This window comes from Kitasatospora sp. NPDC036934 (assembly GCF_055608425.1).
Window position 1 is genome coordinate 56,003 of sequence record NZ_JBVJQR010000005.1, and the last position, 55,756, is coordinate 111,758.

53 protein-coding genes and 1 riboswitch (2 of these 54 cut by a window edge) are annotated in these 55,756 nt (G+C 73.1%); of the genes, 31 read left to right on the forward strand and 22 right to left on the reverse strand.

Annotated features, from left to right (window positions below; translation table 11 throughout):
- The 6 genes from ACZ7BZ_RS09400 to ACZ7BZ_RS09425 all read left to right on the forward strand — a co-directional run.
- On the forward strand, positions 1-1,231 hold the 3' portion of the coding sequence (locus tag ACZ7BZ_RS09400) for a protein meaA (RefSeq protein ID WP_470357836.1). The gene continues 800 nt to the left of window position 1, outside the view; only the last 1,231 of its 2,031 coding nucleotides appear in the window; the start codon falls outside the window, past its left edge; the stop codon is at positions 1,229-1,231.
- A gap of 43 nt (positions 1,232-1,274) precedes the next feature.
- Positions 1,275-2,255: an HpcH/HpaI aldolase/citrate lyase family protein gene (locus ACZ7BZ_RS09405; RefSeq protein WP_380463536.1), complete on the forward strand. Its 981-nt coding sequence runs from the start codon at positions 1,275-1,277 to the stop codon at positions 2,253-2,255.
- Positions 2,256-2,260: 5 nt separating this feature from the next.
- The gene (locus tag ACZ7BZ_RS09410; protein WP_470357837.1) at positions 2,261-2,764 is read left to right on the forward strand and encodes a MaoC family dehydratase; all 504 of its coding nucleotides are present in this window, start codon (positions 2,261-2,263) and stop codon (positions 2,762-2,764) included.
- A gap of 194 nt (positions 2,765-2,958) precedes the next feature.
- Positions 2,959-4,161: an acyl-CoA dehydrogenase family protein gene (locus tag ACZ7BZ_RS09415; RefSeq protein WP_380463539.1), complete on the forward strand. Its 1,203-nt coding sequence runs from the start codon at positions 2,959-2,961 to the stop codon at positions 4,159-4,161.
- Positions 4,162-4,682: 521 nt separating this feature from the next.
- Positions 4,683-5,375, forward strand: coding sequence for a phosphatidylserine decarboxylase (locus tag ACZ7BZ_RS09420; protein WP_380463540.1), 693 nt, complete (start codon positions 4,683-4,685; stop codon positions 5,373-5,375).
- Entirely contained in the window at positions 5,362-6,240 is an 879-nt protein-coding gene (locus ACZ7BZ_RS09425) for a CDP-alcohol phosphatidyltransferase family protein (protein WP_380463542.1), read from the forward strand. Before ACZ7BZ_RS09420 ends, ACZ7BZ_RS09425 begins: the two co-directional genes overlap by 14 nt.
- Before the next feature lie 96 nt (positions 6,241-6,336).
- Here the strand turns inward: ACZ7BZ_RS09425 and ACZ7BZ_RS09430 are convergent, their stop codons facing one another.
- The 3 genes from ACZ7BZ_RS09430 to ACZ7BZ_RS09440 all read right to left on the reverse strand — a co-directional run bounded on the left by ACZ7BZ_RS09430 (position 6,337) and on the right by ACZ7BZ_RS09440 (position 10,530).
- Complete coding sequence (locus ACZ7BZ_RS09430; protein ID WP_470357838.1) at positions 6,337-7,662, reverse strand: hypothetical protein; 1,326 nt, start codon at positions 7,660-7,662, stop codon at positions 6,337-6,339.
- Positions 7,663-8,253: 591 nt separating this feature from the next.
- Positions 8,254-9,378, reverse strand: coding sequence for an alpha/beta hydrolase family protein (locus ACZ7BZ_RS09435; RefSeq protein WP_470357839.1), 1,125 nt, complete (start codon positions 9,376-9,378; stop codon positions 8,254-8,256).
- A gap of 459 nt (positions 9,379-9,837) precedes the next feature.
- Positions 9,838-10,530: a helix-turn-helix domain-containing protein gene (locus tag ACZ7BZ_RS09440; protein WP_470357840.1), complete on the reverse strand. Its 693-nt coding sequence runs from the start codon at positions 10,528-10,530 to the stop codon at positions 9,838-9,840.
- A gap of 196 nt (positions 10,531-10,726) precedes the next feature.
- A riboswitch (cobalamin riboswitch) is annotated at positions 10,727-10,854 on the forward strand.
- A 111-nt stretch (positions 10,855-10,965) separates the two neighbouring features.
- On the opposite strand from ACZ7BZ_RS09440, the gene ACZ7BZ_RS09445 reads away from it, so the two are divergent.
- The 7 genes from ACZ7BZ_RS09445 to ACZ7BZ_RS09475 all read left to right on the forward strand — a co-directional run bounded on the left by ACZ7BZ_RS09445 (position 10,966) and on the right by ACZ7BZ_RS09475 (position 18,714).
- Positions 10,966-11,991, forward strand: coding sequence for a cobalamin biosynthesis protein (locus ACZ7BZ_RS09445; RefSeq protein ID WP_470357841.1), 1,026 nt, complete (start codon positions 10,966-10,968; stop codon positions 11,989-11,991).
- Positions 11,988-13,526, forward strand: a complete 1,539-nt coding sequence (locus tag ACZ7BZ_RS09450; protein ID WP_470357842.1) for a cobyric acid synthase — start codon at positions 11,988-11,990, stop codon at positions 13,524-13,526. Before ACZ7BZ_RS09445 ends, ACZ7BZ_RS09450 begins: the two co-directional genes overlap by 4 nt.
- On the forward strand, positions 13,523-15,628 hold the full coding sequence (locus ACZ7BZ_RS09455; RefSeq protein ID WP_470357843.1) for a putative cobaltochelatase: 2,106 nt from the start codon (positions 13,523-13,525) through the stop codon (positions 15,626-15,628). The genes ACZ7BZ_RS09450 and ACZ7BZ_RS09455 overlap by 4 nt, the downstream gene beginning before the upstream one ends.
- 6 nt (positions 15,629-15,634) lie before the next feature.
- The gene (cobO, locus tag ACZ7BZ_RS09460) at positions 15,635-16,240 is read left to right on the forward strand and encodes a cob(I)yrinic acid a,c-diamide adenosyltransferase (RefSeq protein WP_380459016.1); all 606 of its coding nucleotides are present in this window, start codon (positions 15,635-15,637) and stop codon (positions 16,238-16,240) included.
- A 4-nt stretch (positions 16,241-16,244) separates the two neighbouring features.
- Entirely contained in the window at positions 16,245-17,627 is a 1,383-nt protein-coding gene (locus ACZ7BZ_RS09465) for a cobyrinate a,c-diamide synthase (protein WP_470357844.1), read from the forward strand.
- Entirely contained in the window at positions 17,618-18,160 is a 543-nt protein-coding gene (gene cpt, locus ACZ7BZ_RS09470) for a chloramphenicol phosphotransferase CPT (RefSeq protein ID WP_470357845.1), read from the forward strand. Before ACZ7BZ_RS09465 ends, cpt begins: the two co-directional genes overlap by 10 nt.
- 77 nt (positions 18,161-18,237) lie before the next feature.
- Positions 18,238-18,714: an OsmC family protein gene (locus ACZ7BZ_RS09475; RefSeq protein WP_470357846.1), complete on the forward strand. Its 477-nt coding sequence runs from the start codon at positions 18,238-18,240 to the stop codon at positions 18,712-18,714.
- Between the two features lie 34 nt (positions 18,715-18,748).
- Here the strand turns inward: ACZ7BZ_RS09475 and ACZ7BZ_RS09480 are convergent, their stop codons facing one another.
- Positions 18,749-20,383 (reverse strand): serine/threonine-protein kinase, encoded by a 1,635-nt coding sequence (locus ACZ7BZ_RS09480; protein WP_470357847.1) that lies wholly within the window; start codon positions 20,381-20,383, stop codon positions 18,749-18,751.
- A 188-nt stretch (positions 20,384-20,571) separates the two neighbouring features.
- Here ACZ7BZ_RS09480 and ACZ7BZ_RS09485 point away from each other — a divergent pair, with 188 nt between their 5' ends.
- On the forward strand, positions 20,572-21,228 hold the full coding sequence (locus ACZ7BZ_RS09485) for a class I SAM-dependent methyltransferase (protein ID WP_470357848.1): 657 nt from the start codon (positions 20,572-20,574) through the stop codon (positions 21,226-21,228).
- 7 nt (positions 21,229-21,235) lie between these two features.
- Here ACZ7BZ_RS09485 and ACZ7BZ_RS09490 read toward each other — a convergent pair whose 3' ends face one another.
- Both ACZ7BZ_RS09490 and ACZ7BZ_RS09495 read right to left on the reverse strand, forming a co-directional pair.
- Positions 21,236-21,688, reverse strand: coding sequence for a hypothetical protein (locus ACZ7BZ_RS09490; protein WP_470357849.1), 453 nt, complete (start codon positions 21,686-21,688; stop codon positions 21,236-21,238).
- A gap of 97 nt (positions 21,689-21,785) precedes the next feature.
- On the reverse strand, positions 21,786-22,295 hold the full coding sequence (locus tag ACZ7BZ_RS09495) for a MarR family winged helix-turn-helix transcriptional regulator (RefSeq protein WP_380458997.1): 510 nt from the start codon (positions 22,293-22,295) through the stop codon (positions 21,786-21,788).
- Positions 22,296-22,466: 171 nt separating this feature from the next.
- Between ACZ7BZ_RS09495 and ACZ7BZ_RS09500 the strand changes: the two genes are divergently transcribed.
- Complete coding sequence (locus tag ACZ7BZ_RS09500; protein WP_470357850.1) at positions 22,467-23,405, forward strand: EamA family transporter; 939 nt, start codon at positions 22,467-22,469, stop codon at positions 23,403-23,405.
- A 64-nt stretch (positions 23,406-23,469) separates the two neighbouring features.
- On the opposite strand, the gene ACZ7BZ_RS09505 is transcribed toward ACZ7BZ_RS09500, so the two are convergent.
- The 4 genes from ACZ7BZ_RS09505 to ACZ7BZ_RS09520 all read right to left on the reverse strand — a co-directional run bounded on the left by ACZ7BZ_RS09505 (position 23,470) and on the right by ACZ7BZ_RS09520 (position 27,790).
- Positions 23,470-24,372, reverse strand: coding sequence for a hypothetical protein (locus tag ACZ7BZ_RS09505; protein ID WP_470357851.1), 903 nt, complete (start codon positions 24,370-24,372; stop codon positions 23,470-23,472).
- Positions 24,373-24,469: 97 nt separating this feature from the next.
- Positions 24,470-25,504, reverse strand: coding sequence for a TolB-like translocation protein (locus tag ACZ7BZ_RS09510; protein ID WP_470357852.1), 1,035 nt, complete (start codon positions 25,502-25,504; stop codon positions 24,470-24,472).
- A gap of 19 nt (positions 25,505-25,523) precedes the next feature.
- Positions 25,524-26,843, reverse strand: a complete 1,320-nt coding sequence (locus ACZ7BZ_RS09515; protein ID WP_470357853.1) for an MFS transporter — start codon at positions 26,841-26,843, stop codon at positions 25,524-25,526.
- A gap of 5 nt (positions 26,844-26,848) precedes the next feature.
- Positions 26,849-27,790, reverse strand: a complete 942-nt coding sequence (locus ACZ7BZ_RS09520; protein WP_470357854.1) for an alkaline phosphatase family protein — start codon at positions 27,788-27,790, stop codon at positions 26,849-26,851.
- 310 nt (positions 27,791-28,100) lie between these two features.
- Here ACZ7BZ_RS09520 and ACZ7BZ_RS09525 point away from each other — a divergent pair, with 310 nt between their 5' ends.
- Positions 28,101-29,537, forward strand: coding sequence for a cobalamin biosynthesis protein (locus ACZ7BZ_RS09525; protein ID WP_470357855.1), 1,437 nt, complete (start codon positions 28,101-28,103; stop codon positions 29,535-29,537).
- Positions 29,534-30,592 (forward strand): Rv2231c family pyridoxal phosphate-dependent protein CobC, encoded by a 1,059-nt coding sequence (cobC, locus tag ACZ7BZ_RS09530; RefSeq protein ID WP_470357856.1) that lies wholly within the window; start codon positions 29,534-29,536, stop codon positions 30,590-30,592. Before ACZ7BZ_RS09525 ends, cobC begins: the two co-directional genes overlap by 4 nt.
- Here the strand turns inward: cobC and ACZ7BZ_RS09535 are convergent.
- From ACZ7BZ_RS09535 to ACZ7BZ_RS09565, 7 genes are all read right to left on the reverse strand, one after another.
- The gene (locus ACZ7BZ_RS09535; RefSeq protein WP_470357857.1) at positions 30,546-31,397 is read right to left on the reverse strand and encodes an MOSC domain-containing protein; all 852 of its coding nucleotides are present in this window, start codon (positions 31,395-31,397) and stop codon (positions 30,546-30,548) included. The two genes, cobC and ACZ7BZ_RS09535, sit on opposite strands and share 47 nt — an antisense overlap.
- On the reverse strand, positions 31,391-31,933 hold the full coding sequence (locus tag ACZ7BZ_RS09540; protein WP_470358026.1) for a hypothetical protein: 543 nt from the start codon (positions 31,931-31,933) through the stop codon (positions 31,391-31,393). The genes ACZ7BZ_RS09535 and ACZ7BZ_RS09540 overlap by 7 nt, the downstream gene beginning before the upstream one ends.
- On the reverse strand, positions 31,930-32,469 hold the full coding sequence (locus ACZ7BZ_RS09545) for a hypothetical protein (RefSeq protein WP_470357858.1): 540 nt from the start codon (positions 32,467-32,469) through the stop codon (positions 31,930-31,932). Before ACZ7BZ_RS09545 ends, ACZ7BZ_RS09540 begins: the two co-directional genes overlap by 4 nt.
- Positions 32,470-32,613: 144 nt before the next feature.
- Positions 32,614-33,636: a glutamine synthetase GlnII gene (glnII, locus tag ACZ7BZ_RS09550; protein WP_470357859.1), complete on the reverse strand. Its 1,023-nt coding sequence runs from the start codon at positions 33,634-33,636 to the stop codon at positions 32,614-32,616.
- A gap of 177 nt (positions 33,637-33,813) precedes the next feature.
- Entirely contained in the window at positions 33,814-34,767 is a 954-nt protein-coding gene (locus ACZ7BZ_RS09555) for an SCO1860 family LAETG-anchored protein (protein ID WP_470357860.1), read from the reverse strand.
- Positions 34,768-35,195: 428 nt separating this feature from the next.
- Positions 35,196-35,873, reverse strand: a complete 678-nt coding sequence (locus ACZ7BZ_RS09560) for a uracil-DNA glycosylase (RefSeq protein WP_470357861.1) — start codon at positions 35,871-35,873, stop codon at positions 35,196-35,198.
- Between the two features lie 149 nt (positions 35,874-36,022).
- Positions 36,023-37,114 (reverse strand): amidohydrolase family protein, encoded by a 1,092-nt coding sequence (locus ACZ7BZ_RS09565; protein ID WP_470357862.1) that lies wholly within the window; start codon positions 37,112-37,114, stop codon positions 36,023-36,025.
- A 101-nt stretch (positions 37,115-37,215) separates the two neighbouring features.
- On the opposite strand from ACZ7BZ_RS09565, the gene ACZ7BZ_RS09570 reads away from it, so the two are divergent.
- Together ACZ7BZ_RS09570 and ACZ7BZ_RS09575 are read left to right on the forward strand one after the other, a co-directional pair.
- Complete coding sequence (locus ACZ7BZ_RS09570) at positions 37,216-38,301, forward strand: pyridoxal-phosphate-dependent aminotransferase family protein (protein ID WP_470357863.1); 1,086 nt, start codon at positions 37,216-37,218, stop codon at positions 38,299-38,301.
- Positions 38,302-38,599: 298 nt separating this feature from the next.
- Positions 38,600-40,693, forward strand: coding sequence for a transglycosylase domain-containing protein (locus tag ACZ7BZ_RS09575; RefSeq protein ID WP_470357864.1), 2,094 nt, complete (start codon positions 38,600-38,602; stop codon positions 40,691-40,693).
- A gap of 69 nt (positions 40,694-40,762) precedes the next feature.
- Here ACZ7BZ_RS09575 and ACZ7BZ_RS09580 read toward each other — a convergent pair whose 3' ends face one another.
- On the reverse strand, positions 40,763-42,403 hold the full coding sequence (locus tag ACZ7BZ_RS09580) for an APC family permease (RefSeq protein ID WP_470357865.1): 1,641 nt from the start codon (positions 42,401-42,403) through the stop codon (positions 40,763-40,765).
- Between the two features lie 391 nt (positions 42,404-42,794).
- On the opposite strand from ACZ7BZ_RS09580, the gene tmpA reads away from it, so the two are divergent.
- Positions 42,795-44,372, forward strand: coding sequence for a 2-trimethylaminoethylphosphonate dioxygenase (tmpA, locus tag ACZ7BZ_RS09585; protein ID WP_470357866.1), 1,578 nt, complete (start codon positions 42,795-42,797; stop codon positions 44,370-44,372).
- 30 nt (positions 44,373-44,402) lie between these two features.
- Here tmpA and ACZ7BZ_RS09590 read toward each other — a convergent pair whose 3' ends face one another.
- Positions 44,403-45,182 carry a GntR family transcriptional regulator gene (locus tag ACZ7BZ_RS09590; RefSeq protein ID WP_380458952.1) on the reverse strand — a complete coding sequence of 260 codons (780 nt, stop codon included), beginning with the start codon at positions 45,180-45,182 and terminating at the stop codon, positions 44,403-44,405.
- A gap of 382 nt (positions 45,183-45,564) precedes the next feature.
- On the opposite strand from ACZ7BZ_RS09590, the gene ACZ7BZ_RS09595 reads away from it, so the two are divergent.
- From ACZ7BZ_RS09595 to ACZ7BZ_RS09640, 10 genes are all read left to right on the forward strand, one after another.
- Positions 45,565-46,737 carry an ABC transporter substrate-binding protein gene (locus ACZ7BZ_RS09595; protein WP_470357867.1) on the forward strand — a complete coding sequence of 391 codons (1,173 nt, stop codon included), beginning with the start codon at positions 45,565-45,567 and terminating at the stop codon, positions 46,735-46,737.
- A 6-nt stretch (positions 46,738-46,743) separates the two neighbouring features.
- Entirely contained in the window at positions 46,744-47,715 is a 972-nt protein-coding gene (locus ACZ7BZ_RS09600) for an ABC transporter permease (RefSeq protein WP_470357868.1), read from the forward strand.
- Positions 47,715-48,524: an ABC transporter permease gene (locus tag ACZ7BZ_RS09605; protein ID WP_380459034.1), complete on the forward strand. Its 810-nt coding sequence runs from the start codon at positions 47,715-47,717 to the stop codon at positions 48,522-48,524. The genes ACZ7BZ_RS09600 and ACZ7BZ_RS09605 overlap by 1 nt, the downstream gene beginning before the upstream one ends.
- A 31-nt stretch (positions 48,525-48,555) precedes the next feature.
- Entirely contained in the window at positions 48,556-49,641 is a 1,086-nt protein-coding gene (locus ACZ7BZ_RS09610; protein WP_470357869.1) for an ABC transporter ATP-binding protein, read from the forward strand.
- A 73-nt stretch (positions 49,642-49,714) separates the two neighbouring features.
- The gene (locus ACZ7BZ_RS09615; RefSeq protein ID WP_470357870.1) at positions 49,715-50,419 is read left to right on the forward strand and encodes an HAD family hydrolase; all 705 of its coding nucleotides are present in this window, start codon (positions 49,715-49,717) and stop codon (positions 50,417-50,419) included.
- A 7-nt stretch (positions 50,420-50,426) separates the two neighbouring features.
- Complete coding sequence (locus ACZ7BZ_RS09620; RefSeq protein ID WP_380458940.1) at positions 50,427-50,747, forward strand: DMT family transporter; 321 nt, start codon at positions 50,427-50,429, stop codon at positions 50,745-50,747.
- Between the two features lie 87 nt (positions 50,748-50,834).
- Positions 50,835-51,326, forward strand: coding sequence for a hypothetical protein (locus ACZ7BZ_RS09625; protein ID WP_470357871.1), 492 nt, complete (start codon positions 50,835-50,837; stop codon positions 51,324-51,326).
- 330 nt (positions 51,327-51,656) lie between these two features.
- On the forward strand, positions 51,657-51,779 hold the full coding sequence (locus ACZ7BZ_RS09630; RefSeq protein ID WP_470357872.1) for a hypothetical protein: 123 nt from the start codon (positions 51,657-51,659) through the stop codon (positions 51,777-51,779).
- Between the two features lie 30 nt (positions 51,780-51,809).
- Positions 51,810-53,261 carry a WXG100-like domain-containing protein gene (locus tag ACZ7BZ_RS09635; RefSeq protein ID WP_470357873.1) on the forward strand — a complete coding sequence of 484 codons (1,452 nt, stop codon included), beginning with the start codon at positions 51,810-51,812 and terminating at the stop codon, positions 53,259-53,261.
- A gap of 7 nt (positions 53,262-53,268) precedes the next feature.
- A complete protein-coding gene (locus tag ACZ7BZ_RS09640) occupies positions 53,269-53,556 on the forward strand; it encodes a hypothetical protein (RefSeq protein WP_470357874.1) in 288 nt (95 codons plus the stop codon).
- A gap of 160 nt (positions 53,557-53,716) precedes the next feature.
- On the opposite strand, the gene ACZ7BZ_RS09645 is transcribed toward ACZ7BZ_RS09640, so the two are convergent.
- Positions 53,717-53,938, reverse strand: a complete 222-nt coding sequence (locus ACZ7BZ_RS09645) for a Scr1 family TA system antitoxin-like transcriptional regulator (protein WP_470357875.1) — start codon at positions 53,936-53,938, stop codon at positions 53,717-53,719.
- A gap of 68 nt (positions 53,939-54,006) precedes the next feature.
- On the opposite strand from ACZ7BZ_RS09645, the gene ACZ7BZ_RS09650 reads away from it, so the two are divergent.
- Positions 54,007-54,663 carry a hypothetical protein gene (locus tag ACZ7BZ_RS09650; protein WP_470357876.1) on the forward strand — a complete coding sequence of 219 codons (657 nt, stop codon included), beginning with the start codon at positions 54,007-54,009 and terminating at the stop codon, positions 54,661-54,663.
- Between the two features lies 1 nt (position 54,664).
- Here ACZ7BZ_RS09650 and ACZ7BZ_RS09655 read toward each other — a convergent pair whose 3' ends face one another.
- Positions 54,665-55,183 (reverse strand): pyridoxamine 5'-phosphate oxidase family protein, encoded by a 519-nt coding sequence (locus ACZ7BZ_RS09655; RefSeq protein ID WP_470357877.1) that lies wholly within the window; start codon positions 55,181-55,183, stop codon positions 54,665-54,667.
- 163 nt (positions 55,184-55,346) lie between these two features.
- On the reverse strand, positions 55,347-55,756 hold the 3' portion of the coding sequence (locus ACZ7BZ_RS09660) for a phosphatase PAP2 family protein (protein ID WP_470357878.1). 253 nt of this gene lie beyond the right edge of the window; 410 of the gene's 663 nt are visible here — the last part of the coding sequence; its start codon lies off the right edge, out of view; its stop codon occupies positions 55,347-55,349.

Here is a 55,756-nt window from a genome sequence, read left to right on the forward strand (position 1 = left end):
GCTGACCGAGGCGCAGCCGGAGAACAACGTCCAGCGGATCGTGCTGGAGATGCTGGCCGTCACCCTGTCCAAGGACGCCCGCGCCCGGGCCGTCCAACTCCCGGCCTGGAACGAGGCGTTGGGCCTGCCCCGCCCCTGGGACCAGCAGTGGTCGCTGCGGATCCAGCAGGTGCTGGCCTACGAGTCGGACCTGCTGGAGTACGGCGACATCTTCAACGGCTCCGAGGTGATCGAGGCCAAGACCGCCACGCTGCTGGCGGGCGCCGAGGCGGAGATCGCCAAGGTGCTGGAGATGGGCGGGGTGATTCCGGCCGTCGAGTCCGGCTACCTCAAGTCCAACCTGGTCGCCTCGCACGCCGCCCGCCGGGCCCGGATCGAGTCCGGCGAGGACAAGATCATCGGCGTCAACTGCTTCGACACCACCGAGCCCAGCCCGCTCACCGCCGACCTCGACACCGCGATCATGGTGGTCGACCCGGCGTCCGAGCAGTCCGTGCTCACCGCCCTGGAGGCCTGGCGCGGACAGCGCGACGAGGCCGCCGCCCAGGAGTCGCTGGCCGAGCTCAAGGCCGTCGCCGCCACCGGGGCCAACCTGATGCCGGCCACCCTCGCCTGCGCCCGGGCCGGGGTCACCACCGGCGAGTGGTCCTTCGCCCTGCGCGAGGTGTTCGGCGAGTACCGCGCCCCCACCGGCGTGGGCGGCGCGCCCGTCGCGGTCGCCGCCGAACCCGGCGGGGAACTGGAACAGGTCCGCGCCGCCGTCGCCGCCACCGCCGAGGAGCTGGGCGCCGGCAAGCTACGCCTGCTGGTCGGCAAGCCCGGCCTGGACGGGCACTCCAACGGTGCCGAGCAGATCGCCGTCCGGGCCCGCGACGCCGGGTTCGAGGTGGTCTACCAGGGCATCCGGCTGACCCCGGAGCAGATCGTCTCCGCCGCGGTGGCGGAGGACGTGCACTGCGTGGGCCTGTCGATCCTCTCCGGCGCGCACACCGAGCTGGTGCCCGACGTCCTGAAGCGGCTGCGCCGCGCCGGGGTGGAGGATGTCCCGGTGATCGTGGGTGGCATCATCCCGGCAGCGGACGGCGAGGCCCTCAAGGCCGTCGGCGTCGCCGCCGTGTTCACCCCGAAGGACTTCGGCATCACCACCATCATCGGCCGGATCGTGGACGAGATCCGGCTGGCCAACCGGCTCCAGCCGTGGACGCCCGCACCGACCACGGCCACGAACTGACCAGCTGACCAGCTGACCACTGGGAAGGAACAGAACCACCCTCATGAGCAACGTCAACCGGCTTCGCCCCCGCCGCTCCTGCCTCGCCGTACCGGGCAGCAACCCGCGCTTCCTGGAGAAGGCCCAGGGCCTCCCGGCCGACCAGGTCTTCCTCGACCTCGAGGACGCCTGCGCCCCGCTGGTCAAGGAGAGCGCCCGCCACCACATCGTCGACGCGCTGAACAACGGCGACTGGGGCGACAAGACCCGCGTCGTGCGGGTCAACGACTGGACCACCCACTGGACCTACCGCGACGTGATCACCGTGGTCGAGGGCGCCGGCCCCAACCTCGACTGCATCATGCTGCCCAAGGTCCAGGACGCCGAGCAGGTCAAGGCGCTCGACCTACTGCTCACCCAGATCGAGAAGACCATGGGCTTCGAGGTCGGCAAGATCGGCATCGAGGCGCAGATCGAGAACGCCAAGGGCCTGATCAACGTCGACGCCATCGCCGAGGCCTCGCCCCGGCTGGAGACCATCATCTTCGGCCCCGCCGACTTCATGGCCTCGATCAACATGAAGTCCCTGGTGGTCGGCGAGCAGCCGCCCGGCTACAACGCCGACGCCTACCACTACATCCTGATGCGCATCCTGATGGCCGCCCGCGCCAACGACCTCCAGGCGATCGACGGCCCCTACCTGCAGATCCGCAACCCCGACGGCTACCGCGAGGTCGCCGGCCGCTCCGCCGCCCTCGGCTTCGACGGCAAGTGGGTGCTGCACCCGGACCAGGTCGCCATCGCCAACGAGGTCTACTCCCCCTCGCAGGAGGACTACGACCACGCCGAGCTGATCCTCGACGCCTACGACTACTGCACCTCCGAGGCGGGCGGCGCCAAGGGCTCCGCGATGCTGGGCGACGAGATGATCGACGAGGCCAGCCGCAAGATGGCCCTGGTCATCTCCGGCAAGGGCCGGGCCGCCGGCATGCAGCGCACCACCAAGTTCGAACTGCCCGGATCCGAGAAGAAGGCGGAGGCGTAAGGCTCATGCAATTCGGACGCACCTACGAGGAGTTCGAGGTCGGCGCGGTCTACAAGCACTGGCCCGGGAAGACCGTCACCGAATACGACGACCACCTCTTCTGCCTTCTCACCATGAACCACCACCCGCTCCACCTGGACACCAACTACGCGGAGAAGACGACCGACTTCGGCCGGAACGTCGTGGTGGGCAACTACGTCTACTCGCTGCTGCTCGGCATGTCCGTCCCGGACGTCTCCGGCAAGGCGATCGCCAACCTGGAGATCGAGTCGCTGCGCCACATCGCGCCGACCTTCCACGGCGACACCATCTACGGCGAGACGACCGTCCTGGACAAGTGGCCGTCCAAGTCCAAGGACGACCGCGGCATCGTCCACGTCGAGACCAAGGGGTACAAGCAGGACGGCACGGTCGTCTGCATCTTCCGCCGCAAGGTGATGGTGCCGACCGCGACGTACATCAAGGAGCGCGGCGGCGAGCAGCCCGGCCGCCCCGAGCCGCTCTCCTGAACCGCCCCCTGAACGCTCCCCTTTCTACAGGGACCACCCCTATAGAAAGGGGAGCACCCCGAAAGACCCCGGACGGGGAGGCCGCCGTCATCGGCCGACCCCCACCCGGTCGGGGGCCCTGCTGCCGCAGCCACGCCGGCAGGGCCCCCGGAAATCCCCCCCCCCCGCCCTTTCAGACATTCCGGAGCCGCACGATGGGACGCCTCGCACAGACCGACGGCCTCACCGAGATCCAGCGGGACATCCTCGCCACCGTGCGGGATTTCGTCGACAAGGAGATCATTCCGGTCGCGACCGAGCTGGAGCACAAGGACGAGTACCCGACCGCCATCGTCGAGGGCATGAAGCAGCTCGGGCTGTTCGGCCTCACCATCCCCGAGGAGTACGGGGGCCTGGGCGAGTCCCTGCTCACCTACGCCCTGGTGGTCGAGGAGATCGCCCGCGGCTGGATGTCGGTCTCCGGCATCGTCAACACCCACTTCATCGTGGCGCACATGATCAACGCCCACGGCACCCAGGAGCAGAAGGACTACTTCCTGCCGAAGATGGCCGCCGGCGAGATCCGCGGCGCCTTCTCGATGTCCGAGCCCGGCCTCGGCTCCGACGTTTCGGCCATCTCCACCAAGGGCGTCAAGGACGGGGACTTCTACGTCCTCAACGGCCAGAAGATGTGGCTCACCAACGGCGGCACCTCCACCCTGGTCGCGGTCCTGTGCAAGACCGACGAGGGCGGCAGCAGCCCGTACAAGAACATGACCACCTTCCTGATCGAGAAGACGGCGGGCTTCGGTCCGAACCCGACCGTCCCCGGCCTCACCGTGCCCGGGAAGATCGAGAAGATGGGCTACAAGGGCGTCGACACCACCGAGCTGGTGCTGCAGGACGTGCGGATCCCGGCCGACCGCGTCCTCGGCGGCGTCCCGGGCCGCGGCTTCTACCAGATGATGGACGGTGTCGAGGTCGGCCGGGTCAACGTCGCCGCCCGCGGCTGCGGCGTCGCCCGCCGCGCCTTCGAGCTCGGCATCTCCTACGCCCAGCAGCGCTCCACCTTCGGCAAGAAGATCGCCGAGCACCAGGCGATCCAGTTCAAGCTCGCCGAGATGGCCACCAAGGTCGAGGCCGCTCACCAGATGATGGTCATGGCCGCCCGCAAGAAGGACAGCGGCGAGCGCAACGACCTCGAGGCCGGCATGGCCAAGTACCTGGCCTCGGAGTACTGCAAGGAGGTCGTCGAGGACGCCTTCCGGATCCACGGCGGCTACGGCTTCTCCAAGGAGTACGAGATCGAGCGCCTCTACCGCGAGGCCCCGATGCTGCTCATCGGTGAAGGAACTGCGGAGATCCAGAAGATGATCGTCGGACGCCGGCTCCTGGAGGAATACCGGATCGCCGAGTGACCGGCCGGCCCCCGGCCCCGGCCCGGGGGACCGCCGAGTGATTGCGGGGCCGCCCCGATTGACGGGCGGCCCCCTCCGAACCGCCGGTCGACGGGCGTGCGGGCCCGTCCCGGCAGAGCGCCGTGCCACGTCACGGATCCGGCCTGGTCCGCCTGGGTCCGGCACGGCCTCCGGAAAGCGGCCGCAGGGCGTACAGCTGCAGCAACGCGCCCTGCGGCCGCTTCCGTGCACCTTCTTCCACCCCGTACGGCCCGTGTCCCCCGCCGGGTTCCGGCCGCCCCCCTGCTGAGACAAGAGTCACCAGCCTCGTCCGGTCCCTTGGGAACCGGAGCGGGGCGAGCTACGGTCGTAGAAGCGGGATGCGTACAGGCACTCCCACCGGACACATGAACGAGCAGGCGGGTTGCCCACCCACCGTGTGCTCCCGATAGCATCCACCGGGACAGCAAGCCGTCCCTCTATTACCGATCCCGCGGTGGCCCCCGTCCAGCGGCCATGATCCCCCGCGACAAAGGTTTTCGATGCCCATCAGCCCGTCCCCTCACACCTCCGTCACGGACCGCGATGCCCTCGCAGCCCCGACGGCCGGCCGGCGACCCCGCGTGACCATCGCGCGCGGAGCCACCCCCTGGTTCGTCCCCACCCTCGCCACGGCCGCCCTGACCACCGCCCTCACCCGGCGCAACGGCAAGTGGGCCCTGGCAGCGGTACCGGCCTGCGCGCTCGGCGCGGGCATGCTGTGGTTCTTCCGCGACCCCGAGCGTGAGATCGGCACCGGCAGAGTCATCTCCCCCGCCGACGGCGTGGTCCAGAGCATCGACGCCTGGCCGGACGGCCGCACCCGGGTCGCGATCTTCATGAGCCCGCTGAACGTCCACGTCAACCGCGCGCCCCTGCCGGGCACGGTGACGTCGGTCGAGCACGTCGCGGGCGGCTTCGTCCCGGCGTTCAACAAGGACAGCGACCAGAACGAGCGGGTCGTCTGGCACTTCGACACCGAACTCGGCGACATCGAGATGGTGCAGATCGCGGGGGCCGTGGCCCGTCGCATCGTGCCGTACGTGGCCGCCGGAACCAAGGTCGAGCAGGGCGACCGGATCGGCCTGATCCGGTTCGGCTCCCGGGTCGACACCTACCTGCCGGCCGGCGTCGAGGTCGGCGTCGAGGTCGGCCAGAAGACCACAGCCGGGGTGACACGCCTTGACCGTGACTGATCCTGAAACAATCGTCGGCCTGGACGACGAGGAGACGGCCCTGCGCCGCCGCCGCTGGGCGCGCGACCGCGAACTGCGGGCCCCGCGCTCCCCCCAACACCTGTCCACCGCCGACTTCCTGACCCTGGGGAACGCCGTCTGCGGCTTCCTGGCGATCTACTCGATCACCACCGGGGTCCTGGTCCCGCACATCACCAACCCGGACGCCGCTCCGGACCGGCACAGCGCCGCCACCGCGGTGACGTTGCTGCTGATCGGCTCGATGTGCGACCTCTTCGACGGACTGGTGGCGCGCAAGCTCCGCTCCTCCGCCCTCGGAGCGGAACTGGACAACCTGGCCGACCTGATCAGCTTCGGCATCGCGCCGGCCTACTTCGTCGCGGTCTGGGGCATGGTCTCCCAGGGCTCCAACACCAAGCTGTCGGCGCTGATCGCGCTGACCGTGCTGCTCGCGGTGGTGCTGCGGCTGGCCCGCTTCTCGGCCGTCAAGATGCGGCCCGGGGTGTTCCAGGGCATGCCCTGCCCGATGGGCGCGATGACGGTCATCGCCATCGTGCTGCTCGACCCGCCGTTCCTGCCCGGTCTGCTCGCCATCTTCGGCGCCGCGTACCTCATGGTCAGCCGGATCGAGTACCCCAAGCCGCAGGGGCTGCTGGCCACCGCCACGCTCTGCTGGGTCGTGGTGGCGATCGGCTGCCTGGCCGCCTGGGCGACCGGGCTGCCCGGTGGCGACACCCTGATGCACGTGGGCGCGTTCGCCCAGATCACGCTCGCCGCGATGGCGCCGCTGCTGGTCATCCGACGCAAGGTCGGGCAGAAGGTCGGCGACGTCCGCGCCCGGCGGGCGGAGTCGCGGCTCGGCTGAGGTCTCGCTGTACGAGAAGGGCCCGGAACCTGGTGGTTCCGGGCCCTTCCTCGTGTGGCCGGGGCTCCGGCCCTTCCTCGTTTGGCCGGGTGGGGGCTATGCGCCGCCGGTGTGGACGCTGAAGGCCGAACGGCGGGCCGCCCGGGCCACGCCCGGGTCCGGGTGTACGCCGGAGACCGCCGTCAGCACCGAGGCCGCCCGCGGATGCCCGGACTGCCGGGCCCGGGCGAACAGCCGCACCGGGTCGCCCGCCGAGGCGCCCTCCACATGACCCACCAACAGCTCCGTCTCACCGTGGTCCAGCACCGCGGCCGCGGTGTCCACCCACAGCCAGGCCGCGTCCTCCGCACCCAGCACGTCCGCCGGGGAGACCCCCTCGTCGGCACGCTCGGCCAGCCACAGCAGCGCGTACGGGCGCAGCACCGGCGCGTCGACCGCCGCCCGCACCGCCTGCTCGGCCGGCCCGCCGGCCACCCGCAGCGCCTCGAAGGCCAGCCCGCGCACCAGCGCGTCGTTGCCCCGGGCCGCGTCCAGCAGCTCGGCCACCGCGCGGTCCGCCGGGCGGGCCGCCACCCAGGCCCGGAACTCCGCCCGGGCCGGGCCCGGCGAGTAGTCCGCGCAGGCGTTCAGCAGCTCGAAGGCGCTCTGCTCGATGTGCCCGGCCGCGGTCTGCGCGACCGTGCAGATCTCCTCCAGCTTCGCCCGCACCGCCCAGTGGCCCAGCGGGGACAGCTCGGCTGCGTCGTCGCGGCGCAGCACGGCGCCCACCGCTGCCAAGCCGTCCAGCATCCAGTCCAGCACGGCGGCCACGTCGGAGGGCGCCGCCGGGGTGTCGATCTGCGGCGCGCGGCAGGTGCCGCGCACGGCGGAGACCGCCGAGGCGGCGTGCGGCACGGGCGACAGGCCCGGGCCGCCGAGGGCGGCGCCGACCCGGCGCTCGTCCAGACCCCGGCGCAGCAGCTCCAGCAGCTCGCTCTCGGCCACCGGGCCGTCCACCAGGTGCAGGAAGGACAGCAGCTGCGGGGCCTGGTCCACGGCCTGGCCGGCCAGGACGGCGAACACCCCGCGCAGCGCGGCGGGCGGCACCGGGGCGAGCAGCGTCCAGGCGTCGAACAGTCCGGACCAGCCGCGCACCACGGCCTCGTCGTCGTGCTCCCAGGCGTGCAGGCGCCACCCGGGGCCGGCTCCGCCGTCCCGGGCCTCCACCAGGCCCACCAGCAGCGCCTGGCCCCATGCCTTGGCCGCCGCGCCGACCGTCATGGCCAGCGCGCGGCCGGCCGCCCGGGCGTCGTCCGGGAGCAGCTCGCCGCGCTTGTCGACCTCCGCCAGCTCCCCGGCCCAACGGGCGATCCGGACGGCGTCCACCAGCATCCGACGGGCCAGCGGCGCCAGCTCGGCCGGCGCGGGGAAACCCTCGGGCACCGGGACCCGGCCCCGGCCGGGCGCCGGCGCGGGCCCTCGTCGCCGGGGTACACCGGCCCCGCCCGGCCTGCCACCGGATGGCCGGTGGGCCGTACCGGGGAGACGGGTCACCGTCGCACCGGTACCGATCGTCGGCGGGAGCGGGGCATCACGGTCGCGCGGGTTCCGAGACGTCACGTCCAGCAGTCTTCCCCTTGCATGGGCCTTCTGTCACATCCGGTTGTCCGTACGCCCGCGCGACCGGGGACGGCACCTCCGCAAGATCGGGCAACAACGGCAAACCGCCTGGCCGGAAACGGGTGGCGGGGGCATGTCAGGCTGGCGGCGGGGGGTCGCGCTGCCCGTCCGGACGGTCACTTTCCGTGGTTTCTCGGGGTTTCGCGGGGCACCTGAGACGGGCGCGGCGGGGTGGCCGGGGTGGCTCGCGATGGAAGCGGAGGGCTGGAATCCGGCCAGTCGGCGACGGGGGGAGGGCACGTGGCGGAGCACTGGAAGTCGGACTGGCCGACTTCTGGTGCGGGGTTGTGGTGCGGGTGGGTTGGTGCGGGCGGGTTGGTGCGGCGGGTTGTGGTGCGGCGGGTGGCGGCTTGGTCAGAGCAGCGGGGTGAGCCAGCGCCGGAGGAGTTCGGTGTAGTGGTCCGGGGCCGAGTTCCAGAGCGCGGCGTGCTCGGCCCCGGGGAAGCGCTGGAGGTTCACCACGTCGTGACGGGCCGCGGCCAGGCGCTCCACCTTCTCGAAGGGCGCGATCCGGTCGTCGGGGCTGTGCAGGACCAGGGTCGGCACCCGTAGGTCCGCGCCCTCGGCGAGGCGGGAGAAGTCAGCCAGGTCGACGCCGGTGCGGCCCTCCGCGGCCAGCGCGCCCAGCTCGGCGGCGACCCCGGTGAAACCGGCCCGGACGGCGTCCCGGCGGGCTGCGGCCGGCAGGTCCAGGACCGGCGAGTCGAGGACGATCCCGCTGATCGCGTGCGCCCAGGCGGAGCGGGCCGCCGTCTGCAGCACCGTGGTGGCGCCCACCGACCAGCCGTAGAGGATCACCCGGCCCGCGCCGTTGTCCAGCGCCAGTCGCACCGCCGCCTCGACGTCCCGCCACTCGGTCTCGCCGAAGTGGCTGTAGCCGTCCGGGGAGGCCGGGGCGCCCTCGTCGCCGCGGTAGGTGACCGCCAGCGCGGGCAGGCCCAGGCGGTGCAGGACCGGCAGCACCGGGAGGGTCTGCCGGCGGTCGGCCTCCGGGCCGTGCACCAGGATCACCCAGGTGCCGCGCTTGCCGTCCAGCCACCAGGCGGGCAGCGCGCCCAACTCGCCGTCGGCGGCGGTCTCGGTGAAGGCCAGGCCGAACGCGGCGGTGGGATCGCCCAGGTACACGCGCGGGGTGAAGCGGACCTCCGTACCGGGCGTCAGGGTGCCCCGGTCGGCCCGGACCAGCCGGCGGGTGACCCCCTGCTCGTCCCGGTGCAGGACCTCCTCGACCACCGCATGGCCGCCGCCCTCCCACTCGACCGCCCAGCGGCCGGGGCGCAGGCTCTCCGGACGGCGGCTGAAGGTGACCCGGCCGGCGGCCAGGCTCTGCACCAGCACGGGCCCGGCGGCCGGCCCGACGGCGGCGGGGCCGGGCCGCACCCCCGGACGGACCATCCGCTCGGAGGCGCGGCGGCCGACCACCAGGACGGCGGCCCCCGCGGCGGCGGCCGCCACGATGGCTGCGGTTCCCCAACGCATTTCGTTCCCCGCTCTTTTGCACGGGTCCGCTGCGCGGACCGGACGGTGTTCGAGGAACAGTCCATCGGGGGGGTGGGGGGCTGGCCACTGGGCTGGGCTGTCTGGGGGACGGGGGCCGCTGCGCGGGGCTGTTGTTGTGGGGGTGGGCTTTCGGGAGGGTGGGTGGTGCCGGGGGCGGTTCCGGGGGTGGGCGCTCCGGGGGCTGGGTGATTTTCGGACCGCCGACCCTCATCGCGCGGGGTGCTCACCGTTGGCGGTCTGAAAATCACCCGTCACGCCCCTCTCCGCACCCACCCCCTCCACCGCCCCCTCCCGCAGCGCGTCCCTCTCGCCTGGGGCGGGTGGGGGGAGGGGGGAGGGGTGAGGTGGCGAGGGGGGGGAGGTGGGGGGAGGTGGTGGGTGGGTGCGCGGGCTTTGCCCTGCGCGCCCGCTGCGGGTGGGGGTAGAGGTGTGGGCCGGTCAGATGGGGATGGTGGGGTGGTGGGTGCTGAGGAGGCGCCAGAAGCGGGGGGTGAGGGGTGGGGTGGGGGTGCGGGGCTGGGTGGTGGAGCCCCAGTGGGTGGGGATGTGGTGTTCCTGTTGGAGGAGGGGGAGGACGGCGGCGAGGTCGGCTTCCGGGACGGGGACCAGTCGGGCGAGCGGGCGCAGGTGGGGCTGCCAGCGGCCGGTCACGCACTGGCGGAGCAGCCGATCGAGGGCTTCGCGGCGGCCGGTGGCCTCGACCAGTTCGGTCAGGCGCAGGCCGAGTACCTGGGCGAGGGCGTGGGTCTGGTCCGGGTCGCCGTCCCAGTGGCCGGTCAGTTCGGCCTGCCGGTAGGTGGGGAGTGGCATTCCGATCCGTTCGGCGACGGTCTCCTGGGGGAGTTCCCGGGACAGGCGGTGGTCGCGCAGGGTCACCGGGCGGCCGCCCATCAATTGGTCGGCCGGGCACCAGAGGGCGCGGGCCAGGGCGATGAACTCGGCTTCGCCGGGCCGCAGCTCGCCGTTCTCCCAGGCGAGCACGTGACCGGGGAGCAGCCGTACGCCGTGCGCGGCCATGCCCTCGGCGACCTGCTCGGGGGTCAGCCCGAGGCCGGCCCGGTGGGCGCGGGCGGCTCCCGGCGAGAACGGCACCGGGGCGAGGGCGGCGGCGGGTGGCTTTCTGCGGCGCATGGCACCGAACGTAGGTGCGGCCGGCGGCGCGTCCCCAGCCGCCGAACGCACGAAGCGGGGCCGGTCGGCGCTGCTCCGCGCTGGGCGATCGCACAGGGCGGGTGCGTGCACGTCGTGTGACCAACCCCTCCGCGACCTCGGTTGACTCCCGGTTCGGGCGCGTGATGGGATCCTGGGGCCAAACGGAGGCATGGAGAGGAAGCCGGTGCGAGTCCGGCGCGGTCCCGCCACTGTCACCGGGGAGCACCCTCGGAATCGCCACGGCGGGTCGTCAGGAGCCGCTGGAAGGCCCGTGGGTGCGTCCGACCCGGAAGCCAGGAGACTCTCGCCACCGGTACGTCGATCCAGGGCGCGGACCCTGAGTGAGGACACCCACGCGATGCAGGCTGCCCCACCGAAGACGGACCCTCGGACAGAGCCCAGCCGCCCGCTGCCGTGCGCCCGCTGACCCGCGCCGCCGCCTTCGCGCTGGGCGCGGTCGCGGGCTACGCCGCCGACGCCCGTTTCGCCGACCCGCGCCGCGGCCACCCCGTCGCCCTGTTCGGCAGCGCCGCGACCCGACTGGAGCGGCGCCTGTGGCGCGACCACCGGGCCGCCGGGGCCGGGTACACCGCGCTGTGCGTGGGCACGGTCGCGGCCGGGGCGCTCGCCCTGGACCGTACGGTCGGACGGCGTCCGCTGGGCCGGGCCGCGCTGGCGGCCGCGGCGACCTGGACGGTGCTCGGCGGCACCTCGCTGACCCGGGAGGCGCGCACCATCGGACACTCGCTCGCCGCGGGCGACCTGACGGCGGCCCGGGAGCGGCTGCCGCACCTGTGCGGGCGGGATCCGAGCGCGCTGGACGAGCAGCAGCTCGCCCGGGCGGTGGTCGAGTCGGTGGCCGAGAACACCGCCGACGCCGTGGTGAACGCGCTGACCTGGGGCGCCCTGGCCGGCACCCCGGGCCTGCTGGCCTTCCGCGCGGTGAACACCCTGGACGCCATGGTCGGCCACCGTTCGCCCCGCTACGCCCGGTTCGGCTGGGCCTCGGCCCGGCTGGACGACCTGGCGGGCTGGCCGGGCGCCCGGCTGACGGCGCTGCTGACGGTGGCCGCCGCGCCCGAACCCCGTACCGCCTGGCGGGTCTGGCGCCGGGACGGCTCCGCGCACCCGAGCCCCAACGCCGGCCAGGCCGAGTCGGCCTTCGCGGGGGCGGTCGGCGTGCGGCTGGGCGGGAGTCTTCGGTACCCGCACGAGCCGAAGGGCGCATCGGCTTCGGGTCACGAGCGCCCGGGGGCGAATGCGGAGCCACAGCCGCGCGTGGAGCACCGGCCGGTGCTGGGGGCGGAGTTGCGGCCGGTGACGGTGGACGACATCGAGCGGGCCTGCACGCTGTCCCGGCGGGTGGGCGCGCTGGCGCTGGGTACGTCGGTCGCGGGGCATCTGGTGGTCCGCCTGTGGATGAGGAGGGGTAGGGCATGAGCAACGCACTGCTGGTCGCGGGGACGACCTCGGACGCGGGCAAGAGCGTGGTGACGGCCGGGATCTGCCGGTGGCTGGTGCGCCAGGGTGTCCGGGTGGCACCGTTCAAGGCGCAGAACATGTCGCTGAACTCCTTCGTCACCGCCGACGGCGCCGAGATCGGCCGTGCCCAGGCGATGCAGGCGCAGGCCGCCCGGGTGGAGCCGGAGGCGGCGATGAACCCGGTGCTGCTGAAGCCCGGGGCGGACGGCCGGAGCCAGGTGGTGCTGCTCGGCCGGCCGGTCGCCGAGGTGGGGGCGCTGGACTACCGGGAGCGCAAGCCCGTCCTGCTGGAGCGCGCCCTGGAGTGCCTGGCGGACCTGCGCGCCCGCTACGACGTGGTGGTGTGCGAGGGCGCCGGCTCGCCCGCCGAGATCAACCTGCGCGACCGGGACATCGCCAACATGGGCCTGGCCACGGCCGCCGCGCTGCCCGTGGTGGTGGTCGGGGACATCGACCGCGGCGGAGTCTTCGCGGCGATGTACGGCACGCTGGCGCTGCTCTCGGCGGAGGACCAGCGGCACGTCGCGGGCTGGTTCGTCAACAAGTTCCGTGGCGACGCCCGGCTGCTGGCGCCCGGGCTGGAGATGCTGCGCGAGCTGACCGGCCGTCCGGTGCTGGGCACCCTGCCGATGCTGCCGGGCCTGTGGCTGGACGCCGAGGACTCGCTGGACCTGTCCACCGTGGTGGACCGGGCGGACGGGCCCGGACCGCTGGGAGCGGACGTGCTGCGGGTCGCCGTGGTGCGCTTCCCCCGGCTGTCCAACTTCACCGACCTGGACGCGCTGGCCCAGGAGCCCGGCGTGCTGGTGCGCTGGGCGACCCGGCCGGAGGAGCTGGCGGACGCCGACCTGGTGGTGCTCCCCGGCACCCGGGCCACCGTCGCGGACCTCGCCTGGCTGCGCGAGCGCGGGCTGGAGCCGGCGCTGAAGGCGCGGGCGGCGGCCGGGCTGCCGGTCCTCGGGGTGTGTGGCGGCTACCAGATGCTGGCGCGCTCGATCGAGGACGAGGTGGAGTCCAAGGCGGGCGCGGTCGACGGCCTCGGGCTGCTGCCGACCCGGGTGCGGTTCGGCGTCGAGAAGGTGCTGGCGCGGCCGGTCGGCGAGGCGTACGGGCAGCGGGTCGAGGGCTACGAGATCCACCACGGGGTGGTGGCGGTGGAGGGCGGCGCTCCGTTCTTCTCCGATGACACCGGGCAGGGCCTGGACGGCTGCCGGGTCGGCTCGGTCTGGGGCACCACCTGGCACGGCGCGCTGGAGAACGACGGCTTCCGCCGCGAACTCATGCGCGAGATCGCCGAGTTGGCGGGCCGGGCGTTCGTGCCGGCGCCGGACACCTCGTTCGCCGCGGCGCGCGAGGCCCGGCTGGACCGGCTGGGCGACCTGATCGAGGAGCACGCGGACACCGACGCGCTGTGGAAGCTGATCGAGGGCGGGGTGCCGGCGGCCGGAACGCTGCCGTTCCTCCCGCCCGGGGCACCTGGGAGTGACGCATGAGTGACGTCCGCTATCCGTTCACCGCGATCGTCGGCATGGCCGACCTGCGGCTCGGGCTGCTGCTGAACGCGGTCTCCCCGGCCGTGGGCGGCGTGCTGGTGCGCGGCGAGAAGGGCACCGCGAAGTCGACCATGGTGCGCGCACTGGCCGGGCTGCTGCCGGCCATCGCCGTCGTGGACGACTGCCGCTTCGCCTGCGACCCGGCCGCGCCGGACCCGCAGTGCCCGGACGGCCCGCACGCCACCGCCGGGAGCCGTGAACGGCCTTCCCAGCTGGTTGAGTTGCCGGTCGGCGTGGCCGAGGACCGGATCGTCGGCTCGCTCGACCTGGAGCGCGCGCTGGCCGAGGGCGTCAAGGCGTACGAGCCGGGGCTGCTCGCCAAGGCGCACCGCGGCGTGCTGTACATCGACGAGGTGAACCTGCTCCAGGACCACGTGGTGGACCTGCTGCTGGACGCCGCCGCGATGGGCCGCTCGTACGTCGAGCGCGAGGGCGTGTCGGTGCGGCACGCGGCGCGGTTCCTGCTGGTCGGCACGATGAACCCGGAGGAGGGCGAGCTGCGGCCGCAGCTGCTCGACCGCTTCGGCCTGACCGTCGAGATCGCCGCCACCCGGGACCCGGCCGAGCGCGCCGAGGTGGTCCGGCGCCGGCTCGCCTACGACGCCGACCCGGCCTCGTTCGCCGCCCGGTTCGCCGAGGAGGAGCGGGCGCTCGCCGAACGCATCACCACGGCGAGGGACTTGCTCTCCAAGGTCGAGCTGAACGATGTGGCGCTACGTCAGATCACCGCCGTGTGCGCGGCGTTCGAGGTGGACGGGCTGCGCGCGGACATCGTGATGGCCCGCACCGCGGTCGCGCTGGCCGCCTGGGCGGGGCGGACGGAGGTGCTGGAGGAGGACGTCCGCAAGGCCGCCCAGCTGGCCCTGCCGCACCGGCGGCGGCGCAATCCCTTCGACGCCCCGGGGCTGGACGAGGAGAAGCTGGACCGGACGCTGGAGGAGCACGCCCAGCAGGACGAGCCCGAGGCGCTCCCGGAGGAGACTTCGCAGGAGCCGGAGGGCGACGGGCCGGAGCCCGAGGACGACGGACCGGGCCCGGACGGCGGCGGTGACGGCGGCCCGGGCGGCGGCGGTGCGCCCGAGCCCTCCGACGACGGCGGCACCCCGGAGGCCTCCGCCCCCGAGCCGACCGGCGCCGACACCGAGGCGCCCGCCCCGCAGCCCGTACCGGCCCAACACCCCGCCCCCGCACGGGAGTCCGCCCCGGTCGCGGCCGGGGATCCGTACCGGACCCGGCTGTTCACCGTGCAGGGCACCGGCCACGGCGCCCAGGGCCGCCGCTCCCCCGCCGAGACCACCGGCGGGCACACCGTCCGGGCCCGCCGCCCGCAGGGCACGCTGAGCCGGCTGCACCTGACCGCGACCCTGCAGGCCGCCGCCCCGCACCAGGTGGCGCGCGGGCGGTCCGGCCGGGCGCTGGTGCTGCACAAGGACGACTTCCGCGAACAGGTGCGCCAGGGACGGGAGTCCAACCTGGTGCTGTTCGTCGTGGACGCCTCCGGCTCGATGGCCGCCCGGCAGCGGATGACCGCCGTCAAGGGTGCGGTGCTGTCGCTGCTGATGGACGCCTACCAGCGCCGGGACAAGATCGGCATGATCACCTTCCGCGGCGCGGACGCCGAACTGGCGCTGCCGCCCACCTCCTCGGTGGAGGTCGGCGCCGCCCGGCTGGAGACCCTGCCCACCGGCGGCCGCACCCCGCTGGCCGCCGGCCTGCTGCGCGCCCACGAGGTGCTGCGGGTGGAGCGGCTGCGCGACCCGAACCGGCGTCCGCTGCTGGTCGTGGTCACCGACGGCCGGGCCACCGGCGGCCGCGACGCGCTCGCCCGCTCCCAGCGCGCGGCCACGCTGTTCGCTGCCCAGGGCACCGCGAGCGTGGTGCTGGACTGCGAGTCCGGACCGGTCCGGCTGGGCCTGGCCCGCACCCTGGCCGGCCTGCTCGGCGGCAGCGCCGTCAGTCTGGACGAGCTGCGCGCGGAGGGTGTGGCCTCACTCGTCCGCGCGAACCGACCCGTCTCCACTTCGATGCGAAAGGCGGCCTGAGCCGACATGCCCAAGGGTGTCCCCGAGAGCGTTCCCGACGACGGCCTGACCACCCGCCAACGCCGTACCCAGCCGATCACCGCCGTGCACACCGGCCCCGGGAAGGGCAAGTCCACGGCCGCCTTCGGCATGGCGCTGCGGGCCTGGAACCAGGGCTGGTCGGTCGGGGTGTTCCAGTTCGTGAAGTCCGCCAAGTGGAAGGTCGGCGAGGAGAACGCGCTGCGCGTGCTCGGCGCCTCCGGCGAGGGCGGCAGCGTCGACTGGCACAAGATGGGCTCCGGCTGGTCCTGGATCCAGCGCTCCGCCGAGCAGGAGATGACCAGCGAGGAGGCGGCCAAGGAGGGCTGGGAGCAGGTCAAGCGCGACCTCGCGGCCGAGACCTACCGCTTCTACGTGCTGGACGAGTTCACCTACCCGATGCACTGGGGGTGGATCGACCCGGCGGAGGTGGTGGCCGTGCTCAAGGACCGTCCGGGCAGCCAGCACGTCGTCATCACCGGCCGGTACGCGCCCGAGGCGCTGACCGAAGTCGCCGACCTGGTCACCGAGATGACCAAGGTCAAGCACCCCATGGACGCCGGCCGCAAGGGCCAGCGCGGTATCGAGTGGTGACCTCTTGAGCAACGTCCCCCGCCTCGTCGTCGCCGCGCCCTCCTCGGGCGCCGGCAAGACCACCGTCGCCACCGGCCTGATCGCGGCGCTCGCCGCACGCGGGCTGGCGGTCTCCCCGCACAAGGTCGGTCCGGACTACATCGACCCGGGCTACCACGCGCTCGCCGCCGGGCGCCCGGGCCGCAACCTGGACGCCTTCATGTGCGGGCCGGAGCGGATCGCGCCGCTGTTCCTGCACGGCGCGGCGGGGGCGGACGTCGCAGTGGTCGAGGGCGTCATGGGCCTCTTCGACGGGGCCTCCGGGCGCGGGGAGCTCGCGTCCACCGCACACGTCGCCAAGCTGCTGCGGGCGCCGGTGGTGCTGGTGGTGGACGGCAGCTCGCAATCCCGCTCGGTGGCCGCGCTGGTGCACGGCTTCGCGTCCTGGGACCCTCAGGTGCGCCTCGCCGGGGTGATCCTCAACCGGGTCGCCTCCGACCGGCACGAGCACCTCCTGCGCGAGGCCCTGGAAGAGGGCTCCGGCGTGCCCGTCCTGGGCGCGCTGCGCCGCTCGGCGGCCGTGGCCACGCCGTCCCGGCACCTCGGGCTGATCCCGGCGGTGGAGCGCTCGACGGAGGCGCTGCAGGCCGTCGCCGACATGGGCGAGCTGGTCGCTGCTTCGGTGGATCTGGACGCGGTGCTGGAACTCGCTCGTACGGCTCCGGAGTTGGGCGCCGAGCCGTGGGACGCTTCGGTGGAGGTGACGCCGGTCGCCGGGCGACCGCGGATCGCGGTGGCGGGTGGCGCCGCGTTCTCCTTCTCGTACGCCGAGAACGCCGAACTGCTCGGCGCGGCGGGCGCGGAGGTCGTTCCCTTCGACCCGCTGCACGCCTCGGCGCTGCCGGCGGGCACCGCCGGTCTGGTCATCGGCGGCGGCTTCCCGGAGCTGTACGTAAGGGAGTTGAGCGGGAACGCCGAACTGCGCGGCGCCATCGCCGGGTTCGCCGCCGCGGGCGGGCCGATCGCCGCGGAGTGCGCCGGACTGCTCTACCTGGGGCGGGAGTTGGACGGCCTGCCGATGTGCGGAGCGCTGGACACCACCGCCCGGATGACCGAACGGCTCACCCTCGGGTACCGGGAGGCCGTCGCCCTGCACGACTCCCCGCTCGCCCCGGCCGGCACCCGGCTGCGCGGGCACGAGTTCCACCGCACGGTCTGCGAACCAGGCGCCGGCGAACAGCCCGCCTGGGGCTGGCGCCTGCCGACCGGGCCGCGCACCGAGGGCTTCGCCGCCGGGAACGTGCACGCCTCGTACCTGCACCTGCACTGGGCCGGGGCGCCCGCGCTGGCGTCGTCGTTCGCGGGGGCCGCGGCGGCGTTCGATGCCGGGACGCGCCCATGCACGTGATCGTCCTCAACGGCGGCTCCAGCTCCGGCAAGTCGAGCATCGCCCGGCGCATGCAGGAGCTGCTGCCGGAGCCCTGGCTGCACCTCGGGGCGGACACCATGGTGGAGGCGCTGCCGCCGTGGCTGCTCGGCGGCGGGGAGGGCATCGGCGGACTGAGCGACGGGGACGGCACGGTGGCGGTCGGGCCGGCCTTCGCCCGGCTGGACGCCGCCTGGTCGGCCGGGGTGGCGGCGATGGCCCGAGCCGGGGCACCGGTCCTGGTGGACGAGGTGTTCCTCGGCGGAGCCGCCTCGCAGCAGCGCTGGCGCACGGCACTGGCGGGCCTGGACGTGCTCTGGGTCGGCGTGCGCTGCGACCCGGCGGTGGCCGCGGCCCGAGAGGCCGCGCGCGGGGACCGGGTCGCCGGGATGGCCGCCGCCCAGGCCTCGGCGGTGCACCGGGGCGTCACGTACGACCTGGTCGTCGACACCTCACGGGCCTCGGTGGCGGACTGCGCCGGGGTGATCCTCGCGCGGCTGTCCGAACGGGGTTGAGCCCCGCCCGGGCGGCCCGGGCGGGCTCCTGCGGTTGACTGTCCGGCAGCACACCCCATTCCCACGGAGGCAAGCCCATGGCCAGGCAGCACGAGTACACCGCCGAGATCGAATGGACCGGCAACCGGGGCACCGGCACCAGCGACTACCGCGCCTACGCCCGCGACGTCGAGGTCTCCGCCGAAGGCCTGCCGGGCATCCCCGGCTCCGCCGACCCCGCCTTCCGCGGCGACCCGGCCCGCTGGAACCCGGAGCAGTTGCTGCTGGTCGCGCTCTCCCAGTGCCACCTGCTCTCGTACCTGCACCAGTGCGCGGTGAACGGGGTCGTGGTGACCTCGTACGTCGACCGGCCTACGGGCACCCTGGCCGTGACGCCGGAGGGCGGGCGCTTCACCTCGGCGGTGCTGCGCCCCCGGGTCGAGGTCGCCGAGCCGGGCATGGTGGAGCGGGCGCTCGCCCTGCACGCGGCGGCGAACCGGGGCTGCTTCATCGCCAACTCGGTCGACTTCCCGGTGCGGCACGAAGCCGAGGTGACGGTGGCGGTCGCGGGGTAGGGCGGGTCAGGCGAGTCCGGCGGATCTCGTCGGGTCAGAGCGCGAGGGTCTGCCAGCCCCGGGTGATCTGCTCGTGGACGGCCGTCGGGTCCGGAGCCGTCGGCTGGGCCGCCGCCAGTGCCGCCAGCAGGCCGGTGCCGTCCGCCGGGCGCTGGGCCGGGTCGACGGCCAGGGCTCGGCGGACCACGGCGGCGAGCGTCGGGTCGAGGGCCTCGACCGCCGCCAGTGCGGCCGGCTCGGGCCCGGTGTCCACGATCCGGCGGATCACCGCGCCCGTGTTGGTAGCCGCGAACGGGCTCGCGCCGTGCGCCGCGCACACCACGCAGCACGCCCAGGCCCACACGTCGGCCGCCGCACCGACCCGCTCGTCGCCGAACTGCTCCGGCGCCATGTACGTCAGGGTGCCAGGACCGCCGCCGGTGGCGGTCAGCCGGGTGCCGTCCACGATCGCCGCGATGCCGAAGTCCAGCAGGCGCGGGCCGGCCGTGGTCAGCATGATGTTGGCGGGCTTGAGGTCCCGGTGGACCAGCCCGAGCCGGTGCACCCCGGACAGCGCCACGGCCAACGCCAGCGCGAGGGCGCGCAAGGCCTCGGCCGAACGGATCGGCCCCTGCTCGCGCAGATGGGCGTCCAGCGGGCGGCCGTCCAGCAACTCCATCGCCAGGTACGGGCGTCCGGCGTCCACACCGGTGTCGAGCACCCGGGCGGTGTAGGCGCCGGGGACCATCGACAGCACCTCGGACTCGCGCTGGAAGCGGCGCAACAAGTCGGCGTCGTGGAGGAGTTCGAGGTTGATGGTCTTCAGCGCGACCTGGGTGGCGGAGCCCTGGCGCCGGGCCAGGTAGACCGTGCCCATGCCGCCGGAGCCGATCCGGCCGAGGAGCTGGTAGCCGCCGATCGTACGGGGCTCATGGGCACCGAGCGGGCTGCCGACGGGCGGGGCCGATGGGGTGGGCGGCGTGAACTGGGTGGGGACGTACGGCGCCTGGGGCGGGGCGTGCACCGCCTGCGGCGGGACGGTGGGTGCGTACGGGTTCGGCGCTGCCATGGGTGCCTGGGCCGCTTGGGCGCTCACCGCCTCCGCGCCGACCGGCTTGGGGTGGCGGCTCACGAGTACGGCGACTATCTGGAACACCACGGCGGCGAGGAGCAGTGCGACCGGCAGGACGAACACGCCGATCACCGCGCGGAGCACGAGCAGGCCGATGACCTGGGTCCGGGTCCGGCCGGCCGACCAGGCCTGTGGCGGCAGGCCGTTGGTCAGCAGCTTGCGCTGGGTCAGGTAGCAGAGCAGCAGCCAGAGCGGCAGGCACGTGACGAAGCCGGCGATGTACCAGGTCCGCACCACGGCGAGGGACGTGTGCGTCTGGAAGGCGAGGTACCTCACGTTATCGAGGTCGAACGGCTGCCCCAGCCCCTCGTAGAGGATGGTGCTCCAGACGCGCAGGAGAGCCAGCAGCCCCACGACGGCCAGCAGGCCCACTGCGAGCTCGCCGACGGTCGCGCCGACGCCGCCCGGCGCACCCGCGGTCGCGTCCGTGCCCGTGGCCGCCAACGCCCGTCGGCGCGCGGCCGTCTGGGCGCGCACCAGCACCGGCAGTGTCGCCAACCGGAGCAGCAGCGCCGCACCGATCGTGGTCAGTACGGCAACGTCCAACGTGCTCAGCATGCTTCCCCCTGGCTTATCGAGCACACGGAGTATAGGCGGCGCCTGCGGTCGCTAGGCCTCCGCGTCCAGCAGTGCGCCGAGGTGGCGGTCGGTCTCCGCGCGCAGTTCCTCCGGCATCGGCACGTGCCAGTGCCCGCCGCCGGCCGTGGCGTTGAACACATGTCGGTGGTGGCGGGGAGGATGGAGCCATGGGTGACTCCGGCAAGGCCATCGCCGACTACTGGGACGCGGCCGCTGCGGCCTTCGACGAGGAGCCGGACCACGGCTTGCGGGTGGCGGCGACGCGGGCGGCGTGGGAGCGGCGGGTGCGCGGGTGGTTGCCGTCGGGGGCGGTGGACGTGCTCGATGTCGGCTGTGGGACGGGGTCGTTGGCGGAGCTGGTGGCGGCGGGCGGGCACCGGGTGACGGGGGTGGACCTGGCGCCGCGGATGGTCGCGCGGGCGCGGGCGAAGCTGGCGGCGGCCGGGCTGGCGGGGCGGTTCCTGGTGGGGGACGCGGGCGCGCCGCCGGTGCGGGAGGGCGGCTTCGACGTGGTGCTGTCGCGCCACCTGGTCTGGACACTGCCCGACCCGGAGCGGGCGCTGCGCGCCTGGGTGCGGCTGCTGCGGCCCGGCGGGCGGCTGGTGCTGGTCGAGGGACGGTGGCGCGAGGCGGGCGAGCCGTCGGCGCCGTACGTCGCCGGGGCGGGGCACCTGCCGTGGGGTGGGGGTGTCGGGGCGGAACGACTCGTGGCGGCGGTGAGGCCGTTGGTGGCGGCGTTGCGCGTGGAGCCGCTCAGTGGGGACGCGGTGCTGTGGGGCGGCCCGGTGGCCGACGAACGCTACGCGCTGGTCGCCGAGGTGTAGCGAAGGGCTACGAACCGCTGCCGAAGGTCCCGTTGAGCGGGTCGCCGAGGAAGCAGGCGGTGCAACGGAGGCGGGTGTAGATCGCCACCGTGCCCATGCAGACGTCCTCGCGACCGTCGAGCGGGGAGAGCGAGCCGGCCGGCCCGCCGCACTCCAGGCAGCGGCGGTGGGGGCGGGCGCTGACCGAGCAGGACCGGCAGATCAGGTGGGTGGGGTGTTCGGCGTGCACGACGACGGGCTGGGGGCCGCCGTGGAGCAGATGGTCGCACCAGGTGCAGGACTCGTCCCGCTGCGAGGCGAGCATCCGCTCCCGGGTCTCCCGCTGCCACTTGGCCGCGTTCTGCAGCGGCACCTTGACCGGCGGGCCCCAGCCGGCGGCGGCGAGCCACTGGGCGCCCTCCGCCCCGGCGGCCCGCAGCTGGTCGTCGACGGCGATGTCCCTGGGGGTCTTGCGGCTCATCGGGCCCCTCCTCCGGCGCGGCGTCCCGACGGGTTAACGCGGCCGGGAGGTGGTGGTCACGCGAACGACCCGGCCGTCAGCCCGAACGACCCGGCCGTCAGCCCAGCGGTTCGGTGTCGCCGTGGGCGACGAGCAGCTTGCGCAGCAGGGTGTCGAGTTGGGCGCGCTCGTCAGCGTCGAGGGCGGTGAGGATGCGTTCCTCGTTGCGGATGTGGCCGGGCAGGGCGGCGTCGATGAGCTCCTTGCCGGCCGGGGTGAGGCGGACGAGGACGGCGCGGCGGTCGGTCGGGCAGGGGTTGCGTTCGACCAGGCCCTTGGCGGAGAGCTTGTCGACGCGGTTGGTGATGGCGCCGGAGGTGACCATGGCGGACTTGAGCAGGGCACGGGCGTTGAGCTCGTAGGGTTCGCCGGAGCGGCGGAGGGTGGCGAGGACGTCGAACTCGGAGGGGTCCAGGCCGCAGGTGAGGAAGTAGTCGCGCAGGGCGTTGTCGACCCGGACGTTGAGCCGCCGCAGCCGGCCGATCAGGGCCATCGCCTCCAGCGGCAGGTCGGGGCGGTTCCTGGCCCACTGCTCGGCGATGTCGTCGACGGTGTCGCGCTGCTGCATGGCCTGTCATCTCCCTCGTGGCTGCTGCTCCACCGGTCCGCCGCTCCACGGCTTGCCGGTCTACCGGTCGGTCGCAGATATCTTAACATTCACATACTTGACGTTCGCCGATCCCGGGCGTAGAAATATCTCAACGTTCAGATAATCAACGTTGAGGGGATTGGGATCGCCATGGACCGCAAGCGCGCAGGGATCGCCGCCACCGCCGCACTCGCCCCGGCCGCCTGGGGCACCACCTACCTGGTCACCACCCAGCTGCTGCCCGAAGGCCGCCCGCTGCTGCTCGCCGCACTGCGGGCACTGCCCGCCGGACTGCTCCTGCTGCTGATCGGCCGCAAGCTGCCCAGGGGGCGCTGGTGGGGGCGCGCGGCGGTGCTCGGGATGCTCAACATCGGACTGTTCTTCCCGCTCACCTTCGTCGGCGCCTACCGCCTGCCCGGCGGCGTCGCGGCCACGATCGGGGCGATCCAGCCTCTGCTGGTCGCCGGGTTCTCGATCGGCGTGCTCCGGGTCCGGCCCGGGCGCCGGGCGCTGCTCGCCGGGCTGGCCGGGGTCGGCGGCGTGGCCCTGCTGGTGCTCAAGAGCGGGGCGACCCTGGACGGCGTCGGGATCGCCGCCATGGTCACCGCGATCGGGCTGATGGCCATGGGCACCGTCCTCACCCGCCGCTGGGGCCGTCCGGAGGGCGCCACCATGGTCGACCTGACCGCGTGGCAGCTGCTCGCCGGCTCGCTGTTCCTGGTCCCGCTCGCGGCGCTGGTCGAGGGCGCGCCGCCGGCCCTGAGCGTCTCCAACCTGGCGGGCTTCGCCTACCTCGGGCTGCTCAGCACCGCGCTCGGGTACGTGCTGTGGTTCCGCGGCATCGAGCGGCTGGGCGCCGGACCGGCGTCGTTCCTGGGGCTGATCAACCCGGTGGTGGCCACGGTCGGCGGCCTGGTCGTGCTCGGCCAGACGCTCACCGCGTGGCAGGTGCTGGGACTGCTGCTGGCACTCGGCGCCATGCTGGTCGGCCAGGCCCCGGCCCGGCGCACCGCCCCGGCCGCCCCCGCAGCGGCCGCCAACCCGGCACCCGCGCCCGTACCCGCACCCCAGCCGGCGACCGCCCGCTGACGGCCCCCGCCTCCGCTCCGCCCCGCCCGGTCACCGACCCGGGCGGGGCGGAGCCGCAGGGGGCTCAGCCGGTGGCGCGGATGTAGATGTCGGCGGCGCCCGGCAGCCCGCCCGGGATGGTGGCGACGTAGATCCGGCGGGCGCTGGGGGTGTGGGTGGGGACGGCGGACGGGGTCGCGGTGGGTGTCCAGGTCGGGGTCGGGCTCAGGACCGGGGTCGGGCTCGGCATCGGGGCCGGGCTCAGGACCGGGGTCGGGCTCGGGTCGGGCGCACCGTCCTCCGGCTCGCCGTCACCGGTCACGCTCGTGGAGCCGCCCGCCCCGCCGTCCACGGTGGGCTCGCCGGCGTCGTCGCCGTCGTCGTCGGCATCGGTCGGGGTCGGGGTCAGGGTCGGGGCCGGGATCGGCTCCGCCGCGATGGACGCGGAGGTCGCCCCGGACCGTGGTTCCGTGACCTCCGGGGCGGCGGCGGACGGCGAGGCCGACGCCCCGGACCCGGCCGCCCCCTCCGGCCCCTCCGGCAGCTCCGGGGCCTCGGCCGGCTCGTCGCCCCCGAGGGCGGCGGCGAGGTCCGGTGGCAGCGGTGCGGCGGGCCCGGGCTCGGGGAGGTCGTAGGTGCGCAGGAAGTCGCCGAGGCCGGGCTCCTTGCCGCCGCCGAGCCGGTAGTGAAGGTAGGCGATGGGCGCGCCGTCGGAGGTGCGGGTGTAGACGGCGCCGACCGGGACGTAGTAGCGGCCGGCGCCGGGGTGCTGGGAGGGGTGGAGGCCGGCCAGGCGTTCGGCGCGGTCCCGGTCGGTCTCCCGCCCGGCCCGGCCGACGGTGAGCGCGTTGACGCCGCGCACCACCAGGGCGGCGCCGGCCGACACGCACAGCACCAGGCCGACGGCGACGGTGCGCCGCAGCACGGGTCGGCCGTGCAGGGCCGGCCAGGAGTCGGTGACCATCCGCTCGGGTGGAATACCGTCCACGGTTCGCTCGCTCCCCCGCTCCGATCAGGACGTCCGGCCGGCACGTTCGGCCGGGACGTCACTCTCTGCTCGACGTGGGACGCTAGCGGAGAGTTCCTCAGCCCAGGTAGGCGGGGGCGACGGCCGCCTTGGTGACCAGCCGGGCGGCGCCGGAGCCGTCGGCCGGGACGGTCCACAGGTCGGCGCCGTAGTCCCCGGGGAGGGCGTAGATCAGCGTCCCGTCGTCGGACCAGAGCGCCTGGTCGTCGATGTTGCGCTGCTCGGCGGTGGCGGTCTCCGTCCCGGTCGCCAGGTCGAGGACGTACAGCCGCCAGGGGGCGTCGGGCGACAGGCCGGGGACGCGCTTCTTGTACGCGATGCGGGTGCCGTCGGGGGAGAGGGAGGGGCACTCGACGTTGTCGTGCACGGTGGCGAGGGTGCGGGCGGCGAGGTCACCGCGGACCAGGTGGGTCTGCCCGGCACTGGCCAGGGTGGCGTAGAAGGTGTTGTCGTCGGCGAAGGTCACGCCCCAGATGTTGATGTCGTGCGCCTGGTACGGGTGGCCGTCCTTGATGACGGCGAAGTCCTCCAGGTTCTCCCGCAGGTTCCAGTCCCGGACGTCGACGATCGAGCTGCGGGTGGAGAAGTCGCTGCCCGCATAGGAGTCGCCGCTGACGAAGACCGTCCAGGCGGCGAGGTGTCCGGACGGGGAGACCCGGGCACGGGTGGGGATGCCGGCGGCGGGGAAGGAGCGCCGTTCGTGCAGGTGGTCGTCCAGGACGACGGCGCGGTAGGTGTCGTCCAGCGCGCCGTGCTGGGCCTGGAGGCAGATGCCGGTGCCGGCGGCGGCGTGGAAGCGCAGGCACTGGGTGCCGGAGGCGGTGCGCGGGCCGTCGGGGTGGTCGGCGGGGACGGTGGTGATCTCGTCCCGGTGCGGACCCCAGGCCATGTTGCGGAAGAGCAACTGGCGGCCCTTCGAGGGCACTTGGAGGGAGACCGGGCCGGGTTCGACGGCTGGCCCGCCCGCCTGGGTGCGGTCGCGCTCGGCGGTGCGGTCGGCGGCGTACAGGACGGCGCCGGTGCCGACCGCACCGAGCACCAGGACGGCGAGCAGCAGCACGATCACCCGGCTGCGGTTGTTCTGCAGGTTCACGGTCTCTCCTCGACGACGCTCACGAACTCTCCTCCTCGGCAACCGGCTCCGGCGCCCGCAGCACCATCGCCGCGCCGGCCACGCACAGCGCCAGCGCACCTGCCGACCAGGCCAGCGCGCCCGGCCCGCCGACCGCGCTCCACAGCGCACCGAACAGCAGCGAGCAGGCGAACCGAGCCAGCGCCTGCCCGGTGCCGACCAGGGCGAGTCCGGCACCGCGCTGCTCGGCGGGCACCGCGTCGGCCGCCGCGGCGGCGAGCACGCCGTCGGTGGCGGCGTAGAAAGAGCCGTGCAGCACCAGCACGCAGATCACCGCGGGCAGCCCGCGCAGCGGCGAGAGCAGCAGCCCGTACGCGAGCAGCAGGACGCCGTGTCCGAGCAGGAAGAGCCGGCGGCGTCCGATCCGGTCGGCGAGCGAGCCCAGCGGGACGGCGAGCAGCAGGAAGGCGGCGGCGGTGCCGAGCGGCAGCAGCGGGAACAGGTCGACGGACAGGCCGAGTCGGCGCTGGATCAGCAGGTAGAGGAAGGAGTCGCTGACGGTGGTCAGCCCGAGCAGCACGGCGCACAGGGTGAGCCGGCGCAGTCCGGGCCGTCGCAGCAGGGTGAGGCTGCTGCGCAGCGTGAGCGCGGCGGCTGACGGGTCGTCACCGACCTGCCGGTTGGGCACGAACAGCAGCAGGATCAGCACGCCCAGCGCGGCGACGCAGGCGCTGACGGTGAACACCGCGTCGTAGCCGTGCCGTTCGCCGCCGTCGGCGAGCAGCGGGCCGCCGGCCAGCCGCAGCACCAGGAAGGCGGTGAGCGGGCCGAGCAGAGCGCCGGCCGTGTCCATCGCCCGGTGCACGCCGAACGCCCTTCCGCGGTGGGCGGGTTCGGTCGCCAGCGAGATCATGGCGTCCCGGGGCGCGGTGCGCAGGCCCTTGCCGGTGCGGTCGGCGGCGATGACGGCGCCGATCAGCGGCACGGTGTGGACGAGCAGCAGCAGCGGCCGGCAGAGCGCGGAGAGCCCGTAGCCGATGGCCGCGACGGTCTTGTGCCGGGCGGCGCCGTCGCGGCCTCGGCGGTCGGCGAGGTGGCCGCCGGCGAGCCGGACCAGGGCGCTGAAGCCGTTCTGGATGCCGTCGAGCAGGCCGAAGCCGAGCGGGGAGAGGCCGAGTCCGGTGAGCAGGTAGAGCGGCAGCACGGCGTTGACCATCTCGGAGGAGATGTCGGTGACCATGCTGACGGCGCCGAGGGCGAGAACCGCCCCCGGCACTGAGCGCAGGGCGGCGCCCCGCCGCACCTGGCCGGTGGCCGGTGCGACGGGGGCCTTCGAGCTGCGGGAGTCCGCGACGTACACGGGCGTCAGTTCCAGATGCCGGTGATGTCGGAGGCGTTGGCGGAGTTGCCGGCGTGGGCGTTGACGCCGGCCAGGTCCTCCAGGGTGTGCAGCACGTCGTAGTGGTTGTAGGTGGTGGCGGTGGAGCTGCCGGGGGCGACGTGGGCGCCGTAGACCACGGTCGGGATGCGGTTGCCGGCCAGCCTGTTGTCCTCGTCGAAGGTCACCACCAGCAGGCTGTTGTTGCTCTTGGCCCACTGCGCGTATGCGTCGAGGTTGCTCTGCAGCCAGGAGTCGCCGGTGCCGACCGAACAGTCGTGCATGTCGTCGCAGAGGTCGGGGATGACGAAGGAGACCTTGGGCAGGGTGGTGAAGTCGGTCGGGAAGGCGTCCATCCCGTAGGCGCTGGAGGTGGGGACGTTGCCGAAACCGAACCACGGGTTGTGCTTCTGGGCGTAGTTGCCGCTGCTGCAGTCGGTGGCGCCGGTTCCGGGCAGGCCCTCGTTGTAGCTGGCCCAGGTCTGGTTGGCGGCGAGCAGCTCGGAGGCCAGGTTGGGCTGCTGGAACGCGCCGACGTCCACGCAGCTGTCGTCGGTGACGCCCTGGGCGCTGCCGGAGAACAGCATGTAGTAGTTGGGCTGGCTGGGGTGGGTGAGCGCGAAGGACTGGGTCAGCGTCGCGCCGCCGGCGGCCAGCGTGCCGTTGATGTACGGCGCCTTGGAGCTGCCGATGACCTGCGAGTACGCGTGGTTCTCCAGCATGACGACGATGACGTGGTCGGGGCTGGGCAGGCCGGCCGCGGTGTCGGCGGCGGCACTGCCGCCCGCGGCCCACAGGCCGAGCGAGCCGGCGACCAGGCCGAGACCGGTGGCGAGGGCGGTGATCGGGCGGAGCCTGCGGCGACGGGCGGGGCGCGGGCCCGCGGCGGGGGTGGGGGTGCCGGGGGTGCGGGGTCGTGCGAAGGCCATGGGGTCCTCCGGGTGTCGGGGCTTCCGGGGCGGGAGCGCCGAGAACAGTAGGATCGCCGCGTGACGTGTACGGCACAAGGGAAATGAAGAACAGAAGAACAGCTGCGAGGCCGTCCCCGTACGTACCGACCACGGACGGCCACGGGCGGCCACGGGCGGCGGACAGCGGCGGCTGGCCACGGACGGCGGCGACTGGCGGCGGACGGCGGCGGAGGTCACAGGCGCCGCGATTGACCCGTTTCGGCCTTGCGTGGTGGGATCACGGGGGCCCGGGAGCCCAGGGCCCGGGAACAGCAAGGAGTGCGGGAACGTGATCGGACTGGTCGCCCTCTACGGGCCCGGCCGCCCGCTGGCCGGCGAACTGCACGACCTCTGGCCGGAGGCCACCCACGTCTACCGGGCCTCGCACGGCAACTGCTTCCAGGGACCGGAGGCGATGCAGTTCGCGCTCACCGAGCACCGCCAGGTGATCGCCGTCGGCGCACTGGGCTCCGTCGTCGGACTGCTGAGCGATGACCGGGTCGCGGTCCCGCGCGGGGCCGAGGTGCTCTGCCTGGACCCGGGGCGGCGCTGGGTGATCCCGCTGACCCACGCCGACTCCGCCGAGGAGCTGGCCCGGGAGGTGGCGGCCGCCCTCGGGGTCACCCCGGTGTTCACCGGCCCGCCGCCGGGCCCGGAGGCCCCGCTCGACCCGCTCGTCCCGCACGCCACCCGCCTCTACCGCCCCGGCGCCCGCGAGGTGGACCGGGCGGTGGCGGACGGCCGCCCGGTCCGGCTGGTCGGCGAGGTGCCGTACCCGCTGCCCGCACTGCCGCCCACCATCCGGCCGGACGCCCCCGAGGACGCCCCCGTGCTGCGGATCACCGACCGGGAGGACCCCGGCAGCAGCGACCTCCTGGTCATCCCGCGCACCCTGGTGGTCGGCATCGGCGCCGGCAGTGGCACCGAACCGGCCGACGCCATGCGGCTGTTGACGGACGTCCTGAAGGAGACCGGCTACCTGCGCTCGGCGATCGCCCGGATCGCCACCGTGGCCGGCAAGGCCGACCACCCGGCGGTGCGGTGGGCCGCGCGCTGCCTGCACGTGCCGGTGGAGGAGCACCCGGCGGAGGAGCTGGCGCGGCGCGCCGTGCCGAACCCGTCCGAGGCCGTCGGCGCGGCGGTCGGCACCGCGAGCGTCGCCGAGGCGGCGGCGCTGGCCAGTGCGGACGGCGGTGAACTCGTCGTCGCCAAGCGGAAGTCGGCGACGGCCACGGTGGCGATCGCCCGGGCGGCGGTGCGCGGACGGCTGGCGCTGGTCGGCCTCGGGCCGGGCGCCCACGACCTGCTGGTGCCGCGCGCACTGGCCGAACTGCGGCGCGCCTCGGTGGTGGTGGGCCGGCCGGAGGCCGTCGAGGCGGTGGCCGCGCTGCTCCGGCCGGGAACGCGCCGGGTCGCGGTGCCGGAGCCCGGGACGGTGCGGAACACCCGTGGCGAGGTGCTGGAGTGGGCCGGGGCGGCCATGGACCACGCCGGCCAGGTCGTCGACCACACCGGGGCGGCCGTCACCCTGGCCGCGCACGGGCACGCCGTCGCCCTGGTGGCCCTCGGCGACGGCTCGGGGCTCACCGTGCCGCCCGGCCCGTACGAGGTCCTGCGGGTGCCCGGCCTGCCCGGCCCGTCCGAGGCGCCCGGCCAGCCCGGGGAGCCCGCTCGGACCGGCGAACCCTGCGAGCCCGCACAGACCGGCGTTGGAGCGACCGCATGACCACCCACGAACCCGACCTGCGCCACCACGGCGACGCCGAGGTGCGCGCCGACGGCCGCGAGCTGGTCGACCTCGCCGTCAACGTCCGCACCGACACCCCTCCGGCCTGGCTGCGCGAACACCTCGCCGCCACCCTCGGCACCCTGGCCGCTTACCCCGACCAGGGCACCGCCCGCGCCGCGGTGGCCGCCCGGCACCGGCGCTCGGTCGAGGAGGTGCTGCTCACCTCCGGAGCGGCCGAGGCCTTCGTCCTGCTCGCCCGCGTTCTGATGGCTCGTCACATGGTTGTGGTGCACCCGCAGTTCACCGAGCCGGAGGCGGCCCTGCGGGACGCCGGGCACCAGGTGCACCGGGTACTGCTCTCCCCCGACGACGGATTCCGGCTGGGCACCGTCCCGGAGGAGGCGGACCTGGTCGTCCTCGGCAACCCGACCAACCCGACCTCCGTCCTGCACCCCGCCGAGGCCGTCGCCGCGCTCGCCCGACCCGGGCGCACCCTGGTGGTGGACGAGGCGTTCATGGACACCGTGCCGGGCGAACGGGAGTCCCTCGCCGCCGCCCGGGGCCTGCCCGGACAGGTCGTCGTGCTGCGCAGCCTCACCAAGACCTGGGGTCTGGCGGGCCTGCGGATCGGCTACGTCCTCGGACCGGCGCCGCTGATCGCCGCCCTCGGCGCCGCCCAGCCGCTCTGGCCGGTCTCCACCCCGGCGCTGGCCGCCGCCGAGGCCTGCAGTGGTCCGTCGGCACTGGCCGAGGCGGACCGGGCAGCCGCCGAACTCGCCTTGTGGCGCGACTACTTGCTGAAGGGGTTGGCCGCCTTCCCGACGCTGCGGGTGTACGGCGAACCGGCCGCCTCCTTCGTCCTGGTCCGACTGCCGGGCGCGGCGGCGGTCCGCGAGCGGCTGCGCGAGCACGGCTTCGCCGTCCGGCGCGGGGACACCTTCCCCGGCCTCGGCGAGGACTGGCTGCGGATCGCCGTCCGGGACGAGGAGACCACCGACCGCTTCCTCAGCACCCTGGAAAAGGTGCTGGGTTCGGCGCCGGCTCCAGCCTGACCGGGTCGCCGGTACGGATCGACCCCGGCGCCAGCACCTGGGCGTACACCCCCGCGCAGGGCAGCGCCGGCATGCCCTCCAACGGGACCAGCCGGTTGAGTTCGGCGGGCCCGCGCAGCGCCTCCGTCCGGCGCGGCAGCCCGCCGTGCCGCAGGGTGGGGACGGCGCAGCGCGGGGTGGGGGCCACGATGCGCAGTCGCAGCTCCGCCCCGACGGTCAACTCCCGCCCCACCCAGGCGTTCTCGACGAAACCCTCGCCCTCGGTGCGGATCACCAGGTTGGGTCGGTAGCGCTCGGCCTCGACTCCGGCACCGGCACCGGCACCGGCACCGACGGCGCGCAGCGTGGAGCTGGTGATCAGGTGCAGCGGGGCGAAGTCGAAGAACCCACCCTCCGCCGCGGCCCGCCCCAACTCGCTGATGGTGAACGGTACTTCCGCCTCGATCCCGCGCGCCAGCACCTCCTCCGGCACGGCCCGCTCGACCGTCGCACCGGGCGGGCGCTCGGCGATCAGGACGAGTTCGCGGCCGAAGGCCTCGGACAGTTCCGCCTCACTGGCGGCCCGCCCGTCCGGGCCGGTGACGGCCACCCGGCCGTCCGCCGCGGTCGTCGCCGAGTAGCCGAGCAGTCCGGCCCACCGGTGGGGGTTCTTGGCGCTGGCCACCCGTCCGCTCACCACGTCCAGCAGAGCCCGCCCGCGGTCGCCGGCCAGGCCCCGCGCGGACACCTCGACCGCCGAAAGCTCCTCCCCCAGCAGCGACTTGACCGGGTAGCGGCGCAGCCGTTCGATCCTGCCGATCAGCACGCCGGCTCCTCCTCCGCCCACTCCCGCAGCGCCGCGAAGTGCAGCTCCCGCAGCCCCGCCCGGGGGTCCACCCAGAGCGGCAGCGCCTCGGCCGGGTGGTTCGCCGCGATCCACTCGATGTCCTGCGGCCCGAGCTCGTCGTCCAGCCAGACGAACGGCCGCCCGTCCGCCCAGACCACCACGTCCCTGGTCTTCCAGTGCAGCCCGTCCGGATCCTCGCCGAACAGGTTCGTCCAGGAGATGTACGGGAGTTCGGGCAGCCCGATGCGCGGGCCGATCAGCGCGTTCGCCTCGGCCATCCAGGTGGTGGCCCACACCAGCTCGTACGGCAGCGCCAGCAACTCCGGTCCGTGCGCCGGGTTCAGCCACACCCGCAGCGGCTCGACCTCCTCCCGCGGGTGCGGCGCGTGCCGGGCCACCCAGGACTCGGGCAGCAGCCGGTGGGTGCCGTAGCCGTCGGGGCAGTCGGTGTCGGGCGCGGCGTACGGGTTGAGCGGTCCGTCCACGTCGATCAGGAGCAGCGGGCGGCCGGTCATGCGGCGGCCGCCCACTCCAGCAGGGTCGCGAAGTCCCCGGCGCGCATGCCCTTCCGGGGGTCGACGTGCAGGGCGAGCGCCGGGCCGGGGTGGTGGGCGGCGATCCACTCGGCGTCCTGCGGCCCGAGCTCGTCGTCCACCCAGACGAACGGCCGCCCGTCCGCCCAGACCACCACGTCCCTGGTCTTCCAGTGCAGCCCGTCCGGATCCTCCCCGAAGAGGTCCGTCCAGGAGATGTACGGGAGTTCGGGCAGCCCGATGCGCGGGCCGATCAGCGCGTTCGCCTCGGCCATCCAGGTGGTGGCCCACACCAGCTCGTACGGCAGCGCCAGCAACTCCGGCCCGTGCGAGGGGTTCAGCCACACCCGCAGCGGCTTCGCCTCCTCCCCCTCGGCGGCCCGCCGGCTCTGTCGCTCGGCCCACCAGCTGGGCATCAGGTCATGGGTGCGGTAGCCGTCCGGCCTCCGGAACCTGGGCGCGGCGAAGGGGTTGAGGGGTCCGTCCACGTCGAGGAGGAGCAGCGGCTGTCGGGTCATGCCGTGAATTGTCCGGTGGCCAACCGAAATTGACCAGTGATTTGCCCGACCCGCAGCGGTCGACCGACAGCGCCCCGCCCACAACGCCCGCAGGCCCTGCCCCGGTGTGCGGGGAAGGGCCTGCGGGCGTGCGGGAGGCGGGGATCAGACCTGGCCGGCCTTCTCCAGGGCCTCGCAGCAGGTGTTGATCAGCAGGCGGGTGACGACGTAGGGGTCGACGTTGGCGTTCGGGCGGCGGTCCTCGATGTAGCCCTTCTGCTCCACCTCGACCTGCCACGGGATGCGGACCGACGCGCCGCGGTTGGAGACGCCGTAGCTGTAGACGTTCCACGGGGCGGTCTCGTGCTTGCCGGTCAGGCGGGACTCGATGTCGGCGCCGTACTGGGTGACGTGCTCCAGCACCTTCTCCTGGGAGGTGCCGAGCGACTCGCAGGCGGTGATGATGGCGTCGTAGCCCTCGCGCATCGCCCTGGTGGAGAAGTTGGTGTGGGCGCCCGCGCCGTTCCAGTCGCCCCGGGCCGGCTTGGCGTCCAGGGTGGCGTCGATGCCGAACTCCTCGGCGGTGCGGTAGAGCAGGTAGCGGGCGATCCACAGGTCGTCGGAGACGGTCAGCGCGTCGACCGGACCGATCTGGAACTCCCACTGGCCGGGCATGACCTCGGCGTTGATGCCGCAGATGGCCAGGCCGGCGTCGATGCAGCGGTCCAGGTGCAGCTCGACGATCTCGCGGCCGAAGACCTCCTCGGCGCCGACGCCGCAGTAGTAGCCGCCCTGCGGGGCCGGGAAGCCGCCCTCCGGGAAGCCGAGCGGGCGGGAGCCCTTGAAGAAGGTGTACTCCTGCTCGATGCCGAAGATCGACTCCTGCGCGGTGTACTTCTCCTCGACCTCGCGCAGCAGGGCGCGGGTGTTGGACTCGTGCGGGGTGCCGTTCGTCTCCAGGACCTCGCACAGGACGAGGATGTTGTCACCACCGCGGATCGGGTCCTTGACGACCTTCACCGGCTCCAGCACGCGGTCCGAGGCGTGGCCCTCGGCCTGGTTGGTCGAGGAACCGTCGAAGCCCCAGGTCGGGATCTTGTCGGCGTTGGGCAGGACGCGAGTCTTGGAACGGAGCTTCGCGGTCGGCTTGGTGCCGTCGATCCAGATGTACTCGGCCTTGATTGCCACGGCTTGTCCCTCGCATTGCTGGGTGGTGGGTGCCCGCGTAGCGTCGCAAGCCGCCGTTTCCCGGTTGTTCCTCTCATGTAACGCGCATGTGAACCAACCGTCCGCGTCGGCACGGTCACGGTGCGGGAGTGCCGGGCGCGGCACTCCCGCACCGCGGAGTGCCCAGCCGCGGAGTGCCTAGCCCCGGCGGGCGTGCGCGGCCCGGCGGCGCCGGGTGGCCCACAGCGCGGCGGCACCACCCGCGACCAGGGCGGCCGCGCCGGCGGCGAGCGGGGCGGTGGCGCTGCTGCCGCCGGTGGTGGCGAGCCGTTCCGGCCTGTCCACCGCCGCCTGCGGCACCGCGGCGCGCGAGGCGGTGGTGTCGGCGACCGGCTGGGCGGCGGGGGCGCTGGTGGGCGCGGCGCTCGGGGTGTCGGTGGGGCCGGAGGTGGCGGCCGGGCCGGTGGGCTTCTCGCAGCTCACCGAGGCGACGGTGATCTTCCCGGTGACCTTGGCGACGTTCAGGTTGAGCGGGTTCACCTCCACCTGCACCTCCAGGGCGGAGGCGGCGGCGGTGGTCGTGGTGGTGCTCTTCTTGGAGAACTCCACCGACACACTGCCGACCAGCGGCACGTCCACCTTGGTGGGGCCGTACAGCCCGACGGTGACGGGCTTGCCCAGTACGGTCAGCTTGGCGGGCGCGACCACGTCCGCGGTCGGCTGCCCGTCGACCGGGCAGGTGGCCTCGGCGCTCATCGCCTCCAGCCCGAGCAGCGCGGTGGCGGGCAGCCCGGGGGCGTGCACATCGGCGTTGACCAGCTTGACGGAGGCGACGGCTCCCTTGGCGTCGACCCGGGTGACGGACTTGCCGATGTCGGCCTTGACCAGCTCGACCGGTCCGACCTGGTCGACGCCCGCCACCTTGGCGGTGAGGACGGAACCGTCGCGCTGAGCCGGGGATTCCACCTTGTTCAGCGCGATGTCCACCGGGACGTCCACGGCCTTGTTCAACAGGCTGACGTCCAGGGCGAGTTCGGCGGTGACGGCGCGCGCCTTCCCCGGCGATGAGGCCTGTGCGGAGGCCGGAGCCGGAGCCGCCGACGGGGCGGCCTGGACGGGCCCGGCGGTGAGCGCGGTGCTCGCCACCACCACGGCGGCGGCAGAAACGATTCGGCGCGACGAAAGGGGCGAACGGGAAGACGGGTGGGACGACGGGCGGGACGACGGAGACAAGGCGGTACCCCCACACAGATGAAACGATGAGCCGCCAGTCTTCTCGAACGATCCGTCACATGAGCAACACGGAAAGTCATTTCACCCGTAGGAGTGAGATTGACGTTCCGCGCTGACCCGGATCTGCTAGGCCCGTCTTCAAACCCCCGTCGTTCGCCCGGAGGGCGGGCGGGGCGGCGTCGGAGTGCGTGCGTCGCAAGGCGGAGGAGGGATCCACTGCGGCGGGGGCACCTTCCGGCCGAAGGCTGGGGGGCCATCGGCGACCGACGACAACGCGGCGAGGCACGTGCCCCGACCCCGCCCCGCAGACACGGGCTTGAGGACGGGCCCCAGGGGGGCCAACTGCCCTACGGCAGACGCCAGTCCACCGGCTGCGCCCCCTGCCGCACCAACAGCTCGTTCGCCCGGCTGAACGGCCGCGAGCCGAAGAACCCGCTGCTCGCCGAGTACGGGCTCGGGTGCGCCGACTCGATCGCCGGGACGTCCCCCAGCAGCGGCCGCAGGTTACGGGCGTCGCGCCCCCACAGGATCGCCACCAGCGGACCGCCGCGCGCCACCAGCGCCCGGATCGCCTGCTCGGTGACCTCCTCCCAGCCCTTGCCCCGGTGCGCGGCGGGCTTGCGCGGCGCGGTGGTCAGGGCCCGGTTGAGCAGCAGCACGCCCTGGTTCGTCCACGGCGTGAGGTCCCCGTTGGACGGCTGTGGCAGACCGAGGTCGGTGCCGTACTCCTGGAAGATGTTGATCAGACTCGCCGGGATCGGACGCACCTCGGGCCCGACCGAGAAGCTCAGCCCGACGGCGTGCCCGGGGGTCGGGTACGGGTCCTGCCCGACGATCAGCACCCGCACGTCGGCGAGGGGCTGCTGGAACGCCCTCAGCACGTTCGGGCCGGAGGGCAGGTACGTACGGCCGGCGGCCAGTTCGGCGCGCAGGAAGTCGCCCATGGCGGCGACCCGTCCGGCGACGGGTTCCAGGGCGGCGGCCCAGCCGGGCTCGACGATCTCGTTCAGTGGACGCGGTGCCATGGGCGTCACCCTATCGGCCGATACCGACAGGGCGTCACCGTCGATGACCACCGCGAACGACCGTCCCACCGACCGCGAACGACCCGCCCCGGCGGCCCCCACCGGCCCTGGCTGCCCCCCGTCGGCCCCCGTCGGCCCCCGTCGGCCGATCAGCCCACCGGCCGCCCGCGCAGCACCACCAGCAGCGGGTCCGCGAGCACCCGGACGTCCGCCCGCGGATCCTCCCGGTACACCACGAAGTCGGCCGGCGCCCCCTCCGCCAGCCCCGGCCGCCCGAGCCACTCCCGCGCTCCCCAACTCGCCGCCGACAGCGCCTCGGCCGGGCTCAGCCCCGCCTTCACCAGTTCCGCCACCTCGTCCGCGACCAGCCCGTGGGCGAGCGAGCCGCCCGCGTCGGTGCCGACGAACACCGGGATGCCCGCGTCGTGCGCGGCGCCGACGGTGGCGTAGCGGCGCTCGTGCAGCCGCCGCATGTGCGCCGCCCAGGCCGGGAACTTGGCCTCCCCACCGGTCGCCAGCTCGGGGAAGGTGGCGATGTTGACCAGCGTCGGGACGATGGCCACCCCGCGCTCGGCGAAGGCCGGGATCAGCTCCTCGGTCAGCCCGGTGGCGTGCTCGACGCAGTCGATCCCCGCGGCCAGCAGGTCCGGCAGCGACTCGGCCGCGAAGCAGTGCGCGGTGACCCGGGCGCCCTCCTCGTGCGCCGCCGCGATCGCCTCGGCCAGTGCGTCGCCGGGCCAGCAGGCGGCGAGGTCGCCGCGGTCGCGGTCGATCCAGTCCCCGACCAGCTTCACCCAGCCGTCGCCGCGCCGGGCCTCGGCCCGCACGTACGCGGCGAGGTCGCCGGGCTCGATCTCGTGGGCGTAGTTGCGGATGTAGCGGCGGGTGCGGGCGATGTGCCGGCCGGCCCGGATGATCCGGGGCAGGTCCTCCCGCTCGTCGATCCAGCGGGTGTCGGCGGCCGAGCCGGCGTCACGGATCAGCAGGGTGCCGGCGTCACGGTCGGTGATCGCCTGCTTCTCGCTGGTCTCGGCGTCCACGGCGCCGTGGGCGTCCAGGCCGACGTGGCAGTGCGCGTCGACCAGTCCGGGCAGCACCCAGCCGGTGACCGTCCGGACGTCCCCGGCGGCCGGCGGGCGGGTGAAGCTCACCCGGCCGTCCACCACCCAGAGTTCGTCCCGGACCTCCTCCGGACCGACCAGCACCCGACCCCGGACGTGCAGCACCGCGCCTTCGCTCATGGCGGCACTCTACCGACGGGCGGGTTCCCTGTAAGGAGGACGAATGCGGCAGACTCGTTGCCGCACCCACCACCCGTCCGCGTGCGAAAGGCCCCGACACCGTGAGTCCCTTCCTCGACCTCCCCCCGCTCAGCGCCGCCGGGTTCGCCGCGATCGAGGACCAGGTGGCCGGGCTGCTGCACACCGACGCCGACGTCATCGTCACCCAGGGTGAGGCCCTGCTCCCGCTGGAGGCCGCGATCCGCGGCGCCGCGCACCCGGGCTCCACCGCGCTCAACATCGTCACCGGTCCGTACGGGCAGACCTTCGGCAACTGGCTGCGCTCCTGCGGGGCGACGGTCGTCGACCTCGCGGTGCCCTTCGACAGCGCGGTCACCGCCGCGCAGGTCGCCGAGGCCCTCGACCGCCACCCGGAGATCGACTTCGTCTCCCTGGTGCACGCCGAGGCCGCCACCGGCAACACCAACCCGGTCGCCGAGATCGCCACCGTGGTGCGCGGGCACGGCGCCCTGCTGATGCTCGACGCGGTCGCCTCGGTCGCCGCCGAGCCGCTGCTCACCGACGAGTGGGGCATCGACCTGTGCGTGATCGGCGGCCAGAAGGCGATGGGCGGCCCGGCCGGGGTCTCCGCCGTCTCCGTCTCGGAGCGCGCCTGGGAGCGGATCGCCGCCAACCCGGCCGCCCCGCGCCGCTCCTACCTCTCCCTGCTGGACTGGAAGGAGCGCTGGACGGACGCCGGACGCACCGTACTCCCGCACGCCCCGGCCCAGTTGGAGATGCTCGCACTCGGCGCCTGCCTGGACCGGATCACCGCCGACGGCCTGCCCGCCGTGATCGCCCGCCACCGCGCCGCCTCCGCCGCCACCAGGGCCGGCGCCCGGGCGCTCGGCACGCTCAGCCCGTACGTCCACCAGGACGCCCACGCGGCCCCGGTCGCCACCACCCTGCGCACCGCGGCCGGCCTGCACGCCGCCGAGCTGGCCGCCGCCCTCGACCCGGCGCTGCCGGTCCAGGCCGGTGGCGGGGCGCTGGCCGCGGAGATGCTGCGGGTCAACCACTACGGCCGGGCGGCCTCGCTGGAGACCGTCCGCGCCTGCCTGAGCGCCCTCGCCGGCGCGACCGGGGCCGACGCCGCCCCCGCCCTGGCCGCCGCCGAGACCGCCTGGGCGGCGACCGCCGGAGCGTAGGTCCGCCGGCCCACCCCGACGACGACCACCCCGACGGCGCCCACCCCGACGACGCCTGGCCCCGCCGCGCCACCGGGCGGCGGGGCCAACTGCCCCCCGCAAAACGGAAATCACGCCCCATAGCGCCCTCCCGGATCATCCCGGGCACTACGCCTGCAACCTTTCTCCACACTCGCGACATCAACGTGATGTGGACTCACATCGCTCTCGCATACCGAACCCCGCCGACGACGCGGCCCCCCGCCCCGCCCGGAGCAAGCCGCTCCGGCTGGCCCGCCACGGTGCGACCTTCCTCGGTGTGAGCGTCGTGTCCGGTGTCCTGCTGGCGGGCCTCGTCCTGCCGGCTGTCGGTGCCATGGGACTGACCGCCAAGGACACGGCGGAGAGCTTCCAGAACATTCCCGACGATTTCAAGACGCCACCGCTCACCCAGGCCACCCAGATCTTCGACGCCAAGGGCGGGCTGATCGCCAAGGTCTACGAGCGCGACCGCACCGTCCTCACCGCCGACCAGATGTCGCCGTTCATGCGGAAGGCCCAGGTCGACATCGAGGACGCCCGGTTCTACGAGCACGGCGCCGTCGACCTCAAGGGCATCGTGCGCGCGCTCGGCAAGAACGCCGAGAGCGGCACCACCGCCCAGGGCGCCTCCACCCTGACCCAGCAGTACGTGAAGAACGTCAACGTGGAGAAGGCCGGCGACGACAAGGACGCGGTCAAGGAGGCCCAGCGCAAGACCCTGGGCCGCAAGATCCAGGAACTCAAGGTCGCGATCAAGCTGGAGGAGGAACTGCCCAAGGAGCAGATCCTCACCAACTACCTCAACATCACCTTCTACGGGAACGGCGCCTACGGCGTGGAGGCCGCGTCCCAGCGCTACTTCAGCAAGAGCAACAAGGACCTGACCATCGCCGAGGCCGCCACCCTGGCCGGGCTGGTCCAGAACCCGGCGCAGTACGACCCCAGGCTGCACCCGGTGGCCGCCCAGAAGCGCCGGGACACCGTCATCGACAAGATGCTGGAGAACAAGCACATCACCGCCGACCAGGCGAAGGAGGCGAAGGCCGCCCCGCTGGGTCTGAAGTACAAGGACCCGCAGAACGGCTGCATCACCGCCAAGGCGGGCATGGGCTTCTTCTGCGACTACGTCCGCCACGTGGTCAAGCAGGACCCGGCCTTCGGCAAGAGCGGCGAGGACCGCAAGGCCTTCTGGGACAAGGGCGGCCTGAACATCTACACCACCCTGGACCCGGACAAGCAGGCCGCCGCCCAGAACGCGGTGAGCAGCAACGTGAGGGTCACCGACACCGTCTCCGCCGCCGCGAGCATGGTCGAGCCCGGCACCGGCAAGATCCTCGCCATGGCCCAGACCCGGCCCTACGGCCTGGACACGACCAAGAACCAGACCATGGTCAACCTCAACGTCGACCTGGCGATGGGCGGCGGCACCGGCTTCCAGCCCGGATCCACGTTCAAGCCGATCGTCGCGGCCGCGGCCCTGGAGGCCGGCCTGCCGCCGACCCAGGAGTACTCCGCCCCGAACTCGATGCCGTACCCGAACATGAAGACCTGCGAGGGGACGTGGCGCAACGACGCCCGGCCCAAGACGGTGGTGCCCAACGAGTCCGCGAGCGAGAAGGGCCCGTACCAGCTGAAGCAGGCGATGGCCCTCTCCGTCAACACCTACTTCGTGCAGATGGAGCAGGAGATCGGCCTCTGCGCGGTCAAGCAGATGGCCAACAAGGTCGGCATCACCGCCAAGGCCAGCGGCAAGCCGCTGGAGGAGGTGCCCGCGATGGCCCTGGGCGTCGAGGAGATGAGCCCGCTGACCATGGCGAACGTCTACGCGACCTTCGCCGCCGAGGGCACCCACTGCGACCCGCTCGCGATCAGCCGGATCACCACCGTGGACGGCAAGGACGTGCCCGTCCCGGCCGGCCACTGCGAGAAGGCGTTCTCCGAGGACACGGCGCGGGCGATGAACACCGTCCTGAACGGCGTGACCAAGGACGGCGGCACCGGCTCGGCGCTCCACCTGGACGACAACCGGCAGATCGCCGGCAAGACCGGCACTTCGGACCACAAGAAGGCCGCCTGGTTCAGCGGCTACACCCCCCAGCTCGCCACCTCCATCTGGCTGGGCGGCCCGGCCGGCGGCGTGGAGATGCGCAACATCACCATCAACGGCAGCTACCACACCGAGGTGTTCGGCGCCGACGGCCCCGGCCCGATCTGGCGGGACGCCATGAACGACGCCCTGAAGGGCACGCCCAAGAAGTCCATGCCGATGACCGACATCCCCGACCCGGCGCCCAAGCCCGACCCGAACAACACCGCGACGGGCAGCGGCAGCAACCCGCCGACCAACGCCCCGTCCGACCAGCAGCACTGACGCACAGCACTCCGCCCCGCCGAGCCGGTGCTCGACGGGGCGGAGTGCTGCTCGGCGCGAGGCGGTTGCTCAGTGCCCGCCCGCGTCCACCACCTCGACACCGCGGATGTTGCGCTCGATCTCCTCGGCCGGCAGCGCCACCGCCAGCGCCCAGTAGTAGACGACCAGCGAGAACAGCACCACCACCGCGATGTCCCACCACAGCGGCAGGTTCCCCTGGGCGCCCACGCCGAAGGTGCCCTGCCAGGAGATGATCCCCATCCCGACCAGGTAGACCGGCAGCCACTGCCCGGCCTTGAAGTCCATCCGCGGCGCGTTCGGCACCCCCTTCGAGGCGGCGTACGCGGAGTACCCGCCGAGCAGCAGGTACCCGATGATGATCGCCAGGCCCAGCCGCCACAGGGTGTCCCAGCCGGACCAGTAGATGACCAGGCTCGCCACCGCGAAGGCGATCGGCGAGAGGACCGAGCCGCCGGGCAGGTGGTACGAACGCTCCATCCCCGGCAGCCGCTTGCGCAGCACGCCGAAGGCCAGCGGGGCGCCCGCGTACATCAGCACCACGGCCGAGGTGATGAAGCCGACCAGCCGCTGCCAGCTCGGGAACGGCAGGAAGCAGAGCACCCCGGCGACCCAGGCGATGATCAGCCCCAGCCAGGGCACCGCGTTGCGGTCGGTGTACTGCAGGGCCTGCGGCGCGTAGCCGTTGCGGCTCAGGCCGTAGGTGACGCGGGAGCTGGAGGTGATGTAGACCAGCCCGGTACCGGCCGGGGAGATCACCGCGTCGATGAACAGGACGGTGGCCAGCCAGCCCAGGCCGATCAGGGTCGCCAGACCGGCGAAGGGCCCGCTGATGCCCGGGTAGGTGAGCTTGCTCCAGCCACCGGCGACGGTCTCCGGCGGCAGCGCGCCGATGAACACCACCTGGAGCATCAGGTAGACGACCGTGCCGATGACCACCGAGCCGAGCACCGCCCGGGGGATGTCCCGGCGGGGGTTTCGGCTCTCCCCCGCCCACTGGATGGCCTGCTCGAAGCCGAGCAACGCGAAGATCACCCCGCTGGTGCTGATCGCCGCCAGCACGCCCTTGGCGCCGTCCGGCGCGAAGCCGTGGACGTCGAAGTTGGAGCCGTGGAACTCGGTGAGGCCGAAGGCGAAGATGGTCAGGACCGGAATGGCGACCTTCCACACGGTGGCCGCGCTGTTGGTGTGGGCGAGCAGCCGGACGCCGAGGAAGTTGATCGCCACGAACACCCCGAGCAGGACAGCCGCGACGACGAAGCCGGAGCCGGTCAGGGTCAGGTCCTTGTTCAGCAGACCGTCCGCCCAGCTCCAGTGCTGGGCGTAGTTGATCATCGCCTGCACCTCGATCGGCGCGATCGTCGCGGCCTGCAGCCAGGTGAACCAGCCGAAGGACATCCCCGCGAAGCCGCCGAAGGCGTAGTGCGGGTAGCGGGCGGTGCCGCCCGCTACCGGGAACAGCCCGCCCAGCTCGGCGTGGATCAGCGCCAGCAGGATGATCGCCACCGCACCGATGCCCCAGGACACGATGGCGGCCGGGCCCGCCGCCACCGCCGCCTTCTGCGCCCCGAACAGCCAGCCCGAGCCGATGATCGCGCCGACCGAGGCCCAGAGCAGCCCGGCGAGGCCCACCTCCCGCTTGAGCCCGCTGTGCCCTGCGGTGGGCGGACTCGTGTTCGTACTGTGAGCCATGCGCGGCCACCTCTCGTGTCAGGGGAAATCCACCCCGACAGTGCCGCAGCCCCGCCTGCTCACCGCCCCCCGAAACACCCCCTGACCTGCACCCTCACCCAAATGGTCGGCAGAGGTGAGACCACACGGGCCCGCCCCGGGAACCCCCGGGACGGGCCCGTCGACGGTTGGGCCCGGACCGCGCCGAACCTGTCGGACGGTCCGGACGTACGAGCCGCTCCACCATGACCTCCCGGCCGCCGGTGACTCGCCGCAGGCAACCCTCGTCACAGTTCCCGCAGCGTTCACCCGCCCGGCACGCGCTCCTCACCGGGAGCAGGCAAGCTCCCGCCCAGCGGGTGAAGTTGGCTATACAACTTCACCCCGAGGAGCCCGCCGAGGAGGAACCCCCGTGACCGAGCAACCGCCGCCCTACTGGCTGCGCGACAACTGCCCCTGCACCGACTGCCGGGACCCGCACAACGGCCAGAAGCTGTTCCAGATCGGCGACCTGCCGGCGGATCTCACCATCGCCGCGCAGTGCGAGCCGGACGGCAGCCTGGAGGTGCTCTGGTCGGACGGGCACCGCTCCCGCTACCCGCTCGCCTGGCTGCGCGAGGAGGCCGAGGGCGACGGCCGCACCGAGCGGGACAAGCGGCTCTGGGCGGCCGCCGACTTCGCCCGGGGCATCCCCGAGGCCGAGTGGGAGGCCTACCTCGTCGACCCCGCCGAACAGGCGGCGGTGCTGGGAGCCGTCCGCCGCAGCGGCTTCGCGGTGCTGCGCGGGGTGCCGGCCGTGGAACGCCAGGTGCTGCGGGTGGCCGAGAGCTTCGGGCACGTGCGGGTCACCAACTACGGCGAGCTGTTCGACGTCCGGGTCGAGCCCGCCCCGAACAACCTCGCGTTCACGGACAAGGCCATCGCCCCGCACACCGACAACCCGTACCGGGACCCGGTGCCCACCCTCCAACTGCTGCACTGCCTGGAGAACTCGGCCACCGGCGGCGACTCCGGCCTCGTCGACGGATTCAAGGCGGCGGCCCTGCTGCGGGACGAGTCCCCCAAGGACTTCGCCACCCTCACCCGTACCCCCGTCCCCTTCGTCTTCCGCGACCGCCGCACCGACCTGCGCGCCGACCGCCCGCTGATCGACGTGGACCCACGGGGAAGGATCCGCGAGGTCAGGTTCAACAACCGCTCGATCGGCACCTTGCGGGGAAGCGACCGTGAGGCCTTCTACGCCGCCTACCGCCGCTTCGCCGCGATCACCCTTCGCCCCGAGTTGCAGCTCACCTTCCGCCTGGACCCCGGCGACTGCCTGATCTTCGACAACACCCGTCTGCTGCACGCCCGTACCGCCTTCGAGCAGGACGGCCGACGCCACCTCCAGGGCTGCTACGCGGACCTCGACTCACTGGCGAGCACCCTCGCCGTGCTGCACCGCCGCGCCGCCGCCCTGGACGAGCTGGCCGAGCTGTTCGCGGGCGAGGGCGCCGGGGAGTACCTGGGCGAGGCGGTCACCATGGCCGAGCACATGCTGCAGGCCGCGACCGCCGCCGAGGCGGCCGGGGCGCCGGACCACCTGGTCGCCGCCGCCCTGCTGCACGACGTCGGCCACTTCCAAGGCGGGCTGCACGGAAGGGATCTGATGTCGGGTCAGGACAATCGGCACAGCCACAGCGGCGCCGACTGGCTGGCCCGCTGGTTCGGCCCGGAGGTCACCGAGCCGGTCCGGCTGCACGTCGCCGCCAAGCGCTACCTGTGCGCCGTCGAACCCGGCTACCGCGCCGGGCTCTCCGAGGCCTCCGAGTACACCCTCACCGTCCAGGGCGGCCCGATGGACGCCGACGAGGCCGCCGCGTTCGCCGAACTCCCGGGCGCCGTCGACGCGGTGGCCGTCCGCCGGTGGGACGAGCAGGCCAAGGAGCCCGACGCGAAGACGCCGGACTTCGAGCACTACCGATCGCTGCTCGCCTCCCTCATGCGCTGAGGAGCGGAGCGCGCCCGGGAGCGGCGAACCTCAGTCCAGCTCCCGGGCATGCCGCGAAAGCGCCGACGTGGCCAGCGAGTTGTGCACGCTGAACGCCACCGTCCCGGGCAGGTAGCGGTCCTGGGACCACTCCACCGGGGTGCCGGTCGGGTCGGTGGTCCGCCGCCGCTCGCGCAGCAGCGGGCCGCCCCGGCGGCAGCCGAGCAGCCGGGCGTCCTCCGCGTTGGCGGCGACGATGTCGATGGTGTGGTCGGCGTCGGTGAACAGGATGCCGTGCTCGCGCAGCACCTCGGTGTGCGAGACCACGTCCGGCGGCAGCTCGGCGACGATCTCGCCGACCCGCGGCGGGTAGATGGTGCGCTCGACCATCACCGGAGTGCCGGACAGGGTGCGCAGCCGGACGGTGACGTACACCTCCGCGCCCGGCTCCAGACGCAGTTGCTCGCGCTCGGCGGCGTCGGCCGGGCGGCGCACCAGGGAGTCCAGGATGCCGCCGGGCTCCTCGCCCATCGAGTACGCCCAGTGGGTGAAGCTGAGCAGTTCGGAGAAGCTCTGCACCCGGGCTCCGCCGAGCACCACCCGCCGGGTGCCGCGGCGGGAGGTGACCAGCCCGTCCGAGCGCAGCACGGCGAGTGCCTGGCGGACGGTGCCGCGGGAGACCCCGTACTGCTCGGCCAGCGCGCCCTCGGCGGGCAGCCGGCCCGCCTCGCCGAACGCGCCGGTGGTGATGGCCTCGCGCAGGTCGGCGGCCACCTTGCGGTACAGGGCTCCGGCCTCGCGCTCCACGGGGCGCCCGGGCTCTACTGCCACGTCACTCAATTGTCCCTCCAGGGGCGGTATCCTGCGCAGCCGTGCCGGCGCGGACAGCCCGACCCTATCCCGCTGCGCAGTTCGAGCATCGCACCGAACGGATCACGCTCCGATGGCCGGATTCCACCGTTCCCGCAGCCGACCCCGACGCTGGGCCGTCCGTTCACCTTCCCGTCACCGGACTCCGGGTTACTTACCCCCGTCAGCGAAGTTGGCTAGTCAACTCGGACGGTTCCGAACGGATACCGGACGAACCCGGCAAGGACCCCTGACGGACGCCGGACGGATCCGCGCCACGGCCACTCGCACGATCGATCCCCCGATCGGACACCACTCCCGTGCAGCACCCCCTTCGCAGTACACCCGATCAGGAGACTGACCCGTGTCCGTGCACCGTGCCCGCTCCGCCGCCTTCGCGGCCGCTCTGACCGCCGCCGCGCTCTCCCTCACCGCCTGCGGTTCCGCCGGCTCGTCGTCCGCCAAGGCCGGCAGCAACGACCTCGCGGGTGGCAAGAGCGCCAAGACCGCCACCTCGGTCGCCGACTTCGGCGGCATGGACGGCCTGGTCGCCGCCGCCAAGAAGGAGGGCAAGCTGCACGTCATCACCCTGCCGCGCGACTGGGCGAACTACGGCAAGCTGATGGACGACTTCAAGGCGAAGTACGGCATCGACATCGAGGACGAGAACCCGGACGGCTCCAGCCAGGACGAGATCAACGCGATCACCTCCCGCAAGGGCCAGGACCGCGCCCCCGACGTCGTCGACCTTGGCTCCGCCTTCGCGATCAGCGCCGGCAAGCAGGGCCTGCTCGCCCCGTACAAGGTGACCGACTTCGACAAGATCCCGGCCACCATGAAGGACGCCAACGGTCTGAGCTACAACGACTACGGCGGCTACATGTCGATCGGCTGCGACGCCAAGAAGGTGTCCGTCTGCCCGAAGACCTTCGCCGACCTGCTGAAGCCCGACTACAAGGGCATGGTCGCCCTGAACGGCAACCCGACCAAGGCCGGTGCCGCCTTCGGCGCCGTCTACGCGGCCGCGCTCGCCAACGGCGGCTCGCTGGACAACATCCAGCCCGGCATCGACTTCTTCGGCAAGGTCAAGCAGGCCGGCAACTTCAACCCGGTCGAGGTCACCCCGGCGACCATCGAGAAGGGCGAGACCCCGATCTCGATCGACTGGTCGTACCTGAACGCCGGCTACAGCGACAAGTTCAAGGACAAGGGCATCGACTGGCAGGTGGCCATCCCCTCGGACGGCTCCTACGCCCAGTACTACAACCAGGCGATCAACAAGGACGCTCCGCACCCGGCCGCCGCGCGCCTGTGGCAGGAGTACCTCTACAGCGCCCAGGGCCAGAACGGCTTCCTCGGCGGCTACGCCACCCCCGCCCTGTTCGACGCCATGAAGACCGCCGGCACCCTGGACGCGACCGCCGCCGCCAAGCTGCCGACCGTCGAGAAGCCCTTCACCACCTTCCCGACCCAGGACCAGACGGACGCGGCCAAGAAGACCGTGACCGAGAACTGGGCCAAGGCGATCGCGGGCTGACCTGAGATGACCACGGCTCCCACCCCGGTGCCGGCCGACGCCTCCGCCGCCCAGAGCGGCGGGGGCACCCCCGGCCCCGTCACCGCCTCCCCCACCATCGCCACGGCCGCCCCGGCCAAGGCCCCCCGCCGGGCCGGCGGCAGCCGCGCCTGGCTCGCCGCCCTCCCCCTGATCCTCTTCTTCGTGATCGGCTTCGGCCTGCCGGCCGTCGCGATCGCCATCGGTGCGTTCACCACCTCCTCGGACGCCCCCGACGGCGGCGGAACCTTCACCACCGACAACCTCACCGGCTCGCTCCAGGGCGCCTACTGGACGGCCCTGTGGGGCAGCGTGAAGCTCTCCCTGCTGACCGCGCTGATCGCCACCGTGGTCGGCCTGCCGCTGGCCCAGGCCGTGGCGACCTCCCGGTTCCGCGCCTTCCGCGAGGCCGTGATGTCCGCCTCCGGCGTGCTCGCCAACTTCGGCGGCGTGCCGCTGGCCTTCATGTTCGTCGCCACCCTCGGCAACGCCGGCGAGGTCACCAGGAAGTTCGGCCTGACCAAGCACGGCTGGAACCTCTACACCTTCACCGGCCTGTCCGTGGTGTACCTGTACTTCCTCGTCCCGCTGATGGTCATCACCATCACGCCCGCCCTGGAGGGCCTCAAGACCCAGTGGCGCGAGGCCGCGTACAACAACGGCGCCACCGGACTCCAGTACTGGCGGCACGTGGCCCTGCCGGTCCTGCTGCCCTCGCTGCTCGGCGGCTTCGTGCTGCTGTTCGGCGCCTCGTTCGCCGCGTACGCCACCGCCGAGGCCATGGTGGGCAGTTCGGTGCCGCTGATCTCGATGCAGATCGGCGACGCGCTGTCCGGCAACGTCCTGGTCGGCCAGGGCAACCTCGCCCTCGCCCTCGGCCTCGACATGATCGTGGTCGCCTGCCTGGTGATGGCCGTGTACCTGCCCCTTCAGCGCCGGAGTGCCAAGTGGCTCGCCTGATCGATCGCATCCGTTTCGGCCGCGGCCTGGTCCTGCTGATCTGCGGGATCTACTTCGCGGTGCCGATGGCCGCCTCGCTGTGGTTCAGCGTCGACGACAACAAGGGCGGCACCACCTTCCGCGCCTACACCGAGCTGCTGAACGCACCCGGCTTCACCGACAGCCTGGTGCTCAGCCTGGAACTGGCCGCCGTCACCGTGGTGGTGCTGCTGCTCCTGCTCGTCCCGGCCGTGCTCGCCGCCCGGCTCGGCGCACCGAAGCTGCGCCCGGTGATCGAGGTCATGTGCTCGATGCCGCTGGTCGTCCCGGTCGTCGCCCTCACCACCGGCATCATCGGCGTGCTGCGCTGGGGCCCGGACTACCTCCAGGACACCCCGCTGTTCCAGACCATCGTGGCCATCCAGGACCCGGACTTCCCGATCGTCCTGATCATCGCGTACGTGCTGATGGCCCTGCCGTTCGCCTACCGGGCCATCGACGGCGGACTGCGCGGCGTGGACGTGGTCACCCTGGTCGAGGCCGCCCGCAACTGCGGGGCCGGCTGGCTGCGCGCGGTGTTCACCGTCGTCCTGCCGAACCTGCGCAGCTCGCTGCTGAACGCCGCCGTCCTCACCGTCGCCCTGGTGCTCGGCGAGTTCACCACCGCCTCCATCCTCGGCTTCAGCCCCTTCTCGGTGTGGATCAACTCCAACGGCAAGAGCGACGGCCAGATGTCCGTCGCGGTGTCGATGCTCAGCCTGCTGATCGTCTGGCTCGTCCTGCTGCTGATGTCCGCCGTCGGCCGCGGCCGCAAGGCCGCCCGGTCCTGAACCACCCCACGTTCTCCAGGAGTTACCAGCCATGACCACGGCCACCGCCACCGCCTCCCGGGCCGCGACCGCCAACGGCGGCGCCACCGTCGAGTTCCGCTCGCTGCGCCGCGCGTTCGGCGCCACCACCGCCCTCGACGGCCTGGACCTCACCGTCCGGCCCGGTGAACTGCTCGCCCTGCTCGGCCCGTCCGGCTGCGGCAAGACCACCGCGCTGCGCATCCTGGCCGGCTTCGAGCAGCACGACTCCGGCGAGGTGCTGGTCGACGGCCAGGACATCACCTCGATCCCCGCCCACAAGCGCGACGCGGGCATGGTGTTCCAGTCGTACAGCCTCTTCCCGCACCTGACGGCGCTGGACAACGTCGCCTTCGGACTGCGGATGCGCGGCACCGGCAAGGCCGAGCGCCGCAAGCGCGCCGGGGAGCTGCTGGAGCTGGTCGGCCTGCCGCACCGCGCCGAGCACTACCCGCACCAGATGTCCGGCGGCCAGCAGCAGCGCATCGCGCTGGCCCGCGCGCTCGCCCTCCAGCCGCGCGTGCTGCTGCTCGACGAGCCGCTGTCCGCGCTGGACGCCAAGGTCCGCCTCCAGCTGCGCGAGGAGATCCGCCGGCTCCAGCAGGAGCTGGGCATCACCACCCTGTTCGTCACCCACGACCAGGAGGAGGCGCTGTCCCTGGCCGACCGGGTCGCGGTGCTGCGGGCCGGGAAGCTGGAGCAGTGCGCCACCCCGTCCGAGCTGTACGGCCGGCCGGCCACCGCCTTCGTCGCCGAGTTCGTCGGCACCATGAGCCGCATCCCGTGCACCCGCACCTCGGAGGGCGTCGAGGTGCTCGGCCGCCGGCACGCTGTGGACGGCGAGACTCCGGCCGACGGCGAGCTGCAGGTGCTGGTCCGCCCGGAGAACGTCCACCTCACCCCGGCCGAGAACGGCCCGGCCCTGGTGGTCACCGCGTCCTTCCTGGGCGCCGTCACCCGGCTCACCGTCCGCCTGGACGACGGCACCGAGGTCAAGGCCGACCTGCCCACCGAGGCCGCCGCCGCTCTCCCGGCCGGCTCGCGCGCCGAGCTCACGCTGCCGGAGCGCCCGGTCCTGGTGGACCGCCGCGCCGCCTGAGCAGGCCGTCTGGGATCCTGTACCGCCGCCGGACCCATCGAAGAATCACCGAAGAATCACCGAAGGTACCGCCATGCCTGAAACCGTCCCGTCCGAACCCGCCCTGCCGGACTCCGTCCTGCCCGCCGCCGTCCTCTTCGACATGGACGGCACCCTGGTCGACACCGAGCAGCTCTGGTGGAAGGCCGCCGCCGAACTCGCCGAGGAGCTGGACCACCCGCTCACCGACCAGGACGCCCCCGAGGTGCTCGGCCAGGCCGTCGAGCACACCGCCGCCCATCTGCACCGGGTCAGCGGCACCAGCCGCCCCGAGGCCGAACTCGCCGCTCGGCTGGGCGACTCCTTCGCCGCCAAGGTCGCCGCCGAGACGGTGCCCCGCCCCGGCGCGCTCGCCCTGCTGGCCGCCCTGCGCGGGGCCCGGGTGCCCACCGCGCTGGTCTCCGCCTCCCCGCGCCTGGTGGTGGACCTCGTCCTCTCGTCCATCGGCCGCGACTGGTTCGCCGTCACCCTGGCCGCCGAGGACACTCCCCGCACCAAGCCCGCACCGGACCCGTACCTGGCCGCCGCCGAGCGGCTCGGCCTCGATCCGGCCGCCTGCGTCGCCGTCGAGGACACTCCGACCGGGGTCGCCTCCGCCGCCGCGGCCGGCTGCGCGGTGCTCGCCGTGCCGTCCACCGCCGTGCCGATGCCCGAGGGCGACCGGATCACCCCGCTGGACAGCCTGGAGCGGGTCGACCTCGCGCTGCTCGGGAAGCTCTGCGCCGCCCCGGCCGGTTGACGGCGACATGCCCTACGTTCTGCTCACCCTCGCCATCCTGAGCGAGGTCTGCGCCACCAGCTGCCTCAAACTCACCGAGGGGTTCACCCGCCTCTGGCCCAGCCTCGGGGTGGGGATCGGCTACGCGCTGTCCTTCTACCTGCTCGGCCGCGCGCTCAAGCACATCCCGGTCTCGGTCGCCTACGCGGTCTGGTCCGGAGCCGGCACCGCGGCCGTCGCCGGGATCGGCGTGGTCGCCTTCGGCGAGTCACTGGGGAAGCTGCAGATCCTGGGAATCGCGCTGATCATCGTCGGGGTGGTCGTCCTCAACCTCAAGGGCGGCCACTGACAGTCGGTCAGTTCACCTGCCCCCGGGCCGGGTCGGAGCATCGGAAACCCCGGCGCCCCGCCCCGGCCCGTTCGCTACCGTGTTCCCATGACCGATCCCAGGCCCCACCACTACCGTTTCGTGCACCGCTCGCTCTCCCACCAACTCCTGGAACTGGGACCGCTGGTGACCACCCCGCCCCCCGACGGCCACCAGCTGCTGCCCGAGCTCGTCCGACTCTGGGACAGCGTCGGCGAGACCGTCCCGCCCGAGGACCGGCTGCCCAGCCACGGCCTCGACTGCCGCCACCTCGAAGCCGACGGCCACCGCCTGCTCCTGGTCACCCTGCCCACCCCGGCCGGCTCCACCGAGGCCTACTTCGCCGCCGCCATCCTCCCCAGGGGCGCCAAGGCCGTCCGCTACCTCACCCTGGAACACGCGATCAACCCCTTCGACGGCACCCCCGGCACCGTCCTCGGCGAGTGGACCAGCCAGGGCCACCTCAACCACGGCCAGGGACCCTCCCCGGTCGACGAACTCTTCGTCGCAGCCGTCATCGAGCTGACCGCCCCCAAGAAGCGCCCCTTCTGGCGCCGCTGACCCAACCCACCCCCGGACACGTGACCCATCTCACGCCATCCCACTGAAACCCCGTCGTCCGTCCTTCCGTCCTGTTCTTCGCACCTTTTCCGATGAACGGACAGTACGGGGGGCGACGCCGTGGGTGATGACGCAGCGAAAGCCGGCGGTCCGGAGTTCAAGATCCGCCCGGGTGAGCTGAAGGACGCCGCACCGACCTTCTAGAACCAGAGCAAGGCGCTCAAGGAGGCGCTCGACAAGCTGAAGCAGAGCCTCACCGCGGCCGGCAGCCCCTGGGGCGGCGACAAACAGGGCAACGAGTTCGCGGCGGCCTACAACACCCCGCACGACATGATGCTCGCCAAGCTCGACATCCTGGTCCAGGGGCTCACCGGCATCCACGACGGCCTGGCCGCCCACGCCGACAACCATGTCGCCGCGGACGACAAGGCTCGAAAGGACCTCACCTCATGACCGGCGGCCCGTTCCGGAAGGGGGCGGCCCATGGGTGAGTCCACGGTCGCCAAGGCCGTTCGAAAGCTCACCGGCATGTGGTGGCCGGACGCCGACCCCGACAAACTCCGCACGGTCGCCGACGCCTGGGACGCGATGGCCACCGCCCTCGACAACGTCACCGTCCCCACCAACCAGGCGGCAGCCGCCATCGTCGCCAACAACCACGGCCCCGCCATCGACGCCTTCGGCGCGTTCTGGGCCCGCTTCTACGGCGGCAAGGACAGTGCGGGCAAGGGCAAGGGCTGGCTCCCCGAAGCCGCCGACGTCTGCCGCAGCCTCGCCAAGGCGCTGCGCGACTTCGCCCACGAGGTCGACAAGGCGATCAAGAAGCTGGAGGAGGAGGCCGCGATCGTCGGCGGCACCCTGGTCGTCGGCACTGCCCTGGCCCTCTTCACCGCCGGCATCTCCGAAGCCGCCGCCGGAGGCGCCGCCGCCGCCATCGTCGCCACCGCGGCCGGCCTGGGCGTGACCGTCTCCGAGGCCATCGCCACCATCGCCGCCACGGTTCTCGTCGGCGCCGCCTTCGGCGCCGTCGAGGCCATCACCGTGGACCTCGCCGTCGCCCAGCCCATCCGCGTCGAGTTCTTCGACGACGGCGGCTACAGCTTCGACGAAGCCGTCGACTCCGCCAAGACCGGCGGCATCATGGGCGGCGCCGGGTCCGGCCTCGGCTCCGGCGCCCGCGTCCTCTCCACCACCGCCGAGGTCTCCGACAGCGCCTCCGTCGCCCTCGCCACCGCTGGAAAGGTCGCCAGCGCCGCAGATACCGTTCCTGGCCGCATGGTCGCCGGCGCCGGCCTCACCTGGGGCTACGACGCCGCCTTCCAGACCGGCCCGGTCATGCCTCTGGACGTCGTCCTCGGCGGAGTCGGCGCTGGAGCCGGCCCGAGCGGCAAGGGAGTCGACACCGTCAAACGTATCGCCGATCTCAGCGGCGAGGGCCACGCCCCGGGCCGCCATGTCAAGGCCGACGACACCGCCCTCCAAACCCGGCTGGGCACCACGATCACCAACCCGGACGGGTCTCCCAAGATCTACACCCATGCCTCGAGCAACGCCGGCCACGTCAAATCCAAAGACCACATCGACCCGCTGACCGGCACCACGGTAGACGGTGAGAACGGCGGTGTGCACAAGTGCGGCCCCTACGCGACGCGGTACGACGATCCGGCGGATCTGGTCACGGTCGATAAATACATGCGGAAGTACATCAGGGAGAACGGGCGCCCACACAACAGCGCGGTCCCCATCGACGATATCCTCGGCCCCGAGGGACACAAACGCTTCACCGGTTTCTACAAGGATCCACAGGATCCGAGCCGCTACCTGCCGGTCGACTTCGAGGGCGGGGAAATCGCCACCTTCTACGAAGTCGGTGCAGATGGAAAGTGGCATCTGATCACCTCATACGCCAACCCGGCACCGGGAAAGCACCCGTAAGGACATCATGGAGTCTGAACTCGCCGGATTCATGCGGCAGTATCTCAACGTCGAGATGGCCTACTCCTACATGGAGCGCTTGAAGACAACCATCAACAGATCGAACCCCGTATGGGGCGAGGACCTGCAGAAATGGTTCACGCAGCTCTTCGCGGAGCGGGATCTCACCCGGGGCGAATACTGCGAACTCACCTGGGTCGAGTTCGAGACCGACGAGGAAATGTACGCGTATCTGGAGAAGGTTCATGCGTACCTCCTCCTGGGCTCCGAAGAAGTCCCGATCCCACCTGACTGACGATCCGACACGCCACTGGGCGGGCGTCACGCAGTCCGCGTGACGCCCGCCCATCTGGCTGCTTGCCTGATCATGGTGATCAATCGGTCATGGCTTGCGGCCGTGCCCATCAGACCGGTCCAGGCCTCATCGTAGATTCGAACGCGCTGCTACTCGTCTATCACGGTCGCCGAACCGAGCGCTCCGAGTCGACCTCCTCCTGAGGCCGGCGCGCGTGCCGCAGCAACTCCCACATGTACGCCTCGGTTTGCAGCAGCCCGGGAACGAACTCCGATTCGTACGTCCGCACCTGCGATGCCGCGCCCTCAAGTCCCCGGTGCGCCTTCGTCACCAGCGCGTACGCGGCGAGCAGTTCGGTCTCCTCGGCGCTCGCGCCGGGCACCCCGCCCTCGGGCCGTCGGAATCCGGGCGTACGCTTCCAGCCCGTCGTACCGGGAAGCGGGGGAAACCATGGCAGGGGAAACGAGTAGGCGCACGGCGGTCGCGCTGACGGTCGGGCTGGTGGCGGCGGTGCCGGCCGGGACGGTCGGGTTGGTGGCGGTGAGCACGTACGTGGGCTTCGGCAGCGCGGTGTTGCTCGGGCTGGTGATCGGGGTCGCCTGGGTCGTGGGTGTGGTCCGGCTGCTCGGGGCGGGGGCGGGCTGTTGGATGGCGGTGCTCGGCGCCGTCCTGTGGCTGCTGGCGCTGGGGTCGGTGGACTTCGCCCGGGATTCGGTGATCCTCAGTACCTCCGGGGTGACCACCACCGCCCGGGTCACGGCGGCGCACGACTTCCCCCAGGGCAAGCATCCGGACTCGACGTACGACCTCGTGGACGGGAACGGCGTGCCGATCCCGGACGGCACGGTGTTCGCGGGTCTGCGTTCGCACGCGGTCGGCGACCGGCTGACCGTACGGTACGACCCCGGGGGCATCGCGGAAGCGCGCCTGCCGGAGAAGGTGGACTTCCCGAGGGACCTGGCCGTCGCGCTCGGCCTCAACGCCTTCCTGATGGCCGGCACCGCCGGTCTCGGTGTGGCGGTGGTCCGCAACGGCCGCCCGCGCCGGGTGCCGCGGCGCCGAGGGGGCGAGATCGGGAGGACGGGCCCGCTGAACGCCGGGCGCTGAGCTATCGCTCCCGCACGACCCGCGCCCGCAGGTAGTTGCGCCGCCCGAAGTTGGGCTCGTCCACCGCCGTCAGGTCCTCGACCTGGAAGCGGTAGAGCGCAGCCGCCCCGCCGCCGGTGAGGTACTGCCGCCGGGTGTCCTCGTCCTGGGCGAAGGCCGGGTAGCGCCCCTGGTAGGCCGCGAGGGCGGCCTCCGCCTGCCGCCCCCAGGCCTCGCTCGCGCTGCCGGTCAGCTGGAGTCCGCGCAGTTGTTCGCCGAAGGCGGGCGGCGGAAGGAAGACGGTGGCGGCGGCCCGGGCCTCCTCGGTGAGGTGGTGGCTGTGCCGGGTGGAGCGCTCGCTGACGAAGTACAGGACGAGGTCATCGTCGTAGGCGAAGAAGGCCAGGTTGGCGTGCGGCCCGTGTTCGTGGCCGGCGGTGGCGAGGGTGAGCACCATGGCTTCGGCCAGCAGGCCTTCGACGCCCTTGTGCAGCAGGTCGCCCGGCCAGTCCCCCTGCGTGATGTCGAGTCGGTACGGCATTCGGCACTCCCTCCACTGGCGCCCGGTGCCTTCGCGCCCCGGGCACGACTGAGCCGGGCGGGCGCCCCCGTCAAGGGCACCGCGCCCGGCTCACATGCTCCACCGCCGTCCGAAACCGGACAAGGGGCGGGCCGCTCGGGAATCGGTACTACTGCACCCGGTCCTACCGCGCCCGGTGCGAGGGGTACCCGCGGGTCACCACCGGCAGCGTGCCGGGCCCGAGCAGCGGGCGCAGCGCGCCGGAGCGCATCTTGTCGACCAGCGGCCCGCAGCGGCCGGCGAGCGGTGCCAGCAGCAGGGCGACCAGGGTGCCGACGAGGGCGCCGACCGCGACGTCGTGGGGGTAGTGCACGCCGACCCAGACCCGGGAGGCCGCCATCAGCACGGCGAAGACGGTCGCGACGACGCCGAGTCGGCGGCTGACGAACCAGAGCGAGATCGCGGCGGCGAAGGCGATCACCGAGTGGTTGCTGGGGAAGGACCAGTCCCCGGCGGTCGGGCAGGTCTCCAGCGAGACGCTGCCGGGGATCTGGGCGCACGGCCGGAGTTCCTCGACCATGCCCTTGAGCACGG

Bases quoted from the DNA above. Each gene is read 5' to 3' on its own strand.
- ACZ7BZ_RS09405 (WP_380463536.1), top strand. From the start codon at position 1,275: ATGAGCAACGTCAACCGGCTTCGCCCCCGCCGCTCCTGCCTCGCCGTA.
- ACZ7BZ_RS09410 (WP_470357837.1), top strand. From the start codon at position 2,261: ATGCAATTCGGACGCACCTACGAGGAGTTCGAGGTCGGCGCGGTCTAC.
- ACZ7BZ_RS09415 (WP_380463539.1), top strand. From the start codon at position 2,959: ATGGGACGCCTCGCACAGACCGACGGCCTCACCGAGATCCAGCGGGAC.
- ACZ7BZ_RS09420 (WP_380463540.1), top strand. From the start codon at position 4,683: ATGCCCATCAGCCCGTCCCCTCACACCTCCGTCACGGACCGCGATGCC.
- ACZ7BZ_RS09435 (WP_470357839.1), bottom strand. From the start codon at position 9,378: ATGCGTTGGGGAACCGCAGCCATCGTGGCGGCCGCCGCCGCGGGGGCC.
- ACZ7BZ_RS09440 (WP_470357840.1), bottom strand. From the start codon at position 10,530: ATGCGCCGCAGAAAGCCACCCGCCGCCGCCCTCGCCCCGGTGCCGTTC.
- ACZ7BZ_RS09450 (WP_470357842.1), top strand. From the start codon at position 11,988: ATGAGCAACGCACTGCTGGTCGCGGGGACGACCTCGGACGCGGGCAAG.
- ACZ7BZ_RS09455 (WP_470357843.1), top strand. From the start codon at position 13,523: ATGAGTGACGTCCGCTATCCGTTCACCGCGATCGTCGGCATGGCCGAC.
- cobO (WP_380459016.1), top strand. From the start codon at position 15,635: ATGCCCAAGGGTGTCCCCGAGAGCGTTCCCGACGACGGCCTGACCACC.
- cpt (WP_470357845.1), top strand. From the start codon at position 17,618: ATGCACGTGATCGTCCTCAACGGCGGCTCCAGCTCCGGCAAGTCGAGC.
- ACZ7BZ_RS09475 (WP_470357846.1), top strand. From the start codon at position 18,238: ATGGCCAGGCAGCACGAGTACACCGCCGAGATCGAATGGACCGGCAAC.
- ACZ7BZ_RS09480 (WP_470357847.1), bottom strand. From the start codon at position 20,383: ATGCTGAGCACGTTGGACGTTGCCGTACTGACCACGATCGGTGCGGCG.
- ACZ7BZ_RS09485 (WP_470357848.1), top strand. From the start codon at position 20,572: ATGGGTGACTCCGGCAAGGCCATCGCCGACTACTGGGACGCGGCCGCT.
- ACZ7BZ_RS09490 (WP_470357849.1), bottom strand. From the start codon at position 21,688: ATGAGCCGCAAGACCCCCAGGGACATCGCCGTCGACGACCAGCTGCGG.
- ACZ7BZ_RS09495 (WP_380458997.1), bottom strand. From the start codon at position 22,295: ATGCAGCAGCGCGACACCGTCGACGACATCGCCGAGCAGTGGGCCAGG.
- ACZ7BZ_RS09500 (WP_470357850.1), top strand. From the start codon at position 22,467: ATGGACCGCAAGCGCGCAGGGATCGCCGCCACCGCCGCACTCGCCCCG.
- ACZ7BZ_RS09520 (WP_470357854.1), bottom strand. From the start codon at position 27,790: ATGGCCTTCGCACGACCCCGCACCCCCGGCACCCCCACCCCCGCCGCG.
- cobC (WP_470357856.1), top strand. From the start codon at position 29,534: ATGACCACCCACGAACCCGACCTGCGCCACCACGGCGACGCCGAGGTG.
- ACZ7BZ_RS09540 (WP_470358026.1), bottom strand. From the start codon at position 31,933: ATGACCGGCCGCCCGCTGCTCCTGATCGACGTGGACGGACCGCTCAAC.
- ACZ7BZ_RS09545 (WP_470357858.1), bottom strand. From the start codon at position 32,469: ATGACCCGACAGCCGCTGCTCCTCCTCGACGTGGACGGACCCCTCAAC.
- ACZ7BZ_RS09560 (WP_470357861.1), bottom strand. From the start codon at position 35,873: ATGGCACCGCGTCCACTGAACGAGATCGTCGAGCCCGGCTGGGCCGCC.
- ACZ7BZ_RS09565 (WP_470357862.1), bottom strand. From the start codon at position 37,114: ATGAGCGAAGGCGCGGTGCTGCACGTCCGGGGTCGGGTGCTGGTCGGT.
- ACZ7BZ_RS09580 (WP_470357865.1), bottom strand. From the start codon at position 42,403: ATGGCTCACAGTACGAACACGAGTCCGCCCACCGCAGGGCACAGCGGG.
- ACZ7BZ_RS09600 (WP_470357868.1), top strand. From the start codon at position 46,744: ATGACCACGGCTCCCACCCCGGTGCCGGCCGACGCCTCCGCCGCCCAG.
- ACZ7BZ_RS09610 (WP_470357869.1), top strand. From the start codon at position 48,556: ATGACCACGGCCACCGCCACCGCCTCCCGGGCCGCGACCGCCAACGGC.
- ACZ7BZ_RS09615 (WP_470357870.1), top strand. From the start codon at position 49,715: ATGCCTGAAACCGTCCCGTCCGAACCCGCCCTGCCGGACTCCGTCCTG.
- ACZ7BZ_RS09620 (WP_380458940.1), top strand. From the start codon at position 50,427: ATGCCCTACGTTCTGCTCACCCTCGCCATCCTGAGCGAGGTCTGCGCC.
- ACZ7BZ_RS09625 (WP_470357871.1), top strand. From the start codon at position 50,835: ATGACCGATCCCAGGCCCCACCACTACCGTTTCGTGCACCGCTCGCTC.
- ACZ7BZ_RS09630 (WP_470357872.1), top strand. From the start codon at position 51,657: ATGATGCTCGCCAAGCTCGACATCCTGGTCCAGGGGCTCACCGGCATC.
- ACZ7BZ_RS09635 (WP_470357873.1), top strand. From the start codon at position 51,810: ATGGGTGAGTCCACGGTCGCCAAGGCCGTTCGAAAGCTCACCGGCATG.
- ACZ7BZ_RS09640 (WP_470357874.1), top strand. From the start codon at position 53,269: ATGGAGTCTGAACTCGCCGGATTCATGCGGCAGTATCTCAACGTCGAG.
- ACZ7BZ_RS09650 (WP_470357876.1), top strand. From the start codon at position 54,007: ATGGCAGGGGAAACGAGTAGGCGCACGGCGGTCGCGCTGACGGTCGGG.
- ACZ7BZ_RS09655 (WP_470357877.1), bottom strand. From the start codon at position 55,183: ATGCCGTACCGACTCGACATCACGCAGGGGGACTGGCCGGGCGACCTG.